Source organism: Pseudoalteromonas sp. PAST1 (assembly GCF_021532515.1).
GTDB classification, from domain to species: Bacteria; Pseudomonadota; Gammaproteobacteria; order Enterobacterales; family Alteromonadaceae; genus Pseudoalteromonas; species Pseudoalteromonas simplex.
Genome location: NZ_JAKGBH010000008.1, coordinates 1 through 57,671, shown reverse-complemented (window position 1 = coordinate 57,671; position 57,671 = coordinate 1). Strand labels below are relative to the sequence as shown.

General features: G+C 40.2%; 56 protein-coding genes and 2 tRNA genes (1 of these 58 running past the window's edge). 20 read left to right on the top strand and 38 right to left on the bottom strand.

What is annotated here, in order from left to right; genetic code table 11:
* Positions 1–39: the beginning of an MAPEG family protein gene (locus L1272_RS05675; RefSeq protein WP_235372945.1), read on the bottom strand. The gene continues 378 nt to the left of window position 1, outside the view; only the first 39 of its 417 coding nucleotides appear in the window; its start codon is at positions 37–39; its stop codon lies off the left edge, out of view.
* 304 nt (positions 40–343) lie between these two features.
* On the opposite strand from L1272_RS05675, the gene L1272_RS05670 reads away from it, so the two are divergent.
* Positions 344–1,543, top strand: a complete 1,200-nt coding sequence (locus L1272_RS05670) for an Nramp family divalent metal transporter (RefSeq protein ID WP_138601855.1) — start codon at positions 344–346, stop codon at positions 1,541–1,543.
* Positions 1,544–1,609: 66 nt separating this feature from the next.
* On the opposite strand, the gene L1272_RS05665 is transcribed toward L1272_RS05670, so the two are convergent.
* The 3 genes from L1272_RS05665 to L1272_RS05655 form a co-directional block, all read right to left on the bottom strand.
* On the bottom strand, positions 1,610–2,836 hold the full coding sequence (locus L1272_RS05665) for an amidohydrolase family protein (RefSeq protein WP_235372944.1): 1,227 nt from the start codon (positions 2,834–2,836) through the stop codon (positions 1,610–1,612).
* 11 nt (positions 2,837–2,847) lie between these two features.
* Positions 2,848–4,230, bottom strand: a complete 1,383-nt coding sequence (locus L1272_RS05660) for an amidohydrolase (RefSeq protein WP_235372943.1) — start codon at positions 4,228–4,230, stop codon at positions 2,848–2,850.
* A gap of 112 nt (positions 4,231–4,342) precedes the next feature.
* Complete coding sequence (locus L1272_RS05655) at positions 4,343–5,128, bottom strand: hypothetical protein (protein ID WP_235372942.1); 786 nt, start codon at positions 5,126–5,128, stop codon at positions 4,343–4,345.
* A 356-nt stretch (positions 5,129–5,484) separates the two neighbouring features.
* Here L1272_RS05655 and L1272_RS05650 point away from each other — a divergent pair, with 356 nt between their 5' ends.
* On the top strand, positions 5,485–5,847 hold the full coding sequence (locus tag L1272_RS05650; RefSeq protein WP_235372941.1) for a DUF3718 domain-containing protein: 363 nt from the start codon (positions 5,485–5,487) through the stop codon (positions 5,845–5,847).
* A 53-nt stretch (positions 5,848–5,900) separates the two neighbouring features.
* Here the strand turns inward: L1272_RS05650 and L1272_RS05645 are convergent, their stop codons facing one another.
* Positions 5,901–6,596: a DUF445 domain-containing protein gene (locus tag L1272_RS05645; protein WP_138601847.1), complete on the bottom strand. Its 696-nt coding sequence runs from the start codon at positions 6,594–6,596 to the stop codon at positions 5,901–5,903.
* A 112-nt stretch (positions 6,597–6,708) separates the two neighbouring features.
* Here L1272_RS05645 and L1272_RS05640 point away from each other — a divergent pair, with 112 nt between their 5' ends.
* A complete protein-coding gene (locus tag L1272_RS05640) occupies positions 6,709–7,569 on the top strand; it encodes a fructosamine kinase family protein (RefSeq protein ID WP_235372940.1) in 861 nt (286 codons plus the stop codon).
* A 228-nt stretch (positions 7,570–7,797) separates the two neighbouring features.
* Positions 7,798–8,001 carry a CPXCG motif-containing cysteine-rich protein gene (locus tag L1272_RS05635; protein ID WP_054561385.1) on the top strand — a complete coding sequence of 68 codons (204 nt, stop codon included), beginning with the start codon at positions 7,798–7,800 and terminating at the stop codon, positions 7,999–8,001.
* Positions 8,002–8,040: 39 nt separating this feature from the next.
* On the opposite strand, the gene L1272_RS05630 is transcribed toward L1272_RS05635, so the two are convergent.
* The gene (locus tag L1272_RS05630) at positions 8,041–8,667 is read right to left on the bottom strand and encodes a riboflavin synthase subunit alpha (protein WP_235372938.1); all 627 of its coding nucleotides are present in this window, start codon (positions 8,665–8,667) and stop codon (positions 8,041–8,043) included.
* Between the two features lie 94 nt (positions 8,668–8,761).
* Here L1272_RS05630 and L1272_RS05625 point away from each other — a divergent pair, with 94 nt between their 5' ends.
* From L1272_RS05625 to L1272_RS05610, 4 genes are all read left to right on the top strand, one after another.
* The gene (locus tag L1272_RS05625; RefSeq protein ID WP_235372992.1) at positions 8,762–10,120 is read left to right on the top strand and encodes an MATE family efflux transporter; all 1,359 of its coding nucleotides are present in this window, start codon (positions 8,762–8,764) and stop codon (positions 10,118–10,120) included.
* Entirely contained in the window at positions 10,095–11,114 is a 1,020-nt protein-coding gene (locus L1272_RS05620; RefSeq protein ID WP_235372936.1) for a DUF3080 family protein, read from the top strand. Before L1272_RS05625 ends, L1272_RS05620 begins: the two co-directional genes overlap by 26 nt.
* Before the next feature lie 114 nt (positions 11,115–11,228).
* Positions 11,229–11,305 (top strand) — tRNA-Val (locus L1272_RS05615).
* Between the two features lie 62 nt (positions 11,306–11,367).
* A tRNA-Val gene (locus L1272_RS05610) sits at positions 11,368–11,444 on the top strand.
* 271 nt (positions 11,445–11,715) lie between these two features.
* On the opposite strand, the gene L1272_RS05605 is transcribed toward L1272_RS05610, so the two are convergent.
* Both L1272_RS05605 and L1272_RS05600 read right to left on the bottom strand, forming a co-directional pair.
* Complete coding sequence (locus L1272_RS05605) at positions 11,716–12,030, bottom strand: DMT family transporter (protein ID WP_054554730.1); 315 nt, start codon at positions 12,028–12,030, stop codon at positions 11,716–11,718.
* Between the two features lie 193 nt (positions 12,031–12,223).
* Complete coding sequence (locus L1272_RS05600; RefSeq protein ID WP_235372935.1) at positions 12,224–14,170, bottom strand: glycoside hydrolase family 97 protein; 1,947 nt, start codon at positions 14,168–14,170, stop codon at positions 12,224–12,226.
* 194 nt (positions 14,171–14,364) lie between these two features.
* Here L1272_RS05600 and L1272_RS05595 point away from each other — a divergent pair, with 194 nt between their 5' ends.
* Positions 14,365–15,273 (top strand): substrate-binding periplasmic protein, encoded by a 909-nt coding sequence (locus L1272_RS05595; RefSeq protein WP_194442272.1) that lies wholly within the window; start codon positions 14,365–14,367, stop codon positions 15,271–15,273.
* Positions 15,274–15,313: 40 nt separating this feature from the next.
* Here L1272_RS05595 and prpF read toward each other — a convergent pair whose 3' ends face one another.
* The 5 genes from prpF to L1272_RS05570 all read right to left on the bottom strand — a co-directional run bounded on the left by prpF (position 15,314) and on the right by L1272_RS05570 (position 22,009).
* Positions 15,314–16,483 (bottom strand): 2-methylaconitate cis-trans isomerase PrpF, encoded by a 1,170-nt coding sequence (gene prpF / locus L1272_RS05590; protein ID WP_194442274.1) that lies wholly within the window; start codon positions 16,481–16,483, stop codon positions 15,314–15,316.
* Positions 16,484–16,486: 3 nt separating this feature from the next.
* Positions 16,487–19,078 carry a Fe/S-dependent 2-methylisocitrate dehydratase AcnD gene (gene acnD / locus L1272_RS05585; RefSeq protein WP_235372934.1) on the bottom strand — a complete coding sequence of 864 codons (2,592 nt, stop codon included), beginning with the start codon at positions 19,076–19,078 and terminating at the stop codon, positions 16,487–16,489.
* Between the two features lie 117 nt (positions 19,079–19,195).
* A complete protein-coding gene (gene prpC, locus L1272_RS05580; RefSeq protein WP_063704938.1) occupies positions 19,196–20,320 on the bottom strand; it encodes a bifunctional 2-methylcitrate synthase/citrate synthase in 1,125 nt (374 codons plus the stop codon).
* A 24-nt stretch (positions 20,321–20,344) separates the two neighbouring features.
* Positions 20,345–21,220, bottom strand: coding sequence for a methylisocitrate lyase (prpB, locus tag L1272_RS05575; protein ID WP_054561375.1), 876 nt, complete (start codon positions 21,218–21,220; stop codon positions 20,345–20,347).
* A gap of 84 nt (positions 21,221–21,304) precedes the next feature.
* The gene (locus L1272_RS05570) at positions 21,305–22,009 is read right to left on the bottom strand and encodes a GntR family transcriptional regulator (protein WP_054554723.1); all 705 of its coding nucleotides are present in this window, start codon (positions 22,007–22,009) and stop codon (positions 21,305–21,307) included.
* Between the two features lie 280 nt (positions 22,010–22,289).
* Here L1272_RS05570 and rsmF point away from each other — a divergent pair, with 280 nt between their 5' ends.
* Complete coding sequence (rsmF, locus tag L1272_RS05565) at positions 22,290–23,729, top strand: 16S rRNA (cytosine(1407)-C(5))-methyltransferase RsmF (RefSeq protein WP_209326944.1); 1,440 nt, start codon at positions 22,290–22,292, stop codon at positions 23,727–23,729.
* A 257-nt stretch (positions 23,730–23,986) separates the two neighbouring features.
* Here the strand turns inward: rsmF and L1272_RS05560 are convergent, their stop codons facing one another.
* From L1272_RS05560 to yceD, 14 genes are all read right to left on the bottom strand, one after another.
* Positions 23,987–25,843 carry an alkaline phosphatase D family protein gene (locus tag L1272_RS05560; protein ID WP_138600113.1) on the bottom strand — a complete coding sequence of 619 codons (1,857 nt, stop codon included), beginning with the start codon at positions 25,841–25,843 and terminating at the stop codon, positions 23,987–23,989.
* Positions 25,843–26,622, bottom strand: a complete 780-nt coding sequence (locus L1272_RS05555) for a TatD family hydrolase (protein ID WP_138600112.1) — start codon at positions 26,620–26,622, stop codon at positions 25,843–25,845. The genes L1272_RS05560 and L1272_RS05555 overlap by 1 nt, the downstream gene beginning before the upstream one ends.
* A gap of 13 nt (positions 26,623–26,635) precedes the next feature.
* Positions 26,636–26,962, bottom strand: a complete 327-nt coding sequence (locus L1272_RS05550) for a PilZ domain-containing protein (protein ID WP_054554720.1) — start codon at positions 26,960–26,962, stop codon at positions 26,636–26,638.
* Positions 26,963–26,970: 8 nt separating this feature from the next.
* On the bottom strand, positions 26,971–27,864 hold the full coding sequence (locus L1272_RS05545) for a DNA polymerase III subunit (protein ID WP_235372933.1): 894 nt from the start codon (positions 27,862–27,864) through the stop codon (positions 26,971–26,973).
* 1 nt (position 27,865) lies between these two features.
* On the bottom strand, positions 27,866–28,492 hold the full coding sequence (gene tmk / locus L1272_RS05540; RefSeq protein ID WP_235372932.1) for a dTMP kinase: 627 nt from the start codon (positions 28,490–28,492) through the stop codon (positions 27,866–27,868).
* An 18-nt stretch (positions 28,493–28,510) separates the two neighbouring features.
* The gene (gene mltG, locus L1272_RS05535; protein ID WP_054554717.1) at positions 28,511–29,488 is read right to left on the bottom strand and encodes an endolytic transglycosylase MltG; all 978 of its coding nucleotides are present in this window, start codon (positions 29,486–29,488) and stop codon (positions 28,511–28,513) included.
* A complete protein-coding gene (gene pabC, locus L1272_RS05530) occupies positions 29,485–30,297 on the bottom strand; it encodes an aminodeoxychorismate lyase (protein ID WP_235372930.1) in 813 nt (270 codons plus the stop codon). Before pabC ends, mltG begins: the two co-directional genes overlap by 4 nt.
* Positions 30,298–30,354: 57 nt before the next feature.
* Positions 30,355–31,593, bottom strand: a complete 1,239-nt coding sequence (gene fabF, locus L1272_RS05525) for a beta-ketoacyl-ACP synthase II (RefSeq protein ID WP_054554715.1) — start codon at positions 31,591–31,593, stop codon at positions 30,355–30,357.
* A gap of 117 nt (positions 31,594–31,710) precedes the next feature.
* Entirely contained in the window at positions 31,711–31,947 is a 237-nt protein-coding gene (acpP, locus tag L1272_RS05520; protein ID WP_016707440.1) for an acyl carrier protein, read from the bottom strand.
* Between the two features lie 238 nt (positions 31,948–32,185).
* Entirely contained in the window at positions 32,186–32,932 is a 747-nt protein-coding gene (gene fabG / locus L1272_RS05515; protein WP_054554714.1) for a 3-oxoacyl-ACP reductase FabG, read from the bottom strand.
* Between the two features lie 11 nt (positions 32,933–32,943).
* Positions 32,944–33,870 (bottom strand): ACP S-malonyltransferase, encoded by a 927-nt coding sequence (fabD, locus tag L1272_RS05510; RefSeq protein WP_138600107.1) that lies wholly within the window; start codon positions 33,868–33,870, stop codon positions 32,944–32,946.
* 70 nt (positions 33,871–33,940) lie between these two features.
* The gene (plsX, locus tag L1272_RS05505) at positions 33,941–34,969 is read right to left on the bottom strand and encodes a phosphate acyltransferase PlsX (protein ID WP_054554712.1); all 1,029 of its coding nucleotides are present in this window, start codon (positions 34,967–34,969) and stop codon (positions 33,941–33,943) included.
* An 11-nt stretch (positions 34,970–34,980) separates the two neighbouring features.
* Entirely contained in the window at positions 34,981–35,151 is a 171-nt protein-coding gene (gene rpmF / locus L1272_RS05500) for a 50S ribosomal protein L32 (protein ID WP_036967969.1), read from the bottom strand.
* A 10-nt stretch (positions 35,152–35,161) separates the two neighbouring features.
* A complete protein-coding gene (yceD, locus tag L1272_RS05495; RefSeq protein WP_054554711.1) occupies positions 35,162–35,686 on the bottom strand; it encodes a 23S rRNA accumulation protein YceD in 525 nt (174 codons plus the stop codon).
* A 141-nt stretch (positions 35,687–35,827) separates the two neighbouring features.
* Between yceD and L1272_RS05490 the strand changes: the two genes are divergently transcribed.
* Entirely contained in the window at positions 35,828–36,424 is a 597-nt protein-coding gene (locus L1272_RS05490) for a Maf family protein (RefSeq protein ID WP_235372929.1), read from the top strand.
* A gap of 86 nt (positions 36,425–36,510) precedes the next feature.
* Positions 36,511–37,635 (top strand): hypothetical protein, encoded by a 1,125-nt coding sequence (locus tag L1272_RS05485; protein ID WP_235372928.1) that lies wholly within the window; start codon positions 36,511–36,513, stop codon positions 37,633–37,635.
* Between the two features lie 23 nt (positions 37,636–37,658).
* Here the strand turns inward: L1272_RS05485 and L1272_RS05480 are convergent, their stop codons facing one another.
* Entirely contained in the window at positions 37,659–38,303 is a 645-nt protein-coding gene (locus tag L1272_RS05480; protein ID WP_235372927.1) for an HAD family hydrolase, read from the bottom strand.
* Entirely contained in the window at positions 38,290–39,258 is a 969-nt protein-coding gene (gene rluC, locus L1272_RS05475) for a 23S rRNA pseudouridine(955/2504/2580) synthase RluC (RefSeq protein WP_054554708.1), read from the bottom strand. The genes L1272_RS05480 and rluC overlap by 14 nt, the downstream gene beginning before the upstream one ends.
* A gap of 619 nt (positions 39,259–39,877) precedes the next feature.
* On the opposite strand from rluC, the gene rne reads away from it, so the two are divergent.
* Positions 39,878–43,045, top strand: a complete 3,168-nt coding sequence (gene rne, locus L1272_RS05470) for a ribonuclease E (RefSeq protein WP_235372926.1) — start codon at positions 39,878–39,880, stop codon at positions 43,043–43,045.
* A 58-nt stretch (positions 43,046–43,103) separates the two neighbouring features.
* On the opposite strand, the gene L1272_RS05465 is transcribed toward rne, so the two are convergent.
* The 7 genes from L1272_RS05465 to yejK all read right to left on the bottom strand — a co-directional run bounded on the left by L1272_RS05465 (position 43,104) and on the right by yejK (position 48,570).
* Positions 43,104–43,970, bottom strand: a complete 867-nt coding sequence (locus tag L1272_RS05465) for a PhzF family phenazine biosynthesis protein (protein WP_235372925.1) — start codon at positions 43,968–43,970, stop codon at positions 43,104–43,106.
* Positions 43,970–44,482 (bottom strand): GNAT family N-acetyltransferase, encoded by a 513-nt coding sequence (locus tag L1272_RS05460; RefSeq protein WP_199528954.1) that lies wholly within the window; start codon positions 44,480–44,482, stop codon positions 43,970–43,972. The genes L1272_RS05465 and L1272_RS05460 overlap by 1 nt, the downstream gene beginning before the upstream one ends.
* 249 nt (positions 44,483–44,731) lie before the next feature.
* Positions 44,732–45,460: a hypothetical protein gene (locus tag L1272_RS05455; RefSeq protein ID WP_199528953.1), complete on the bottom strand. Its 729-nt coding sequence runs from the start codon at positions 45,458–45,460 to the stop codon at positions 44,732–44,734.
* A 135-nt stretch (positions 45,461–45,595) separates the two neighbouring features.
* Positions 45,596–46,123 (bottom strand): tellurite resistance TerB family protein, encoded by a 528-nt coding sequence (locus L1272_RS05450; RefSeq protein ID WP_235372924.1) that lies wholly within the window; start codon positions 46,121–46,123, stop codon positions 45,596–45,598.
* Between the two features lie 31 nt (positions 46,124–46,154).
* Entirely contained in the window at positions 46,155–46,610 is a 456-nt protein-coding gene (locus tag L1272_RS05445) for a DUF3291 domain-containing protein (protein ID WP_235372922.1), read from the bottom strand.
* A gap of 72 nt (positions 46,611–46,682) precedes the next feature.
* Positions 46,683–47,171 (bottom strand): DUF4760 domain-containing protein, encoded by a 489-nt coding sequence (locus tag L1272_RS05440; protein WP_138600070.1) that lies wholly within the window; start codon positions 47,169–47,171, stop codon positions 46,683–46,685.
* Between the two features lie 382 nt (positions 47,172–47,553).
* On the bottom strand, positions 47,554–48,570 hold the full coding sequence (yejK, locus tag L1272_RS05435; protein ID WP_054554703.1) for a nucleoid-associated protein YejK: 1,017 nt from the start codon (positions 48,568–48,570) through the stop codon (positions 47,554–47,556).
* Between the two features lie 63 nt (positions 48,571–48,633).
* Between yejK and L1272_RS05430 the strand changes: the two genes are divergently transcribed.
* The 6 genes from L1272_RS05430 (at position 48,634) to L1272_RS05405 (ending at position 54,300) form a co-directional block, all read left to right on the top strand.
* Entirely contained in the window at positions 48,634–48,846 is a 213-nt protein-coding gene (locus tag L1272_RS05430) for a DUF1414 domain-containing protein (RefSeq protein WP_054554702.1), read from the top strand.
* Between the two features lie 5 nt (positions 48,847–48,851).
* On the top strand, positions 48,852–50,345 hold the full coding sequence (locus L1272_RS05425) for a DUF3413 domain-containing protein (RefSeq protein ID WP_235372921.1): 1,494 nt from the start codon (positions 48,852–48,854) through the stop codon (positions 50,343–50,345).
* Between the two features lie 75 nt (positions 50,346–50,420).
* Entirely contained in the window at positions 50,421–50,900 is a 480-nt protein-coding gene (locus L1272_RS05420; protein WP_235372919.1) for a DUF4124 domain-containing protein, read from the top strand.
* A 91-nt stretch (positions 50,901–50,991) separates the two neighbouring features.
* Complete coding sequence (aceK, locus tag L1272_RS05415; protein ID WP_054554699.1) at positions 50,992–52,716, top strand: bifunctional isocitrate dehydrogenase kinase/phosphatase; 1,725 nt, start codon at positions 50,992–50,994, stop codon at positions 52,714–52,716.
* 16 nt (positions 52,717–52,732) lie between these two features.
* Positions 52,733–53,671 (top strand): LysR family transcriptional regulator, encoded by a 939-nt coding sequence (locus L1272_RS05410; protein WP_054554698.1) that lies wholly within the window; start codon positions 52,733–52,735, stop codon positions 53,669–53,671.
* A 185-nt stretch (positions 53,672–53,856) separates the two neighbouring features.
* Positions 53,857–54,300, top strand: a complete 444-nt coding sequence (locus tag L1272_RS05405) for a ferritin-like domain-containing protein (protein ID WP_138618242.1) — start codon at positions 53,857–53,859, stop codon at positions 54,298–54,300.
* A 149-nt stretch (positions 54,301–54,449) separates the two neighbouring features.
* On the opposite strand, the gene L1272_RS05400 is transcribed toward L1272_RS05405, so the two are convergent.
* Both L1272_RS05400 and L1272_RS05395 read right to left on the bottom strand, forming a co-directional pair.
* The gene (locus L1272_RS05400; protein WP_138618240.1) at positions 54,450–54,929 is read right to left on the bottom strand and encodes a zinc-ribbon domain containing protein; all 480 of its coding nucleotides are present in this window, start codon (positions 54,927–54,929) and stop codon (positions 54,450–54,452) included.
* Positions 54,930–55,077: 148 nt separating this feature from the next.
* Complete coding sequence (locus L1272_RS05395; RefSeq protein ID WP_054554695.1) at positions 55,078–55,998, bottom strand: LysR family transcriptional regulator; 921 nt, start codon at positions 55,996–55,998, stop codon at positions 55,078–55,080.
* A 175-nt stretch (positions 55,999–56,173) separates the two neighbouring features.
* Between L1272_RS05395 and L1272_RS05390 the strand changes: the two genes are divergently transcribed.
* A complete protein-coding gene (locus tag L1272_RS05390) occupies positions 56,174–56,893 on the top strand; it encodes an SDR family oxidoreductase (RefSeq protein ID WP_054554694.1) in 720 nt (239 codons plus the stop codon).
* Positions 56,894–57,671: the final 778 nt, after the last annotated feature.

Here is a 57,671-nt window from a genome sequence, read left to right as displayed (position 1 = left end):
ATACACGGCCGCATATGCTGAAAGAGTAAGTTCAGGCATTTTCATTTCCTTTAGTTAAAAGCATATACACTTTGCAAGATACCTACCAAGCCAAAACTTAAAGCAAACCATTGATTTTAGGTGTGTTTACTTTAATTTCGTTATGCGTACTGTGCCATTACTACGTACTGTATATAAAAATTACAGTGTGGATTGGTCTAAGTTCAACTCGCTAACTTTAAGCGATTCACCTGTTTTACTTTACCCATACTAAGTCTGTCTATACTCTATATGCTCTGATTTCTAAAACATTAGCTGTTTTGCTAATAGTTAATGTATAAAAATAATAATAAAAGGTTTTATTATGCGTTTAGGGCCCGGACTGCTTGTCACCGCAGCTTTTATTGGACCAGGTACCATCACTACGGCAAGTGTTGCAGGTGCTAATTTTGGCTTTGCTCTTATTTGGACGTTATTGTTCTCAGTTGTAGCAACTATTTTGTTGCAATCAATGGCTGCTCGTCTTGGTGTTGCTACAGGACTTGATTTAGCATCTGCACTCAGAACCACCATTCAAACACCGATTTTTAAAGCCCTGGCTGCCATATTAGTGATCAGTGCAATTGGTATTGGCAGTGCAGCCTATGAAGCAGGCAATCTGACTGGTGCCAGTTTAGGACTGCAAGAAATACTCCCTTCAGTGAGTCCACTACTCTGGACTCCCCTTATTGCGATTCTAAGTGCAGTACTTTTGTATACTGGCAAACATAAAGTCATTGAGGGGGCGTTAATTGTTTTAGTGGTGTTGATGAGCTTAGTGTTTATTTCAACGCTGGTGATGGCGGCTCCGCCACTTGGTGAAGTGCTAAAAGGATTTATACCTAGCTTACCTGATAATTCAATTACCACGGTACTTGCCTTGATAGGCACAACCATTGTGCCCTACAACCTGTTTTTACACTCTGGGGTACTTGCAGAAAAACACGATAGTTCAAAAAATATCGACAAAGTAATCAAAGAAACAAACCTTGATACCGGTATTTCGATAACTTTAGGTGGCATAATCACGTTAGCTATCTTATCAACAGCCTCTGTGGCATTTTATGGTACCGATGCAGGTAAAATTTCAGCGGCCAATATGGCTGTGCAACTTGAGCCCCTTCTAGGTGGTATGGCTCATTATTTCTTTGCTATCGGTTTATGTGCAGCTGGACTTACTAGCGCAATAACTGCACCGCTTGCGGGTGCTTACGCTGTTTGCGGCATGCTTGGTTGGTCAACACAAATGAGTGATACACGTTTTAAACTGGTTGCTATCACTATCCTTGTTTTCGGTGCACTGGTCGCATCGCTTGGGCTTGATCCGGTTGCGGTTATCATCTTTGCGCAAGCTGCCAATGGATTATTACTTCCAATTGTTACCTGTTACCTTGTTTGGTTAGTGAATCAAAAATCGGTGATGAAAGGATACACTAATTCGCTTTTACTTAACCTTGTAATTGTGCCAGTAATACTGCTTATATTTGGCCTTAGCCTTTATAAACTAAGCAATCTAATTTTTTAGCTTTTAGTTTGAAAATATGTATTAAAAAAAGGCCGCAAATTTGCGGCCTTTTTATATGTTGAGCACTTATTTAGTATAAGCGCGTGGCATCGCTGAATCAGTTGTATAACGATCGCGTAGTTTGTCTTGACGCGCTTCGGTTGAAACCTCTTCACCGTTGATCCACATTTTGCTTACGTGTGAGTTAAGCTCAAATGGATCAGCAGACCACATAACTAGGTTTGCACGTTTACCTTTGGCAATTGCGCCTGAGTTTAAACCAAAAACATCAGCAATATTGCTGGTAACTGCGCTAAGTGCACCTTGTTGGCTCATACCGTATGACACAGCATTACCTGCATCAAAACGTAATTGGTATACATTGTGGCTTGAGTCACCAGCAACACCAATAATGACTTTTACACCCGCTTTTTCAAGCTTACCTGCGTTAGCAAGATTTGCATGCATAGAGTCAAAGCTACCCGGTAAGTTAGCCATAGAGCTGATGATCACAGGTACATCCGCTTTAGCTAATGTATCAGCAACCACAACAGCATCATCACCGCCATGAATCACTAAATTGATGCCATAGCTTTCTTTTAACTTAACAAGTTCATAGATGTCTGATGCGCGTTGAACACTGGCAATCAACGGCATATCACCCGAAAGCACAGCAGCTATAACTTTTTGCTCTGTTGATGGCTCTTTTTTGTCATCTTTTTTAGCTGACTTTTCGCCTTCAAGCTTGTCGATAAGAGTTTTCATCGACATAGCACGTGAGCCTTTACTCTTTTCACCTAAGTGAACAACAAGTGCAACTTGCTTTTTATTTACGCTTTCAAAGCTGCCTGATAGATCAACGACAGATGCAAGACCCGCAAAGATACTGTCACCACCGTTTGGTACAATCACATCTTGAGTAATACCGCCCTTGCGTGCATAAGGAATTAAGCTACTGCGTGGGTTGAATGCAAGGCTTGGATCAAAGTCAATGCCTGCTTTGTCGTCACCACCATCGCGCGACCCTGCAACAGCACTCACTTCGACTAAGCCTAATTGGTTCATAGTACCAATAAAGCCTGCAGTCACGATTTGGCCTTTTGCATCAATGGTAGTATCCGCGTTGACAGTCGCTGGGTTAATAGCAACAATTTTGCCATCTTCAATAACAACGCTTGCGCCTTCAAGTACGCCTTGCTCTGTTGAAGTGTGTAGTGTTGCATTGACAATCGCTACCGATGCAGCACTTGCTGTCGCAGAAAATAAGCCAGCAGCAACAAGTGACAGCTTTAATGATTTAGTTAATTTTGTCATCAATGTTACTCCTATTTTTGACCTAGCATGAAATCACTTTGTGCTTGGTATTTATCATCGTTACGATCATAAACTTTGGCACCATCGATAAATACTTGTTCAGCTTTCGCATAAACACTGAATGGGTTTTGGTTCCAAATAACCACATCAGCTTGCTTACCTGCTTCAAGTGAACCTGTTTTATCATCAATCCCCAGTGATTTAGCCGCGTTTGAAGTGATCCACTTAATTGCGTGTTGCTCAGAGATGTCATAACCCACATCATTCGCGCGATACATCACTTTACCGGCTTCTTGGTTTAAGCGTTGAATCGTTGTATCAGAATCAGAGTGAACAACGGCACATGAATTTTTAACAGCATCTACAATTGCTACGTTCTCTTGAACCATGTCGTAGGCTTCCATTTTAAAGCCCCACCAATCTGGCCAAAGTGCCGCACAGTTACCGTTCTGGGCAAGTAAGTCAGCAATTTTGTATGCTTCAACACCGTGATGGAAAGTACCTGAGTGATAACCAAATTCTTTACCGAGGTCGATCATCATGGCCATTTCTTCTGCTTTATAACAGTGGTTATGGATTAATATGTCACCTTCTAACACACCTGCTAGCGTATCTAGCTTGATGTCGCGGTGAGGTGCTGCAGGGTTTTTACCTGCGGCATAATCACTTTCGTATTTATCCCATTCACGTTTGTATTCTGTCGCTTCAATCCACGCTGTGCGGTAGCCCGCCATGTTACCCATACGCGTTGATGGTAAAACACCTTTGCGGCCATAAACACGTTTCGGGTTTTCACCACATGCCATTTTTAAACCATACGGTGCTTCAGGAAATTTCATACCCTGCATCGTGTGCGAAGGAATGTTTTTAAGCGTTACACCACGGCCACCAATTAAGTTTGCTGAACCTGGTAGAATTTGTAATGACGTAATACCGCCTTCACGAGCACGGTTAAAGCCAGGATCTTGCGGCCATACTGAATGCTCAACCCATACTTCTGCAGTCACAGGGCTGGTCATTTCATTACCATCTTGGTGAGATGCCACTGATGGAGTTGGGTATGCACCTAAATGTGAATGCACGTCAATAATACCCGGTGTTACCCATTTACCTTCTGCATCAATTGTTTTATCAGCTTGTACAGATAGGTCTTTACCTACTTGTTGGACTTTGCCATCTACAAAGAATACATCTGCGTCATCTAAACGCTCGCCTGTGCCGGTTAAAACAGTGGCATTAGTTATTAACGTACTTTGTGATGCAAGTGGCTGATAAGTGCTTGGGTATGGGTTTTTGTTAATTGAGACTTTTGGATCTTGTGGGCCATTGTCTTGGCAGCCCGCTAACGCGACACCAAGCGCCATAACCAACAAGGATGGTGCAAATTTTTGCATTCTTACGTTCCTCTTTTTTATTATTTAACTACTTTAACTAATTGTTAATTCTAATGCGAGTAAACGAGGCCAGTCACCAATATTCAAGACGAATAACCAGCCTCACAGAGCACTATTTCTTTATGTAGTTGTTATATAACTGCTCTAACGCACCTTCGGTAGTTAAGCTCGGATCTTTGTTGATAAAATGTTTCACAGTTCGAGTTACAAAGTCTGAGTTTTGCTTGTGCTGCTTGGCAAAACTTTTAATCAGTGAAACTGCATCGTTAGCTGCGGTTATTTTTTCGTGTCGATGGCGGTATTGACTCAATGCACGGTTAAAATCACCATTATAATCTTCGACCACCAGCTTATAGAATTCTGTTCTGTCGACTTGTAAATCATTAATGCAGTAATTAAGCGCGTCTTTAAAGTCATAAAAGACTTTGCCTTGCACATCAAATTCGGCACGCTTCTCACGAATAGTGACACTGGCATCTTCAGTTGCATAGCTATAACCTTGAAATGCTAATCGCTCTGCTGCCTCTGCACCTAACTTCATGCCTGCTTTAATACTGTGCACAAACTCATCACTCATATCGTGAAGTTCACTTTCATGCCACATGTGATAAATTCTCAGCGCTTTTGCATACTTTGTTGAAAGTTTCTTTTTAAGCTTTGTCACTCGCCCATCAATAGTTAGCACTCGTTCGTTATGCAGTAATGCAAAGCACTCATAACATGCTGGAATTGATATAAATTCGGCCTCTTCGCCTAAATCTATAATGCTTTGCAGCATATGCAGTGGCGGACAAAAATCTCGCTCAGTTGCTTCACAACCACAATAAAAACATTGATTAAAGTGTTTTGATTCAGATGCATAGGCTTGTTGATAATAGCCTGCTAATTTTGTGGTCACTGATGCTCCTTATACTCTGATTAGCCTTTTAAAGAAAAGCTAGAGTTAATACTTAAATGTAACAGCCACGTAAATATCAAGTCTTAAATACGAGCTAATACAGGATTTTTAAAAATTAATTAAAAAATTTTAAGGCTAATTGTGTCAACATTCACACTTTAAAATAGCACTTATCAAGCGGTTAGTTTTGTTTGATCATATCTACATACTTACTTACATCTTGTCGATTTTCATTAACAGCAATTGTTTTTGTTTAGCGTAATACTTTAAATGTGCCCAGCAAACAGGAAGTGTGCAGTATCCATAATAGCCAGGTCGCACAAATGTTACGTTATAGACAACAACTGGAGAGAAAGATGAATACGTTAACTACAGCACTAGGTACAGCAATAATTTTAGGTTCTTCACTAGCAGCAACTGATGCAAGTGCAGCCCAATTTGTCGCAGCAGATAACTCAGTTGGCACTCAAGCGTGTATGGCTATTGCATCAAATAAGCCACTCAATGTAATCGGAACTATGCGCGATTTACGCTTAAGTAAACGAGTAATGACAGAAAAACTATTTTGCAATGATATGCCAACTAATAAGTTTGTTAGCACTTATGGGTTGCATAACTCTGCGAAATACTTAAATTTTGACATAGCAACAAAAACCAGTATTCAAGATATCGCTAAAGTATCTGATGACACTGTGATTGTAATTGCAGGCTCAAAATAATGATGAATACACAGTAGCAGGTCTTTGAAGGCCTGCTACAAATTCCTTCTTCATTAGACTAGCGCAGCTATCAGGCCAAATAAGCCGCCAAACACCCCACCCCAAATTACTAACCAACCTAAATGTTCTTTGATCATGGTTTGAATAATATCTTTTACCATGGTTGGTGTAAGCTCATTCAATCGTTCATCAACTAAACGCTCAACTGTACTGTGTAATGAGCCACCAAGGTGAGATTTTGCAAATAGCTTTTCATCAAGAATGGTTTTAAATTCGTCGCTCTTCGAAATATCAATAACCGCCGCTTTCATTTTTTCAATGAAAGGTTCGCGCATTGGCTCGAGCGCATCACGGCCACCAAACATCGACAGCATGCCACCAAATTGAGAGTTTTCGATAACCTCAATTAAAGAGTCATAAGCCGGACTTAAATTAACTTCACTGATCACAGGCTCTAAATCAATATTCGGTTTAGCGAGCGCCATGACCTGATCGATTTTTTCTTCAGCGAAGAACTCGGTCATTACCAAGTTACGAATCGCCACCTTAAAAGACGCAAACTTTAATGTTATAACACCAGAGCCGTATAAAAATGGTACTTTTTCGAATAGCATGTGAATAGCAAGCCAGTTTGTTACTGCGCCCGATAACGCAAATAAACCAACAGAAAGCACAATTGCTTGTTCAAATAAAAATCCGACTAATACTAAGGCAAGTGCCACTAAGTTAGTAATGAGACTTTTATTCATCTGACCCCTCATAAATACTTCGATAAACTTTAATAATATTAACGCTATGGGTTTGTTAATTCATCGTCTTTTTGCCATAGTTTAATTATATGGTTAAAAGGTGAACAAAATTATGTGGAATTCGGTGAATGAACAGATTAGCCAAGCGATGCATTTTGATTTTAAGCATACTTTTAAGCGCCAATTACAATCACCCAATAACGATAAATACTTCCAAATTGGCGATGATTTACACCACTTCTTTGTGAAAGTCGCTCACTTAAGTGATCTGGAGCGCCTAGAGTGCGAAGCCTTTAATCTAGAGCTGTTAACTCAAGAAAGCTTATTTATGATCCCAGATTGCATCACCACAGGTTGCAATATTGAGTTTTCATTTATCGTGCTTGAATGGTTAGAACTTGATAAACAGCCCCATACCAATTGGCATGAAATGGGAGAACACCTTGCTCATTTACACCAAAAGCATACCCAAGCCATGTTCGGCTTAGATAACGACAACTTCCTTGGCCCAACTCTACAACCTAATCGTTGGCACAAAAAATGGGATGTATTTTTTGCTGAAGAACGCATTGGTTGGCAATTGCAGTTATTACAAGAAAAAGGCATTGAGCTTGTCAATCAAGACACCTTCATCGCTTTTGCTAAAGACGCACTGCATAGCCATGTTGTAGAGCCTTCGTTATTACACGGTGACTTTTGGCGTCGAAATATGGGCTTTTATAATAATGTACCCAGTGTATTTGACCCTGCTTGTTATTATGGTGATCGGGAATGCGATATCGCAATGAGTGAGCTTTATGCACCACTTCCCGATAGCTTTTATGACGCCTATAACGATATCTACCCATTGCAGGTAGGCTACGAGCAACGTAGGGCCATCTACCAACTATACCCTATGCTCAATAATGCCAATATCTTTGCAGGGCACTATCTTACTGAAGCAAAACAACAAATTGATCAGCTCCTGAAATAAGCTAAAAATCACTGTAAAAGGAATGTCACAAACCGCTAAACACAGCTATATTTAGCTTATAAAGCGTATTAATAAAGATGCTAACCGAATTGGTAGCACTACGCTTAAATAAATTCGGTTAGTGAGTTATATCAATCTAATTAAATCTAGATTCATTTTTGATGAGTTAGGGTTTAATGAAGATTGCAATTTAACGAACTCAGGCATGCCTGATTAAGGTAAAAGCTGATGAAAGACCAATACACACAACGGATTTCATGCCCTCACTGTGGCCACCACATTCACGTAGCACTTGATGCAAGTGACGGTGACCAAGATTACTATGAAGATTGCGCAGCATGTTGCAATCCCATCCATTTGAATATGCATATCGATTACGCACACAACAAACTCGAATTACATGTCGATAGTGACGACGAGCAAATTTTTTAATTTGCTCGTTTTTATACTTATTTAGCTCGTTTATTGTATTTATTTTGCTTGTTGCGATAGATAATTTTCGACCGTGTTGATAATGGTATAAGTTTGCTGATCGACTTCGATATTTAACTTATCCCCTTCGCGGTAGTTATCGAGATTGGTAATAGAGAGTGTTTCTGGGATCAGGTGTAGCCAAAAGCCCTGCTCATCAACTTCACCTACAGTGAGGCTTGCCCCGTTAACGCTGACAAACCCTTTGTACAGCACGTATTTTTGCCACTCTTTTGCTAATGCTAATTGCATTTTACAGTTGTCTTGATGGTGTTTAATTGAAAGTATCTCGGCTATACAATGAATGTGGCCCGATACGATATGCCCACCTAGTTCAGTCCCAAAAGTCACTGAACGTTCAAAATTCACCGTCTCATTGACAGCCAGCTTACCTAGGTTTGTTAACTTCAATGTTTCATCAATCACATCAAAATTTATAACACAGCAGCCTTTCGTGTCTGATGCAAACTTCACCACGGTTAAACAACAACCATTAATGGCTATGCTAGCGCCGATATTCAGGTTTTCAGCGTATTGCTGTTCTACTTGTAAAGCTAGCCTTAGTACACCGCCTTGGTTAGTAGCATCAACCACAACGGCTTGCGTTTGCACAATTCCAGTGAACATCGCTTTCTCTTTTCTTCATTAAATAGATAACTGCGATTTTTATTGATCTATGAATAGATTACAATGGCTGTCTGTTTATTTAGTTGTGTATTTTATGTCTTTTTGTAGTTGGGAAGCCAAAAGGTTAATTTCGTTAGCCATTCCTGTTTTTTTGGCACAGGTAACCCTTATTTTAATGACGGTTGTAGATACCGTGATGGCAGGCCAAGTAAGTGCAACAGACTTGGCGGCACTTTCTATTGCAACAGGTATTTGGAATCCGTTAATGCTTGCATTGCAAGGCATATTATTGGCGTTAACGGGTATCATAGCGCAGTTTGCTGGTTCAAACGATAAACAAGGTATTAGTCATTATTTTCAACAAGGTCTGTATCTGGCGTTAGTACTTGCCATAATCGGTTTAGGGCTGGCAAGCCTTGCTGATACAGTGCTTAGTCAATTAGACACCTCACAGTCTATTACCCACTTAGCTGAGCAATACATTCATTTTGTTAAATGGGGTATTTTTGGTTTTTTACTTTTCAGTGTGTACCGCAATATCACTGAAGGTATGGGAATGACCAAACCTGCTTTCTACATTAGCTTAATTGGCTTAGCGGTCAATATTCCTGCCAATTACGTATTTATACACGGTAAATTAGGTTTTCAAGCCTATGGTGGCGCGGGCTGTGGTATTGCCACGGCGCTGGTATTTACAGCAATGGCGTTAACTCAGGTTATTTATTGTCACTTTAATAGAAAGATTGATGCCAAAGCATTGCTAGCCAATTTTAGAGCGCCAAAGCCCGCTACTTTATGGACTATCACCAAAGTGGGTATTCCAATTTCATTAGCTACTTTTTTTGAAGTTACGCTATTTGCCTGTATTCCTTTGTTTATAGCGCACTTAGGTGCTGTTGCTGTTGCCGGTCACCAAATTGCAGCCAGTGTGACGACTTTATTGTTTATGATGCCGTTGAGCCTCTCAATTGCGATTAGCATTCGAATAGGCAATTTATTTGGCCAACAACATTATCAACAGTTAAAAAATGCCGTTAAAACAAGTTATATTCTCGCGGCAATTATTGCTTTTCTGCTGGCAAGTGTGACCTTTTTTGCCCGAGATATTATAAGCCAATTGTATTCTGACAACCCTGAAGTATTAGCCCTTGCCTCTTCAATCATGGTACTTGCTTGTATCTACCAGTTACCAGATGCCCTGCAAGTTTCTGCCAATGGTATTTTGCGGGGGTTAAAATACACGGCACCAATTGGTTATATCACCTTTGTATCCTATTGGTTGATCGGCTTTGCGCTTGGCTTCGTACTTGCTCGTACAGATTTAATTGTTCCAGCAATGGGCCCTCATGGGTTTTGGATAGGCATTATTGTGGGGTTAAGTGCCGCAGCAATTATGTTGATGTTCACTGTTCATAGGCGATTTAAACATGCACCTTTTTTGCAAAACCAATAGCCTTCTAAACTCTATCATCGCAACAGCGTGCGTGGCACTTATTGCCTGCACGCCCTCTTCCGGTGATGTAAACCACACCTACGCGCAAAGATTAGAAAACGTGCTTAAAACCGAAAGTTTTAAGCTATCTAAACCAAGTACAATAACTGTTAACCACTTTACTGAAAATACTGAAGATAAAGCAACCATTGGTATGCTTGAACTTGCCCAATTACGTCAGTGTAAACTTGCAACCCTTATTGCTGAGCACAATAACCAGCTTGGCAAAACAGCAACGCCTGCTAATGTTCTTAGTTATCAAATTAAGTTTATTCAAAGCGCAAATGAATGCTTAGAAAGCTTTGAAGAACAAGATGAGCTAGTTGAAAAAATAAAACTCACCGCAGTACAAAAGCAGGCAAACCTTGCTAACTACTTTAAAGCTATGCTGCTCAACGAAAGCGAGTTTAAGCAAAGCTGGCAGCTAAGCTCGACACACATTGATGAAAACACCGCAGGTTTTAGCGAAACCGTGAGCGCGATGGAGCAAATTGCTAAGTTAAACAATCAAATTAATACCGGCAAAATAAACGCTATAGAGCCAGAGCAAATCATCAACCAACTCGAAGTATTAAATCGTTTTAAATACAACAAGCTACTCACTTCTGCGGCTCGTGTGCAAACACATTACAATCAACAATTAACAGCGCTGCTCATGAAGTATTCAAAAGATGATCTCTGCCCTGCAAACAAGAATAAACAAAAAGCGCAAACGCTTAGTAATGTTTTTAAAAAGTTTTATTTAGAGCAACTACAGCCTTATCAATCATTCTTAGTGGGTCGATTAGAAACTCTACAACCTCTTTACCAGCAAATATGGCGTGACACCGAATTGGCCCAGTTTGTAGATAGCGACAGTAATGACGCAATTTTACAAAGTCTTAAGCACTCTGCGAAAAGGCATGTTGCTTGGTGGCAAGGTTTTTACAGAACGTGCGAAATTAGTCCGTTATGAATAAAAAACCAGCACTTAGCACAAAAATAGCTAAAGCTGCTTGATTCACACAACTAGTCGCTATATATTAGCCTCCGTTGTTTAGCCACGCTAACAACAGTTTTAAATCAAAATACAACCGTAGCTCAGTTGGTTAGAGCACTACCTTGACATGGTAGGGGTCGGTGGTTCGAATCCACTCGGTTGTACCATGATTTAGGTATAACCAAATCCCTCTTGGTTATATCATGGCTTTTCCAGTCAAACATATTGTACGACCGTAGCTCAGTTGGTTAGAGCGCTACCTTGACATGGTAGAGGTCGGTGGTTCGAATCCACTCGGTCGTACCAATTATATCTTTATTGCTTCTTTGTAATTCTACAACTTCTATTAATAAGTACATTAACCTAAAAAGATTTACTCAGTTGGTTAGAGCACTACCGCTCTCTATGACCCACGCCAAAATCGGTGGTTCGAATCCACTCGGTCGTACCAATTCTTAATGTTCCAAATTTAAAATATGTAGTTCTGTTGGTTAGCGCACGACTGCTCCAATCGTTTGCTCTCAGTCTCATACCCTGAATTAACATTATGAAACTGAGTAGGAGCAGTAAAAATTTATTAATTGGCGAGTTTCAAACCAATAATGCCAAGGGCGATTAGTAGTAAGCTGGCTATTTTTAATAGACTCACGCCTTCAGCTAATAGTGTCATGCCTATTATTGCTGAGCCAATAACGCCGATACCAACCCAAACCGCATAAGCCAAACTAAGTGGTAATGATTTGAGCGCCACACTTAAGCAATAAAAGCTGGCAGCCATGGTTAAGATTGTAAAGAATGAAATGAGGGGTTTTGTAAAACCGTCAGATTGTTTTAAGCCATAAGCCCAAGCGACTTCAAGTAAGCCAGCAGCAATAAGTAGGATCCAATTCATGGTCGACCTCTTTATGGGGTCGTCCCCGAATTTAATTACAACTTTAAGGTCGTCCTTAAAGCGGTGTAGAACATCACCACACACGGCGCAATTTAGCACGCCCAAATTACCAAGGCAACTATAGCCATAAAAAAGCGAGCAATCTGCTCGCTTTTTTATACTTGGCTTTTATTCGTCGCCTATAAACTCACAGTTAGCGACCAATAATCAGTGCGCCACCTTGAGCTAATAAGTTTAAGGTTAACTTGCCACTGTTACTTACTGTGACTTGCTTAGTACCAGCGCTGCCATCTTTTTTATCAAACAACAGGGTGATTTTTTTACCCGCTAACATAGGTAAATCGATATCGAATTTTTTGGTTTTATTTTCACCATTCACGGCTGCTACCCACCATGTTTGTTGATGACGCCTTGCGATCGTTACATCTTGACCCGGTTGACCTGCAATATAGCGTGTTTCATCCCATACCGTTGGCATCGCCTTTAAAGTATCAATAACAAATTGGGGTTGCTCTGCAAGGTTATTTGGCGTCAGGCCAAAATGTTGCACTGGTGATTGATAAAGCACACCTGTTGCCAGTTCAAATGCATCTGTGGTTTTACGAATAGTGCCGACGGTTTGATCTTGCGATAAACGTTTGTTTAAAAACACTGGGGCAAAATCCATAGCGCCAATAGCATTACGAGTGAATGGTAAAATAGTCGCGTTATAGGCATGTAAATCTAACGAATTTTGATGAAAAACAAGGTTCTCCGATGCCAGTACCGCTTCAGAAGTGACGAAGTTAGGATACATTCTTTCCCAGCCACGCGGGATGGTGCTGCCATGAAAGGTGATCACTAAACCATACTGATTTGCATCTGTAAGAATATCTTCATACAGTTTAATGGTTTCTTGTTTATCACCACCAAAAAAGTCTACTTTCAGCCCTTTTACACCAATGCTTTGCAGCCACGCCATTTCAATTCGACGTGCAGGTGCACTGTTCATTCTATTTTGTGGGGTCTGTGGTGCATCATTCCACCAGCCATTTGAGTTGTACCACAAAATAACATCAACGCCCTTTCCATTGGCGTACTTAACCAATTCAGCCATTCTCTCGCGGCCAATGTTTTTATCCCACCAATTGTCGATTAATACATATTCAAAATTTAATGATGCAGCTAAGTCAATAAATTTGATTTGGTCATCGTAGTTGATACTTGGGTCTTGCCAAACAATCCAGCTCCATGTTGATCGACCCATTTTATAATTTTGACTTGCTTGATAAAGTGGTTTAACCAAATCAAATGCCACGGTTGATTCAACAATTGGTTTTAAACTTGTTCCTAACGTGATGGTACGCCAAGGTGTGGTTGCTGGCATTGCCATAGCGGCATAAGTTGCACCAATGCCATTGTTTTCACCGGCCTGAGGAAATGAAATACGATATACACCGTCTTTCGTGCCTTCGCTTAATTTTGAGCCAACATAATGGCTATCAACACCGGTTTCTGAAATTAAAAGCCAACCTTTATCGCTATTTTTAAATAATGCAGGAAAGGTATAACCCACGCCATTCGCTGACGGTGTTCCAAGGGCTTCGTTAAAGGTGTAAGGCTCTTCGTAACTTGGTTTTGTTTGCATCCAGCCCGTTTCAGGTAAGGCTTGTGGTCTTATAAATGTAGTTGCATTATCTGGTAGGTTAAAAGCACTGTATTCAGCTAACACCTTGATACGGGTATCTGTTTCAGCTCCCGATATCTGATAACGAAATGCAACATCGCTATCAGACACATTAAACTCGACGCCAAGTATTCTGCCGTCTTGGTTTTCAAATTGCGCTTTGAGTGTATTCGCTGTGTAATTTATGTCACTCACCTTCGCATTATGCAATTTATAGCTTTTATTGACCGAAGCGGTTGTATGGCTTTTATATTTGAGGATTTGTGAAAAATCACCTAGGTTGGTATTTAAACCAAGCTCTGATTGCTGCAAAAAAACCTGATTGCCATAATTTACGCTATAAACAAGCTGGTTTTGTTGTTTTTCGAGTTTTACAGTTATTTGTCCATCAGGGCTTGTAACGCTAAGCGGTAATTGTGCGTGAGCAAGCATAGAGCTTGTGAGAAGTGATATATAGAGACTAAGTTTTATCATTGTTGTTATCCTTAAGTTGCAAAAGCATTAAGTGATATCATAATACAAATACAAACTTTTTGTCACTCGAGTCTACAACTATAAGCTGTGACCGAAAAATGTACTCCATAAGTTAGATATTGTTACAGTTCCTAGGTTGTATATTTACGACAAAAGGCTAAGCTTTAGATAAATAACAAAAACTTAAACAATTTATGAAACTATTAACAGTGCTCTTTTTATTCGCCTCATATCAAGCCCTTGCGGGTCTAACACCTGTTAGTTTTGAAAAAAATGGTGAAATCGTCACTGAAGAAGCGGTGCGTTTCAACGGCGGATACGGTTATAACCTAAGTGCCAAACATGTTTTAAAGCTCGTCACTTTAGATTGGCCTCCTTATATTGACGAAAACTTGTGTAACAAGGGCTGGCTCTATCAATTTACTGTCAGCTCACTTCTTGAAAAAGGTTATGGCATACACATTGGTTTCTACCCATGGGCGCGTGCCGTAAGAGAAGCTGAATTAGGTCGCGCTGATATTCTTTTTCCTGAGTACTTCATTGAAGATGATGTTGTATCAGATAATTTTCTTAGTAAAACTCGCAACAATTTACTTGCTTTAAGTCATGAAATACCTGGTGGAGATCTATCATTCGTGGCGTTAAAAGGAAATCAAATCCCTTTCAATGGTGATTTAAAATCAGTTGAGAATTTACCTATTGGTGTAGTCCGCTCTTATAAAAATACCAAAAAACTCGATGCTATGATTGATAATAAAGAAATCGATACAATCGTCGCAAATAATGAATACCAGTTAATCCATCTTTTACTAAGTAATCGAGTAAGTCTGATTGTGGCGGACCTTGAAGTTCTTAAAGCCAGTGTTTATAAGTCTGAATTATCAATTAGCGGCAAACGACAAATTTTAGAATCACTGGTCGCGCTAGAACCAAAGCTTGAATACAAACCGCTTTATTATTCTATTAGTAAATCAACGCCGCACTGGCAAAAAGTTTTACAAGATTTAAATGATGAAATTGAACTGATGCAACAAAGCGGCAAGTTTGATGAATATATTGAAGGAATGAAACAACAGTGCTACGGATCAGACAAAGCGGCGTAACCGCCGCTTTATTTTGATAATATCAGTACGCGATTGAGTACTACTCGGGCACTCTAACCCAACCTTCCATCAACACACGCGCACTTCGGCTCATACTTGCTTTAGTGACTTGCCAATTGCCATCAACAAGTGTTGCAGCAGCGCCGACTTTTAAAGTGCCAGAAGGATGACCAAAGTTTACCTCTTGTCGCTCACCACCGCCTGCCGCAAGATTTACTAAAGTTCCAGGTATGGCAGCTGCAGTACCTATTGCTACCGCAGCCGTGCCCATCATAGCATGGTGCAATTTACCCATCGACATAGCACGTACCACTAAATCAATATCGGTTTCATTTACAACTTTACCGCTTGATGCGTGATACGTTTTAGCAGGTGCTACCCAAGCCACTTTTGGCGTATGTTGGCGTGCCTTTGCTTCATCAATATGAGAAATTAGCCCCATTTTCAACGCCCCGTAGGCTCGAATTGTTTCTAATTTTTCAAGTGCCGATGCATCACCGTTAATGGCTTCTTGCAGCTCTGTGCCATCATAGCCAACTTCACTGGCGTTAATGAAAACTGTAGGAATACCCGCATTGATCATCGTTGCAGACAACATACCAATACCCGGCACTTCTAGCTCATCGACTAAGTTACCTGTTGGGAATAAGGCCCCTTCGCCATCTGCAGGGTCCATAAATTCAAGTTTTACTTCAGCGGCTGGAAAGGTCACGCCATCAAGCTCAAAATCACCGGTTTCTTGCACTTCGCCGTTAGTAATTGGCACATGTACTATAATGGTTTTACTAATATTGACTTGCCAAACTTTAACTTCGACAACGCCGTTGTCTGGAATTTTGCTGGCATCAACAAGGCCGTTCGACACAGCAAAGGCTCCGACTGCAGAAGTTAAATTTCCGCAGTTACCACTCCAATCAACAAACGCTTTATCGATAGCTACTTGACCAAATAGATAATCAACATCGTGATCAGGTTTCGCGCTTTTTGATAATATTACCGTCTTACTGGTACTTGAGGTTGCACCGCCCATACCATCAGTTTGTTTTTGGTAAGGATCGGGGCTACCAATCACACGTAACAACAGGTTATCGCGCGCCTCACCTGCCACTTGGGCAGGCTCAGGTAAGTCAGTTAAGTTAAAGAAAACCCCTTTACTGGTGCCGCCACGCATATAGGTCGCTGGCACCTTAATTTGTGGTTTAAACGCCATCGCTTAGTGCTCCTCAGATTCTAAAAAATCTTGCGCGAAACGTTGCAGTACACCACCCGCTGAATAAATTGACACTTCTTCAGCGGTATCTAAACGACACGTCATTGGTACTTCAACGATTTCACCATTGGCACGGGTAATTACTAGTGTCAGTGTTGCACCTGGTGTTGGCTCACCTTTGACACTAAAACTCTCACTACCATCAATACCTAGCGTAGTTCGCGTAGTACCTGCTTTAAACTCAAGCGGTAATACACCCATACCAATTAAGTTAGTGCGGTGAATACGCTCAAAGCCTTCTGCTGCAATCACTTGAACACCAGCTAGGCGAACACCTTTTGCAGCCCAGTCACGTGACGAACCTTGACCATAATCAGCACCAGCTACAATGATAAGCGGTTGTTTGCGCTCCATGTAGGTTTCGATAGCTTCCCACATACGCGTCACTTTGCCTTCTGGTTCAATGCGAGCATATGAACCTTGCTTCACTTCACCATTTTCTTTAACCATTTCATTCAATAACTTAGGGTTAGCGAATGTAGCACGCTGTGCTGTTAAATGGTCACCTCGGTGAGTAGCATAGGAGTTAAAATCTTCTTCTGGGAGACCCATTTTAGCCAAGTATTCACCAGCAGCACTTGACGCTAAAATCGCATTCGAAGGTGATAAGTGGTCAGTAGTTATGTTGTCGCCCAACACAGCTAATGCACGCATATCACTCAGAGAGCGTTCACCCGCTAATGCGCCTTCCCAATAAGGAGGACGACGAATATAGGTACTTTGTGGACGCCATTGGTAAAGTGGATCGTTGTCTTCACCGTAATCTACACTTAAGTCAAACATTGGCTCGTAAACCTTTTTAAATTGTTCAGGTTTAACACTTTGTTTGATCACTGCATCAATTTCTTCATCTGATGGCCATAAATCCATAAGGCGAATTTCGTTACCTTGTTGATCATGGCCTAATACATCTTTTTCGATATCAAAACGAATAGTACCGGCGATAGCATAAGCAACAACCAGCGGCGGTGAAGCTAAGAATGCTTGTTTAGCATAAGGGTGAATACGGCCATCGAAGTTACGGTTACCCGAAAGTACAGCGGTTGCGTATAAGTCGCGGTCAATCACTTCTTGCTGAATTTTTGGATCAAGCGCACCACTCATGCCATTACAGGTTGTACATGCAAAGGCAACGATACCAAAACCTAGTTGTTCAAGCTCAGGTAATAAATTTGCTTCTTCTAAGTAAGACTTAACCGCTTTAGAACCCGGTGCCAGTGATGTTTTAACCCATGGCTTACGAGTTAACCCTTTAGCGTTAGCATTACGCGCAAGTAAACCTGCGGCAATAACATTGCGTGGATTACTAGTATTCGTACAACTTGTGATTGCAGCAATGATACAGGCACCATCTGGCATTAAGCCTTCTTCATTCTCTAAGGCGCCAGTGATACCCGCTTTATCAAGTTCGCTTGTTGCAACACGGCGATGTGGATTTGAAGGGCCCGCAATATTGCGACCAACTGATGATAAATCAAAGGTTAACACACGCTCATATTCTGCCGTTTTAAGGCTATCACTCCAAAGGCCAGTTTCTTTTGCGTAAGTTTCGACGAGTTGAACTTGCTCTTCTTCACGGCCTGTTAAACGTAGATAATCAAGCGTGTTGTCATCAATGTAAAACATCGCAGCTGTTGCGCCAAACTCCGGCGTCATATTAGAAATAGTTGCTCTATCGCCTAATGTAAGTGCATCGGCACCTTCGCCATAAAACTCAAGGTAGGTCGATACAACTCTTTCATTACGTAAAAATTCGGTGATCGCTAATACGATATCGGTTGCAGTAATACCCGGTTGTGGCTTGCCTTTGAGCTCAACACCCACAATATCAGGTAAACGCATGTAAGATGCACGGCCAAGCATCACGCTTTCAGCTTCAAGACCACCTACACCGACTGCAATAACACCTAATGCATCGACCATAGGTGTGTGGCTATCTGTACCAACTAATGTATCTGGGAATGCCACGCCGTCACGTTTTTGGATCACAGGTGACATTTTCTCTAAATTAATCTGATGCATAATGCCGTTACCCGGCGGGATCACATCAATATTTTTAAATGCTGTTTTCGTCCAATTAATAAAGTGGAATCGGTCATCGTTACGACGGTCTTCAATAGCACGGTTTTTTTCAAATGCGTCAGGTTCAAAACCTGCGTGTTCAACCGCTAATGAATGGTCAACAATTAACTGTGTTGGTACCACAGGGTTCACTTTTGCAGGATCGCCGCCTTTTGCAGCAATGGCATCACGCAGGCCTGCTAAATCAACTAACGCTGTTTGACCTAAGATGTCGTGACACACAACGCGCGCAGGAAACCATGGAAAATCTAAATCACGCTTACGGTCAATCAATTGCGACAGTGCATCATTTAGCATTTCAGGGTCACAGCGACGAACTAAGTTTTCGGCAAGTACTCGCGATGTGTAAGGAAGTGTGGCATAGCTGCCTGGTTTAATTGCATCAACAGCAGCGCGCGTATCAAAGTAATCGACGCCGGTGCCTGCTAATGGTTTTCTAAAGTTTGTATTCATGATGATTCTACTTGTACTTGGTGACGGTGAACAAAGGTGGGCTGATTGTTTTTGTATTTATTTCGCCCCTTCATAAAGGGGCAGCTAAGCTACCCCTATCACTGATTTAATTAACGATTAACGCTCAGAAATTGGCGTATAGCTGCGCGCTTCTGGTCCCGTATAATCTGCACTTGGGCGAATAATACGGTTATTAGCACGTTGCTCTTTCACGTGTGCTGTCCAACCTGTTACACGGCTCATCACGAAAATTGGCGTGAATAACTTAGTTGGAATACCCATGAAGTGATACGCAGATGCATGGAAGAAATCAGCATTACAGAATAATTTCTTTTCACGCCACATAACTTCTTCACAGCGAACAGACACTGGATAAAGCACATCGTCACCCACTTCTGCTGCCAGTTTTTCTGACCACTTTTTGATGATCACGTTACGTGGATCTGATTCACGGTAAATGGCATGACCAAAGCCCATGATCTTGTCTTTACGCTCAAGCATGCCCATCAGCGCATCTTCAGCTTGGTCTGCACTTGTGAAGCCTTCAATCATATCCATAGCCGCTTCGTTTGCACCACCATGTAATGGACCACGTAAACTACCAATCGCCCCCGTTACACAAGAGTGAATATCAGACAATGTTGATGCACACACACGCGCAGTGAATGTTGATGCATTAAACTCATGCTCTGCATAAAGAATTAAAGACACATTCATTACTTGCTCAAACAGTGCTGATGGTGCTTCGTCATGTAATAAACGTAAGAAGTGTGCACCAACCGAATCATCATCAGTTTCAGTGTCGATGCGAACGCCGTCATGGCTAAAGCGATACCAGTAACAAATAATGCTTGGGAATACAGCAACCATACGGTCAATTGCATCATTCGCTTCTGAGAAGTCTTGCTCCATTTCTAGGTTACCTAGCATAGAACAACCCGTACGCATTACATCCATTGGGTGCGCGTCTTTAGGAATGTTTTCAAGCACTGTTTTAAGTGCATCTGGTAAACCACGTAGTGATTTTAGCTTTGCTTTATATTCAGTCAGCTCAGACTCTGTTGGTAATTCACCGCGCGACAGTAAAAAAGACACTTCTTCAAACTGTGCTTTATCTGCTAATTCACTAATATCATAACCACAATAAGTTAAACCTGAACCTGATTTACCTACTGTACACAGTGCTGTTTCACCTGCTACTTGACCACGTAAACCTGCGCCGCCTAATGCTTTATCTACCATGAGTGTTCTCCTTATATGTTGTCGTTATGATTTTTTAGCTGAGAAAAGGTTATCGAGTGTGTTTTCATATGAGTGATAATCTAAAAACTCATATAATTCCGCACGTGTTTGCATATTGTCTACTTGGCTTTGTTGCGAGCCTTCGCTAAGAATAGACGAATACACATTAAGTGCTGCTTTGTTCATCGCTCTAAATGCACTGAGTGGATAAAGTACAATTTCAACACCCACTTCACTTAATTGCTCTTTTGTATAAAGTGGCGTTTGACCAAATTCGGTGATGTTCGCAAGAATTGGCACATTTAACGCTTTAGCAAACGCTTGGTAATCTGCTAAATCATGCACCGCTTCTGCAAAGATAGCGTCTGCGCCAGCTTCAACACACGCTGCTGCGCGGTCAATAGCTGCATTTAAGCCTTCTTTTTGGAATGCATCAGTACGCGCCATAATGTAAAAATCACTGTCTGTTTTAGCATCAACCGCAGCTTTAATACGGTCAACCATTTCATCTTTAGACACGATCTCTTTATTAGGACGGTGACCACAACGTTTTTGTGCTACTTGGTCTTCAATATGGAAGCCCGCTGCACCTGCTTTGGTCATTTCTTTAACGGTACGAGCAATATTAAAAGCACCGCCCCAACCTGTGTCAGCATCAACAAGAAGCGGTAAGTCGGTAGCGCTGGTGATTCGACGAATATCTTCAAGTACGTTATCAAGACTAGTCATACCTAAATCTGGCATGCCGTATGATGCGTTAGCAACACCCGCACCTGAGAGGTAAAGTGCTTGGTGACCGGTTTTCTCTGCCATCATTGCGCAGTACGCGTTGACGGTGCCAACCACTTGTAATGGCTTGTTGTTGGCGATTGCCTGTTTGAACTTTAATCCTGCTGACATTGGATAACTCCTATCTTTGAACGGTTTCAGCTCTTTGGCTGACTCTATTTTTTAAATCTAAATTGTGACTGTTTAACTACGGCGCTACTGATTTTTTGCTGCGAGCAAGTCAAACTTCGTCTGAATATTTGCCTGAGACGCACTAATATGGCGCTTCATAAGCATTTCGGCTAATTCACCGTCATGATTTTCAATGGCATTAATAATAGCTAAGTGTTCATCAAACGCTTTTGATACACGCGGCCCAACCATGCCCATTTGTACACGGTACATACGAATTAACTGGTACAACTCATTACATAACAGATGAATTAAGTGTGCGTTTTTCGACCCTTTAATAATGCGATAATGAAAATCAAGGTCGCCCGCTTCTTGGTAGTATGATTCACCTTCTTTTACACGCTGTGTTTGTAAGTGCTGATTCAATAACTGTTTTAAACCCTGCACTTCTTCAGGTTCCATGTTGTCGGCAGCTAACCGACAAGCCAGCCCTTCTAAGGCACTACGAACCTGATAGACTTCGATTAAACGCTCAGCTGTTAGTGCAACAACACGACAACCGACATTTGCTTTACGCTCTACCAAATAACAGCTCTCTAAACGATTTAGCGCCTCACGTAAGGTGGCACGGCTTACACCATAGCGTTTAGCAAGTTCTGGCTCAGAAATTTTGCTACCCTGCTCGATGGTGCCTTGGACAATTTCACGACGCATGTCGACAAACACTTGGTCTGAGGCTGTTGTTATCGTGATATCGTTGTAGTTATCGTTGGCTTTTTGCTCTGTCATAATAGGTCTATCAAAGTACTAAATTAAGATTGTCGACAATTTATGAGTTCACTATGCGCCCTAACATTGAAACTGTCAACCTTGAGATCTGAAAAATAGGCTAAAAAACCAGCAAAATGTCGACATAAATTGATATTTATCAAAAATAATGGCTATAAAGAACATTTATATTAGCAATATGTCGACACTTCAATATCGCTCTTAAAAAGCTAAAAATATCCCCTGATAGCGCTATAAATGGTATGATCCAGCTATTATTACGTGATGTGAGAGCCATTTAGTGGACGCTAATACATATATTCCTGACTCATTTATTGATGATGTAAAAAGCTACCTTCCTGAACATTTATCATTAGACGACTTTATTGCAGCCTGTCGCCGCCCACTAAGACGATCTGTTCGCGTAAATACATTAAAAATGTCAGTCGATGAATTTCAGCGTCAATGTGCCAAAAAAGGATGGGAGTTAACAGCAATTCCATGGTGCGAAGAAGGGTTCTGGCTAACACGACCAAGCGACGAAGAAGCCGCCCTTGCAATCGGTAATACCGATTTACATTTAAGTGGTGCTATGTATGTGCAAGAAGCCAGCTCAATGTTACCGCCGGTAGCACTGAGAGCCGAAGTTAAGCAAAGCGACGCGGTACTTGATATGGCATCGGCACCAGGTTCAAAAACATCACAAATCGCCGCCATGATGGATAATAGTGGCGTGTTAGTGGCCAATGAGTTGTCATCGTCACGCTTAAAAGTATTGGCTGCAACCCTCAAACGTATGGGTGTGGGTAATTGTGCATTATCACATTTTGACGGTGTGATATTCGGGGATTACATGTATGAGTGCTTCGACAACATTTTGCTAGATGCCCCGTGTTCAGGTGAAGGCACGGTTCGTAAAGATTCAGACGCCCTAAAAAATTGGTCAATCGAATCTAATATTGATATTGCTGCTGTGCAAAAAGCCCTTATCAAAAGTGCCTTTTATGCCTTAAAACCAGGCGGCACATTAGTCTATTCGACCTGTACTTTAACACCCCTTGAAAACCAACAAGTGTGTGAGTATCTATTAGCAGAGTTCCCTGATTGCATCGAAGTACAACCGCTCGACAGCCTGTTTGATGGCGCAGACAAAGCGACAACCAGTGAAGGTTATTTACATGTTTGGCCGCAAACTTACGACAGTGAAGGTTTCTTCATCGCTAAATTTAAGAAAGTAGCATCAAGCGATAACCCAAATCAAAAAGTTAAAAAAGGCGCATTTCCGTTTGCTGAATTTGATAAAAAGCAAAGCCAAGCGTTTATGCAAACAATTAAAAAACAGTTCGGTCTAAAATCACTTCAAGGCACCTTAATGCAACGTGATAAAGAGCTTTGGTTGTTTCCTGATGGCTTTGATGAACTGCATGATAAAATTAAATACTCACGTTTAGGTATTCAACTTGGTGTGATCCACAAAGGCGGTGTTCGCTTAACTCACGAGTTTGCCACTGTCTTTGGCCAAGATTGCGATAAAAATACCTTTGAGATGTCTGCTTGCCAAGCAAACGATTACTTTAACGGTAAAGATATTAGGCTCGAAAAACCAACGCAAGATAATGGTGAAGTAGTTTTAATGTTATGTGGTTGTCCGGTAGGCCTAGGTAAGTGGCAAAAGAATAAAATTAAGAACTCATTACCTCGTGATTTGGTCCAAAATGCCCAGTTGATAACTTGGGTATAAGTTGCGCATAAAGACTGTATAAATAAGGCGCTAATTTAGGTAAAAAGCTGTAACAGACTGATTTTAAACCAGTATAAAATTTGTACATTTACCGTGCAATTTCCTGTTGATTAACTACACTTAAAAGTACTTTCTACTTCTCCCTACTGAATTTAGAAGGTGTTTTTTTATAGTTAGCGCAGGCTCACACGAGCCACCCCCTAAGCCCAGAACAATGCGGATTCGTTCTGGGCGTTTTTTTATTCTAATGTATTCGATTAATTATCGTTTAAATCGAATTCAGTTATTTGGTTATCAGCGTGAATAAGTTCATATTTAGCAAGTAAACCGTCATTGAGCTCAATTAAGCTGATAGCCGCATTACTGACCAAATACTTTTGTCCTTCGCCTTTGGTTTGATGTTTATCAACTTCCATTTGCCAACGTTTAGTGAAAAAGTTAAGTGGGCTTTTCGGGGCATATAAAATTGAGTCGAGTTTATCGAGTACATTAATAAGTTTGCGTGGGAACTCATTTTTAATACCACTGGCAGTCAACTGCCAAATTCGGTTTTTATGTTTACCAAAGCGCTTTTGCACTGAAAAACAAAATGAATAATGGACATCACCAGAGAGGATCAAGGTTTCTTTTGGCGTATCTTCACGGCGAAAAGTATCTAGCAGTTTTTTAGCAGAACCTTCATGGGCCATCCAGTTTTCAACATCAACCAACAATGGCTGCCCGCAAAAATTAAAAATAGCTTGGATTGCTTCAATCGATTTAACACCAAACACCGGTGCTGGAGATACAATAATCACTTTATCGTGAGACAATAAGCTTTCTTCTAATTCAATGAGCCTTTCCCAATCAAGTAAGCCTGATGGCTCATTGAAATTTTGCTCATTACGCCAGCGATGGGTTCGGGTATCGAGAACCACAACTTTGGGGATGGTATTAAGCTCGTAATGCCAATGGTTAAAATTGAGTATTAGCTTATCAAAGTCTTTAAAATGCCAGCTCTGTTGTTGCAGGCTTTGTTTAAAACTGGGTAATAAAGACAAAGTGTTATCACCTGCATCATTACCAATTCCTTGCATTAACCAATAACTAATCAGGCCATTATTTACAATACGACGGCTAGCTGGGTGCTGATAAATAGCCTGCTCCCACCCTGCTGTTAAGTTCCAATCATCGGTGACATCATGATCATCAAACATCATTAATGTCGACACATTGGCGAATAACCTTTCAACACTGTGAAGACCCTTTGCAAAGCCAACCAGTGCGTCCTTTTCAAGTTTAAATAGGTTAGCGTATTTAGGGGCTAATGCTGGGCATTCAATTGATTCAAACTCAATTAGCTGCCAAGTAACCGCACTGAAGTTTAATAAATAAAGCGCTATAAATTCTTGAAAATGAATTAAATGGTTTTCAGCTTTTAAGCTTGAGAAGTGTGGTTCATCTTTTTTAAGCCAATAACCAACACCAAATTTACTCCGTTTCTGCCAAGGTACTTTGGGTAAGTGTAAATGGCGCTGATAAAGTTGCTGCTCGAACCCTGCCGGTAAATCTAAATCAAGCGCTGGCTCTGAAAACACTCCAAACAAGCTAATCACTTTTTCAATCGCGAGCAGCATAGGCCCTGCGACATCATCCGCATATATTTGGTCGCCAGATAACAATAATAGGTCAGCACCAGCATTAAGTGACTGGCGCTGAACATTTTGCCAATTATCTGCAGCTACAAGGCTATCTTTTGCAGGGTGATGAGGGTTACGACACGAGCCATGAAGAATTCTATCGAGTCGATTGGGGATCACAAATGCCGGAGATTCGGCACGTTCATAGCAAAAAGACGATAAATCAAGGCTTTTATTTTCATCATGTAACGAATAATAGATCAGTGAATCAACTGCAAACTGGCCATTGACAGGCATGACATTGATGAAATTTAAGTAAAGCTGTTGCCCTAATTGGACGGACTCTAAGTTCGAGTATGTTTCAACTCCGCTAAACTCAATTCGGTAGTGGTAAGGCCTAGTTGTAACAAATTGAAAGCACACTCGCCCTGCATCTGCTCGGCGTACCATTGGCCCCATTACTAACTGAGGTAAATTCGATACGCCGTGCACCATTACGCCCTTTTAGCCTGATTAAACAACGAATAAAAGTTGTTAGTTGTTGCTTCAGCTAACTCGTTAAAAGTAAGCCCTTTTAACTCGGCGATGTAGTAAGCCACATCTTCAACATAGGCTGGTTGATTTGTTTTACCACGATATGGAACAGGCGCTAAATACGGTGAATCTGTTTCGATTAGTAAGCGATCTAGCGGAATTTGCTTTACAACGTCTTTTAACTCTACGGCATTTTTAAACGTAACAATGCCCGAAATCGAAATATAAAAGCCCATATCAATGGCTTTTTTGGCCATATCCCAGTTTTCTGTAAAGCAATGTAATACACCACCACAATTCTCAGCATTGTGGGCGCGCATTAAGTTAATGGTGTCTTCTCTAGCGTCTCGTGTATGAATAATAAGCGGTTTATTGAGCTCTTTAGCAACCTCGATATGACCAACAAAGCTTTCTTGCTGAACAATATGGGTGTCTTTTGAGTAATAGTAATCAAGACCCGTTTCGCCAATTGCCACCACTTTGTCGTGGCTTGCAAGTGAAATTAGCTTTTGCTTATCGAGTGCGTCTTTTTGATCAAGTGGATGCACACCACATGATGCAGAAACGTCTGGATAGTTCTTAATTTTATCCAGCATACTTGGGAATTGATCTAAAGTTACGCTTACACATAAAAAGTGTTCTACTTTCTTTGCACGAGCATTATCGAGTACTTGGTCTAAGTCTAAGTCGAGTTTATCGAAATCAAGCCTGTCTAAATGACAATGAGAATCTACAATCATGGTACTACTTTTATTACATGGTATAGGTCGGATTGCCTGAGTTTAACATAGTACCGAGTAGTTTTTCGATTTTGGCATTTAAATTGGTTTTATCATCGATAAAATTCACACCAATACCTGGCGGGTTTGAGCTTTGCGCACCTTGTGGTGTGATCCAAGCAACTTTACCCGTTACTACATCATCTTCGAGTGCATCTGGTAATGTGACTTTTAAAGCCAATGAATGACCCATTTCAAAGCGCATATTAGTGCGAACAAACAAACCACCATTTTTTAGATAAGGCATGTAACAGCGGTATAATTCTTCTAAGTCTTCGATATCTACTAATAATTCTTGCACGATATATCCTAATTTTGACTTTCACGTAAAGTAAACGCTAATTGTGAAATGGCAAGTTCCAAGTTTAAACCAAGCACATGTGAACTGTTATAAAGAAACTCTGAAATAGCAGATTGTGCTTTTTGATAATTGAAAAAGTCCATTCCTAATACTAATTGCGTTTTAAGATGCTCTGTTAAAAACAAGGCAAATACATTAACCAAGCTATGATCTTTATTAAGGATGTCGACTAACGCACTGAAATTATGGCTGTCTTTTAGATTAGTTGCAAATTTAAAGAGTGAATCAATAGCTTCAAGTTGGTTATCATTTTGCCACTGCTGAACAAGCAGTGGCTGTCGAGCGAACAACTCTAACCATGAATAATTAGCAATGTTCAGTGATGCTAACCATTGTGTTGTATATTCTGGGTTAACCTTTATTTCGTGTACCGCACAGCGACTTAAAATTGTTGCAGGTAATAATGCTGTTTGTTCGCACGTTAACAATAAATAACGGCGCAAACTTGGCTCTTCAAGGGTTTTTAATAAAGCATTAGCCGCTGCAGTGGTCATTTTGTGACACTGTTCAAGCACCACTACTTTGTTACCATTTTGCGCTGCTGAATGGTTGATAAAATCACTGATCTCCCGAATTTCATCAACGCCTATTGTTTGGCCTTCTACCTTTACAACGCGTTTATCAGGATGAGTACCCGCTTGATTTAGTTGGCAGCTTTTACAATTGCCACAGGCTTTTAAGTTTACAGGTGACGCACAAAGTAGCCCATCAGCGAGCGAATCGACTAAACGTTGCTTGCCAACACCTTTATCACCATTAAATAGCTGTGCATGATGAAAGCGTTGCTGTGCAAAACTTTGCGCAAGTTGCTGATAAAGCCCTTCAAGCCACGGCAAAGGCATATTAATTTAAACCTGCAAAAAAGTTATCAAGCACGGTTGTGATTGCCGCATGTACTTCTGGCATTGTTTGGTTTGCATCCACAGTTTTGATACTGCTATCAGTGTTAGCTATTTCAAGGTAGCGTGCGCGAGTGCGCTCAAAAAAGTCTAATGCTTCTTGTTCGATACGATCAAGTTCACCACGTCCTTTAGCGCGAGCAAGACCCACAGCTGGGTCAATGTCTAAATAAATGGTTAAATCAGGCTTTAAACCATTTAGCACCATATCAGCTAAAAAAGAGAGTTTAGTTTGTTCAATACCACGACCACCACCTTGATATGCTTGTGAGGAAAGATCATGGCGATCACCTAAAACCCAAGTGCCCTTTTCAAGTGCCGGATTAATAATATTAGCAACCAATTGCGAACGTGCTGCATACATAATTAACAGCTCTGTTTCACCGGTCACTGTTTCTTGGTGAGCCTGTTTGACGATATTACGCAGCTCTTCAGCCATAGCTGTACCGCCAGGCTCACGTACATTAATAAAATCGACTTGCTTGTTTTCTAAATAAGCTTGGCATACGGCAATAGCCGTTGATTTTCCGGCCCCTTCTAGGCCTTCAATCACTATAAATTTCGCTGTCATATGACTCAATTCTGGTTGTTAGTTTAATTGGTACTGCTTTACCGCTCGATTATGTTCTTGCAATGTTTTCGAAAATTGATGGCTGCCATCCCCTTTCGCAACAAAATACACATATTCAGACTCAGGTGGATTAACCGCGGCCAAAATCGCTGCTTTCGAAGGCATGGCTATGGGTGTTGGCGGCAAGCCTTTTATCTTATACGTGTTATACGGTGTATAGGTTGTTAAATCTTTTCGTTTTATATCGCCATCAAAATCAGCACCAATACCATAAATAACCGTTGGATCGGTTTGTAAGCGCATATTGGTTTTTAAACGATTGGTAAATACCGCAGAAATTAATGGTCGCTCAGAAGCAAGACCCGTTTCTTTTTCGATGATAGAAGCCAGTATTAACGCTTCATACGGTGAACTTAATACCAAATCTGGTGCTCTAGTTTGCCATGCGGTGTCTAATTCCTGCTGCATTTTGTTGTATGCGCGTTTTAATAAGCCGCTGGCACTATCTTCGCTATGGTAGTGATAGGTATCAGGGAACAACCAGCCTTCTAAATTCTCTTGCGTGTTACTTATCTGCGTCGCTAAATTTTCTGTATCTAAGTCTTGGCTTAAATGCGCTTGCTTTTGAATATTAGCAACAACGTCACGAAGTGGCTGACCTTCAATAATTGTGAAGCTAAAGCTTACTTGTGCACCTTGATTAATACGGCGAATATTATCAATCACAGCGCTTGTATCCAGTTCATAAAGACCCGCTTTTAAATCCGTAAGCGTAGGATCTAATTTAGCGAGTACCTGAAATTTAAAACAACTATCAACCCACTGCTTTGTTTGCCATGCTTGGCAAAGTTGATTAAAGCCGGTGCCACGCTCCACTTTAAATAAAGTACTATTTTCAACTTTTAACGGCATTTTTAATGCTGATTGAAGTTGTTGATAGCCAATACCACAACATAGCAATGCTAATAACAGCACGCTAACAATGACTTTTATCACACACTCTCCTTGGCAAACTGCGCCGTTAATAGCGCTTTACTGCATTCAATATCAAACTGTGTATCAGCAATTCGTGCAACGGGAACCACGCCCATTAAACTGTTACACATAAATACGGCATCCATAGCTAAAAGCTCATCTAGTTGGATTGCTTTAAATTCAATGGCTAACTTATCACATAAAGCGCTGAGATAAACCCCAGTGATGCCGCAGCGGTCTAACTTAGGTGATATAACTTGACCGTCTTTAATAGCAAATAAATTTGCAGCAGAGCACTCAATCACATTGTTATCATAATCAAGTACAACAACGTCATCACATTCAAGGCTGCTCATTTGCTTTTTGATAAGCACTTGCTCTAAACGGTTCAATGTTTTTAAGCCTGCAAGTAAAGGTTGATGTGCAAGTTTCACGTCGCTGATTTCAAGGTTTGCCCCCTGCTGCTGCCAATTTTTATAGTGTGAAACTGCAGGCATGGTACTGATTAGAACTTGGATACTTGGTGTGTCTGGTAAGCCATAACCACGCCCACCTGCACCACGGGTGACAACTATTTTTAAAATACCGGTTTGTGTATCACTGATTGCGTGGTTAACTTCACGCTCAATTGCGGTTAAATCTAATTCGGGGAAAAATAGTCTTTGCGCGCATTCATCTAAACGCGCTTTGTGTAAATCCCAGTGCTCAACGACAGAATTCATCACAGAGGCTGTGGTAAAAAAGCCATCACCATAATTTAAGCCACGATCTTGCGTGCTTATTGTGGTGTCTGGTGTGACTATTTTTATTGTTTGTTTTAATTTATTCATACAAAAAAGCCCAGTTAAACAACTGGGCTCTTCTTTTTAGTCCGTTGTTAAAAAGAATTATACCTTTTTAAACAGCAACGAGCCATTAGTACCACCAAAACCAAATGAATTACATAGTGCGTAATCCAATTTAGCGTCACGTGCAGTGTGCGGTACGTAGTCTAAATCACAGCCTTCATCTGGGTTATCAAGGTTGATTGTAGGGCTTACTTTCTGGTCAACAAGTGACAAGATAGTAATAATTGACTCTACCGAGCCTGCTGCACCTAACAAGTGACCCATCATTGATTTAGATGAACTTACCATCACATCTTTCGCTGCATCGCCAAAAATAGTTTTAACAGCGGATGTTTCGGCTTTATCGCCTGCATTCGTCGATGTACCGTGAGCATTAATGTAACCAACTTGGTCTGCATTAACTTGTGCATCGTTTAGGGCATTTTCCATCGCTAGAGCTGCGCCTGCACCGTCTTCAGGTGGAGATGTCATGTGATATGCATCGCCACTCATACCAAAACCAACGAGTTCAGCGTAGATCTTCGCGCCACGTGCTTTAGCATGCTCATATTCTTCAAGTACGATAACACCAGCACCATCAGCAAGAACAAAACCATCACGGTCTTTATCCCAAGGACGAGATGCTGCTTGTGGATCGTCGTTACGAGTTGATAATGCACGTGCTGCATTAAAACCACCCATACCAATTGGTGTTGATGCTTTTTCAGCACCACCGGCTACCATTGCATCTGCATCGCCGTATGCAATCATACGCGCAGCATGACCAATGTTATGTAGACCTGTAGTACAGGCTGTAACGATTGAAATATTAGGGCCACGTAAACCGTGCATAATCGATAAATGACCAGAGATCATATTGATAATGGTCGAAGGCACGTAAAACGGAGAAAGCTTACGCGGGCCGCTATTTAATAGTTTGATGTGGTTTTCTTCAATTAAAGTTAAACCACCGATGCCAGAACCCACTGCTACACCAACACGAGTGGCGTTTTCTTCAGTGATCTCTAGACCAGAATCTTGTAGTGCTTGTACACCCGCTGCAATGCCATATTGGATAAACAAATCCATTTTCTTTGCATCTTTCGGTGACATGTAAGCTGATGCATCAAAGTCATTCAGCAAACCTGCGAATTTGGTGCCGAAACTTGAGGTATCGAAATGCGTGATAGTTTGAATACCACTTTTACCGTTTAACAAACCTTGCCAAGTAGATTCAACATCATTACCTAGCGGTGTCAACATTCCTAAGCCAGTTACGACGACTCGACGTTTAGCCACGGGTTGCCTCCAATAAGGAAATTATTTTAGGTGGGGTGTATACCAAATTTATTAGTATCATTCTATAGATAGACTAAGGGCAGCTTAATGCTGCCCTTAAAATCAAAATGCGTAAAATTACTCAGCGTGAGCTGTAACGTAATCGATTGCAGCTTGAACTGTAGTGATCTTTTCAGCTTCTTCGTCTGGGATCTCAGTGTCGAACTCTTCTTCAAGAGCCATTACTAGTTCTACAGTGTCAAGTGAATCAGCACCTAAGTCGTCAACGAAAGAAGCTTCATGTTTTACTTCTTCTTCTTTAACACCTAGTTGCTCAATGATAATTTTCTTTACGCGTTCTTGGATGTCGCTCATTCTTCTTTCCTTTATTAAAAACGCCAATGCGTTATTTTCAGATTGCGGCGTAGTTTACGCCGCATAATTCTGTGATTCAAGGATTTGCTGATAATTACTTATCTGGTCAAACCTCTCGAATAGTATTTGTTCATTTATCGCTTATTTTCATAGCGAATTCAAGTATGTTTAAAGCAAGATCACAAAAATTTCAACAATTTTCGATAATCTTTCGCTAGCAAATTTTTGCTAACTTTCATTAAACCATGTACATCGCGCCATTTACGTGCAATGTTTCGCCTGATACATACGCAGCAGCGTCAGATGCTAAATAGCATACCGCAGCAGCGATTTCTTCAGGTTGACCTAAACGCCCTGCAGGTACATTTGCAAGCGTAGCTGCTTTTTGGTCTTCAGTCAGCTCGTCTGTCATATCTGTTTGGATAAAACCCGGTGCAACAACGTTCACTGTGATGCCACGTGATGCCACTTCGCGTGCTAATGACTTAGTAAAACCAATTACACCCGCTTTCGCTGCAGCATAGTTAGCTTGACCCGCATTACCCATAGTGCCCACTACAGAACCGATATTAATGATACGACCATTTTTCTTTTTCATCATAGGGCGTAAAACAGCCTTTGATAAACGGAAAATTGAGCTTAGGTTCGTGTCGATGATGTCATCCCACTCACCGTCTTTCATACGCATTAATAAGTTATCGCGAGTAATACCTGCATTGTTAACTAATACGTCGATATCGCCTAAATCAGCCTTGATCGCAGCAAGTGTCGCCTCAATCGATTCAGGATCTGTAACGTTAAGGGCATAACCTTTACCGTTGTCACCTAAATATTCACTGATTTTAGCAGCACCTGATTCGCTTGTTGCAGTACCCGCTACTTTTGCACCTTGTGCAACTAGCGTATTTGCAATCGCTTTACCAATACCACGGCTTGCACCAGTGATTAGGACAACCTTGCCCTCAAGAGAAAATAAATTTGTCATTCTATTCCTACTTATTTCGCTTCATCAATAGCAGCTTGCGTATTAACCGCACCACATACCATTGCTTTATCAATTCGTTTAGCAAGGCCCGTTAATACTTTACCTGGGCCAAACTCATAGCTTTGTGTGATACCTTGCGCAACTAATGCTTGTACAGTTTCAGTCCAGCGAACTGGGCTGTAAAGTTGACGTACTAATGCATCTTTAATTGCTTCACTTGATTGCTCAGCTTTTACATCAACGTTGTTGATTACATCACACTTAGGTGTATTAAATGTTAAAGTGGCTAAATCAGCAGCTAATTTCTCAGCAGCTGGTTTCATTAGTTCACAGTGAGAAGGTACGCTTACTGCAAGTGGTAAAGCACGTTTAGCACCTGCTTCTTTACATGCTTCTGATGCACGCTCAACTGCCGCTTTATGGCCGGCAATAACAACCTGACCTGGTGAGTTGTAGTTCACTGGTGAAACCACTTCACCATTTGCTGATGCTTCACACGCTGCTTTGATTTCGTCGTCACCTAAGCCGATGATTGCAGCCATAGAACCAACACCCGCAGGTACTGCTTCTTGCATATATAAACCACGATTTTCTACTAGTTTAACTGCTTCGCTTAAGCTTACAACGCCAGCACAAACTAATGCTGAATACTCGCCTAAACTGTGACCAGCCATAACAACATCGGCATCAGGGTTTGCGTCTAACCATTGACGGTAAATAGCAACACTAGCTGTAAGAAGTGCTGGTTGTGTACGATGGGTTTGATTTAATTCTTCTTCTGGACCATTTAGTACAAGTGCAGCTAGATCATAGCCAAGAGCTTCAGATGCTTCAGCGAATGTTGCTTTAGCAATTTGAGAATCAGCTAATAGTTCAGATAACATGCCCACAGTTTGTGAGCCTTGACCTGGAAATACGAGTGCAATTTTATGTGCCATACTTTGCTCTTATAATTAAACAAAAAAATATTCTGTAGCAGGCAGCATAACAAGTTTTAGATATGCTGCACTACTTTGTTGTTGGATGTGTTTGCTCAAAAATCGCAGCGATTTTTTCAGGGAGTTGGCGTTCGACTTCCCGCGCGGCTTCATCAATAGCAGCATGAAACGCCTTTGGTGAGGCATTGCCATGGCTTTTAACAACAATACCGCGCAATCCTACCAGACTTGCGCCGTTATACTGGTCGGGGTTCACCCGCTTGTAGAGTTTTTTTATCACTGGACGCAATAAAAACGCTAAACTTTTGTATAAGAAATGTTTGTGTAAGGCTTTGGTGAGTTTATGCATGATCAGTTTGGCAATACCTTCACAGGTTTTTAATGCCACATTACCTACAAATCCTTCGCACACAATAACATCGGCTTTTCCGCTGAAAATATCACTACCTTCACTGTAACCTGTGTAGTTGAGATATTCACACTGCTGCATTAACTGTGCAGCTTGTTTTATTCCTTCATGCCCTTTGATGTCTTCAGAGCCAATATTCAATAAACTAACTCTTGGGTTATCACACCCAAGTGCCTGCCCTGCTACCACAGAACCCATAATGCCAAATTGATAAAGGGTTTGTGCGTCACAATGCACATTAGCGCCTAAATCAAGTAAATAAACAGGGTTTTTACGTTCGGTTGGAACAGCAGAGATTAATGCAGGACGTTTTACGCCTGGAAGCATCTTTAATACATAATGCGCCATAAAAAATAACGCGCCTGTATTACCAGAGCTTACACACGCTTGCGCTTCACCCGATTTAACTAAATCGAGGGCAACTCGCATTGATGAATCTTTTTTAGAACGAACCGCTGAAGCAGGTTCACACGCATTTGTGACGACTTCGCTACAATGGCGAATAATTAAACGAGGGTGTGAAACAGAATCGAGTGCTTCGAGTTCTTTTAGAATAACTTGCTGATTACCACATAAGATGAGTCTTAAGTTGGTATTAGCATTTACCGCTTGCACGGCAGCGGGGATAGATGAACGGGGGCCGTAATCGCCCCCCATCATATCTAACGCTATGGTTAGATTGGTCAGCATATAGCAATCTCTTAGTTAGAAATTACTTTAACGCCTTTGTAGTAACCGTCAGCAGTTACGTGGTGACGACGGTGAGTCTCACCAGAAACTTGATCTACAGTTAAAGTTGGACCACTGATCGCATCGTGTGAACGGCGCATGCCGCGTCTTGCACGAGACTTTTTGCTTTTTTGTACAGCCATTAGTCTTCTCCTAAGAATCTTTCTTAAGTTGTTTCAAAATATCAAATGGATTTGGTTTGTCATCTTTTGCTGCTAATTTACCAAAGCTAGTAGGCTCTGATGAATAACTGCATGAAGCTTCGTTGTGTGTAGGCACTATTGGAATAGCTAAAATCAGTTCGTCTTCGATTAACTCAAATACGTTGATTTCACCGTTTTCGTCAAGCTCTACTTCATCGTAACCTTCAGGTAGATGATCTGACTCTGCATCCAAACCAATTGGCGAATACACAAAGTCTTGTTCCAAATCCAACCCTAATTCTCCATTACAGCGTTGGCAAGTTACAGTTACATGTGTTGATAAGTTACCACTTATTACCACTAAACCTTGCTCGTCAATTTTGCAATGAATCTTTACCGCTATTTCACCTGCTTCCTCCTGCACAACTTGCTCTAAACGAGAAAGTTTTTCAAGCGGGACAATACCGTCATACGTTAAACGATGTTGAGCTGCTTTGCTGGGATGAAGAGTGATGGGAATTTTCACCTTTTGCATAGGGGCTGCATCATATAGATAGTTAGTAAGTTAGTCAAAGTAAAAAACCAATTTTGGTAGGTTTTTAACGATCTTCTGCTTTGTTTTCGGATTCATTGTGGCTTATCCTTGGCAAAATACAATTTTCATCCAGAATTTATTATGAAACCAACACTTATATTAGCGTCAAGCTCACCATTTAGACAGCAATTATTAACTAAGTTTAACTTACCTTTTCAAAGTTTTTCTCCAGATATTGATGAGTCCCCTATTGCAGCTGAAACACCAGAGCAATTAGTTGCTCGTTTAAGCGAGCAAAAAGCCCGAGTCGCCAAACAACATTTTAGTGAAGGTTTGGTGATCGGCTCTGATCAAGTTGCGGTATTTAACGGTGCAATTTTAGGTAAACCTCATACTAAAGAGAATGCCATTAAGCAGCTATCATCGTTTAGTGGCCATACAGTGACCTTTTTAACGGGTTTAAGTGTATTTGATATACAAATCAATAAAGCAATTACCACCGTGGTGCCATTTGATGTGACATTTAAAACACTCACACATGAGCAGATCAATGCTTATTGCGATGCAGAGCAGCCATACAACTGTGCAGGCAGCTTTAAAAGTGAAGGGTTAGGTATCTGTTTATTTGAAAAGCTCAGTGGCGATGACCCTAATACATTGATAGGCCTGCCACTGATCACATTAACTAAAGTGCTGGCTGAGTTTGGTGTTGACGTATTGACATGTCGACGAAATTAAAATCACACAACCAAATTTACATTTATTTATTCACCTGTTAACATAACGGGTACTTTAATGGAAATTAGATTACAAGGAAAATTTACATGATTAAACAAAGATTGTTAGTAACCTTTATGTTGTCTGGGTTAGCTTTTTTCACAAATAAAATAAACGCATCACAAGAACCTATGGAAGTCTACTCTTGTGATACATGCGATTACGAAAAAGCTTCAATTATTGCTAAAGAACATTTTAAAATTCCTAGTTGTAGATGGGAAGCTGTGCCAGGAGGTCAAGTAGAGTTTGGCCAATCTCTTTTCATATGTGATACTTCATCTAAAGACCTGATAGTAGCAAACCCAATAGAGAAGATAGCTTTTAAGTTTAACGTTAGAGCTACAAATATCTCTTCCACTACACCAGAGTATGGTTTTACTTCAACAGTAAATGACTTGTCATTAACCACCTCAGAAAAAGATTTGTTAAATACATTCTACACAATAGATCAAGACTTTAGATCTGCAGTCTCAAGTAGTTCATATATTTCATCCTCAGTATTACAGAGTTCATTTCAACAAATGTATAACACTTCAAATAATGAAGATAATTGTAATACACATCCAACTAGCTATTTTGAGAGTCCAAGATCTCAGTCTGAAGTCCATGATGAACTAACAAATAATTTAGCAAATGAACTTGATGGTGCAAACTGGTTCGATTTTTTCGAAGACACTGACTTTTCTGGTGGTGGATTAACCCTAAGTAAAGATGGCTTAGGATTTCAAATAAATCTTCAACATAATGAAATAGGAACCTTCATTAGCAAGGTTTATGGGAGTAGTAATAACCTCCTGAACTTTGAAGTCAAATATAGCGGCGAAATTAATATAGGTGGTACTCGTAAATTAAACTTAACATACAAGTTGAACCGTGGCGCATCGACTATAGATGGTATTAGAATGAACTTATTATTCAGTCCTGTAGTAGATTTAACCGATGTTGCTATTTCAAATTGTTTAAGTGATTTTATTGAGGAAAATAGTGAAATTATTGATTCTGGCAGCGGTGGTGGCAGTGGAACTCCTGATGAAGGAGAACCAGGGAGTGGGCAAACTGGAGGTGGCTCAAGTATAGGAGGGAGTTGTACTCGTAAGGTTAAAACTAGAGTGTGTTCAACTGACCACAATGGCACAACGTGTACGAACTCTCTAATAAGCGTACGCTGTTAAATTTTGGATTTAAGAATATTCATCTAAAGTAAAAAATGCTTTAGATGAATATATGAATCAACAACACATAACGGCGTATGTTGTTGCAACTGCGCCGGGCTATGGGCACCAAAACTCACTCCAATACAAGCAATGCCTGCGGCATTAGCCATTGCCATATCGAGTTGGCTATCGCCAATCATCACAGCATCGCTTTTTGCGATGCCCTGCTCACATAAAATTTGCTCAAGCATATCTGGAGATGGCTTCGACTCAGCATCGTCAGAGCATTTTATATTCACAAAGTACTTACCAAGGCCTGACTCATTAAGAAGCCTATCAATGCCTTCACGTCCTTTACCGGTAGCAACAGCCAATTGCATACCTGCATCGCTTAACTGCTTTAAAACGGATTCTACATCTTTAAATAAAGGTGTAGGTGTAACATCTAACTCACGGTACTGTGCTTTGTAACCTGCAACGAGTTCGTCGCTTAAATGTAAATGCGCCGGAAAAAGCACTTCAGTGGCTTTTGCCAGCGATAAACCAATAACGTCTTTCGCTTGTTGCTCTGTTGGAACAGGAATACCTAAGTCTCGCGCAGTATTTCGCAAGCAGGTGACAATTTTTGGCACAGAGTCCATCACTGTGCCATCCCAATCAAAAATAACCAGCTTAAACTTGTTCATTATCTGCACGTAGCTTTTTGATACAATTTTGAAGTGCATTATCGAGTGGCGCTTCAACATGCATGGTTGTTTCATTTTTAGGGTGCATAAAACGTAAATCGTGGGCATGTAAAAACAAACGATTTAAACCAGTCAGTTTATTCACGTATTGATCGAACTCTGCAACGCCATATTTATCATCACAAGCAATTGGATGACCTTTACATTGCGTATGCACACGAATTTGGTGAGTACGCCCCGTTACCGGCGACGCTTGTACTAATGAGCACTCAGCATATCGCTCAAGCACACGAAAACGCGTGTGCGATGGTTTACCTTCAGTATTATCAACACGCACCACACGCTCACCAGACTTTAAGGTGTTTTTACGAAGTCCTTCGGTAACGTTTTTCGTTTTAGAATCCCATTGACCATCAACTAATGCCCAATAGTTTTTCTCCATGGTTTTTTCACGTAACTGTTTATGTAAATCAGTTAACACTGAACGACGTTTAGAAATAAGCAAGCAACCTGATGTGTCACGGTCTAGTCTGTGTACAAGCTCTAAACTACGCTCTTCAGGACGAAGTACGCGAAGTGCTTCGATTAAGCCATAACTTAGGCCACTGCCACCATGCACAGCCATACCCGAAGGCTTGTTGATCACCATTAAATACTTGTCTTCAAACAAAATGGCGTCTTCAAGTTGTTTTACTTTATCGAGTTTTTTTGGCACAAACTCTTCTTTTTCGGCCACTTTAATAGGTGGAATACGAATTACATCATTTAGTTGTAGTTTGTAGACAGGTTTTATGCGTTTTTTATTTACTCGCACTTCGCCTTTACGAAGGATTTTATAAACTGCACTTTTAGGCACACCTTTTAGGTGAGTAATAAGAAAGTTATCAATACGTTGACCTAGATGGTCTTCACCTATGGTAACAAACGAAACTTGTAAGCCGGTTTTTTCTGACATTGCCTAATCACTGATTTAAGTAAATAATTTAGTTGCTAACGCGACTGTAATAGTGGGATAATCACCGTCGCGAACATAAAGTTTGCAAGTAACAACGGTGCTTTTATCACATTAATACATTCGTGAAGCATATTCTGGGTTGCCGATCATACAGATCCGCGCTAAGTTTTCCAAAGCTTTTATAATTACCCAGCCAACACGAGCGTTCAATTATCGGCGATGCGCGTAATATATTGCCTGAATAATTTGAGCACGAATGTTGATTAATGAACATAAAAAGCAATTGAACAAGATAAATTGACTGATAGTGACGACGTAGCAACGTCATTCAGAAGCAGCTGTTGTAGCAAGACATTGAATAAAAATTTGAACATGGTCGACTTCGGGACAAAACTCGTAAATTAAAACCGCAGAATTGGCGGCAGTTTTGACACCTACAAGAATTTAATAACGTGACAACATGTTATTGTCAGCCACACTTAGTGATGCTCAATGTAAGCAAACAACTTCAGGTTTTGACTTTACCCAGTCGTGAGACTGCACAAAAACAACCGTCAGAAACCACTGAACAGACGAGTTTATATCGTCATGTCAGCGACAGAATTAGTAGAGTAACAATATGAAACGTATGCTAATCAATGCGACGCAGCAAGAAGAAATGCGCGTTGCACTGGTTGATGGCCAGCGCCTGTATGATTTAGACATAGAGAGCCCAGGTCACGAACAAAAAAAAGCAAATATTTACAAGGGTAAAATTACCCGTATCGAACCGTCATTAGAAGCTGCCTTTGTTGATTATGGCGCTGAAAGACACGGTTTCCTTCCTCTTAAAGAAATAGCTCGCACCTACTTCCCACAAGGCTATACATTCCAAGGTCGTCCAAATATCCGTGACGTGATCAAAGAAGGTCAAGAAGTCATTGTGCAAGTTGATAAAGAAGAGCGTGGCCAAAAAGGCGCTGCGTTAACGACTTTTATCAGCGTTGCAGGTAGCTATTTAGTACTTATGCCTAACAACCCTCGTGCCGGTGGTATTTCTCGCCGTATCGAAGGTGATGAGCGTACTGAACTTAAAGAAGCACTAAGCCGTTTAGAACTACCTAAAGGTATGGGCTTAATTGTTCGTACTGCAGGTGTTGGTAAATCATTTGAAGAACTAGAGTACGACTTAAAAGCACTATTAGTGCATTGGCAAGCGATTCAGCAAGCTGCTGATAGCGGCCCTGCTCCGTTCTTAATTCACCAAGAAAGTAACGTAATTTTCCGCGCAATCCGTGACTATTTACGTCGTGATATTGGTGAAATTTTAATTGATAAAGCACGTGTATTTGAAGAAGCGAAAGCGCATATTGAGCGTTTCCGTCCAGATTTCATGAGCCGCGTTAAGCTTTATCAGGGCGATGTACCACTATTCACTCACTACCAAATTGAAAGCCAAATTGAATCTGCTTTCCAACGTGAAGTTCGCTTACCATCAGGTGGTTCAATTGTAATTGACCCAACTGAAGCACTTACGTCTATCGATATCAACTCATCTAAAGCCACTAAAGGCGGTGATATCGAAGAAACAGCACTTAATACTAACTTAGAAGCAGCAGACGAGATTGCCCGTCAATTACGTTTACGTGACTTAGGTGGTCTTATTGTTATCGACTTCATCGATATGACTCCACCACGCCACCAACGCGAAGTAGAGAATCGTTTAAAAGACGCAGCTCGCCCTGACCGTGCCCGTGTTCAGATTGGTAAGATCTCACGCTTTGGTCTGCTTGAAATGTCGCGTCAGCGCTTACGCCCTTCATTAGGTGAAGCAAGCCAAGGTCCATGTCCTCGTTGTAATGGTCAAGGTACGATTCGTTCTAACGAATCAATTGCACTGTCTATCCTTCGTTTAATCGAAGAAGAAGCAATCAAAGACAACACATCACAAGTAAATGCACAGGTGCCTGTGGCTGTTGCCGCTTACCTATTAAACGAAAAACGTCGTAGCGTGCAACGCATCGAAAAGCGCCATAACGTTGATGTTGTGATCATTCCTAATCAACACATGGAAACGCCACATTACGAAGTAGTTCGCTTACGTAAAGACGAAACAATCGAAACAGTAAGCTACGAGCAAGTTGTTGCTCCTGAGCCAGAAGCATTTGAAATGGCTAAAGCGCCTTCAGCACCAGTTCGTGAAGAGCCGGTTCTTAAAGGTGTTGTTATGCCTACTACACCTGCACCTCAAACTGCACCAAAAGCTGAGCAAACAACGCCTGCGGCTAAAAAGTCAGAAGGTGGATTATTTGCTGCAATTGGTAAGTTCTTCAAGTCGTTATTCAGCAATGCCGAAGAAGAAGCTGAAAAAGAGCAAGAAGAGAAAAAAGCTGCACAAAGACGTAGCAATAATCGTCGCAACAACGACAACCGCCGTCGTAGCAACAACCAACGCCGTCGCAACTCTCGTAATAAACGCCCTGACGATGCACAAGCTAAAGAAGAAAACACAAATACTTCAAATAAGCCTGAGCAAAAAGAAGGTAACGAGAATCGCAACAAACGTCGTCGTAATTCTAACAACAGAAAACGTAATGAAAAACGTAATGATGATGTAGAACAAACGAATAAAGACACTGCACCAGAGGCGAAATCTGAGCAACCAAAGGAAACTAAACCTAAGGTTCGTCGTCAACGTCGCAACTTACGCAAAAAAGTTCGCGTAACAGATGAAAGCGCAGATGAAGCAAAAGCAGTACAAACTACTGAAACAACTGAGCAAGCACCTAAAGCTGAAAAACCAGCTAAGCCTGCAAAAGAAAAAGTAGCAGTTGAAACTGAACAAGCAGAACAGCCTGTTGCTGAAAAGCAAGTACCTGCAGAACCAGTAAAAGCTGACGCTGAACCTAAACAAGCAGAGCAAACTGAATCGGTAGTTGAAACATCAACTGATGAAGAACAAGCTCAACCTCGTACACGATCTCGTCGTTCACCTCGCCACTTACGTGCTGCTGGTCAACGTCGCCGTCGCCCTGAGCATGATGAAAAGTCGAGTGATGACAAAGCTGATGCGCCAGCATTTATTCCTGTAGCAGATCAAGCTGCTGCTGAATATGAAGCTGAGCTAAAGGCAAAACAGGCTCAGGCTGAAACTGAAGAACCTGTAAAAGCTGAAGAGCCTGTTAAAACTGAAGAGCCAGTTAAAACTGAAGAACCAGTTAAAACTGAAGAACCAGTTAAAACTGAAGAACCAGTTAAAACTGAAGAACCAATTAAAACTGAAGAACCAGTGAAAGCTGAAGAACCAGTGAAAACTGAAGAACCAGTTAAAGCTGAAGAGCCAGTTAAAACTGAAGAACCAGTGAAAGCTGAAGAGCCAGTTAAAACTGAAGAACCAGTGAAAGCTGAAGAGCCAGTTAAAACTGAAGAACCAGTTAAAGCTGAAGAACCAGTGAAAGCTGAAGAGCCAGTTAAAGCTGAAGAACCAGTGCAAGCTGAAGAACCAGTTAAAACTGAAGAACCAGTGAAAGCTGAAGAGCCAGTGCAAGCTGAAGAGTCAGTTAAAACTGAAGAACCAGTGAAAGCTGTAGAACCTGCTAAAAATGAAAAAACTGTTTTAGTGAAAGGTTCAGCAAGTGCTGCAATGGCAAAACCTACCCCAGTTGCAGATAGTGAGCCAGAGTCAACACCAGCAGCTATGGCCCATGATAAACGTGTAGCTATTCCAGATAGCGGCCTTCGTGCAGGTTCAATTAAACCTGCTGGCAGAGCCCGTGCTGATATGGCAAAAACCTTAGCGGCTGATTAATTTAGTCGCTTAATAAAAAAGCCGCGTTTATAACGCGGCTTTTTTGTATGTATTCTTCTTATAAAGCAATATCTTGTGTACCTAGGTGATTTGCATAGCCACCTACAAGAACCTTATAAACACCCTGCTCATCCGAATAAACACTGGCAGAAATATGTGAACTGCATCCCATTGCTCGGCCTTGTTCAAACTTGAAATGGTTTTCTTGCTGTACAAATACGTGTTTTGATAAGTAGCATGCAAGCGCGCCACTGGCGCTACCGGTTGCTGACTCTTCAGGTATACCAACCAAAGGCGCAAAGTTACGACAACTTGCGGTCAGCTCACTTTGCTCTTCACATAATTCAAAGGCATGCACACCAATCACATTATGCTGTTGGCAGAACTCGCTAAGCGCTGCCTCATCAATAACAATTTTATCTAAGTAGCCATTCGGCACAGCGACTATAATATCCGGCAATCCTGTAGTTATTACATCGATCGGCAAGCCAGTTTCTGCAAGAGTCGTTTCATCAAGCCCTAATAAGCCTGCAAGGTCGTCATAAGCAAAGTTGCCTAGGTATTTTGGCAAGGCTTGCTCCATGGTAATTTGCCCATCTTCGGCAATTGTTACACCTAACAAGCCCGCTTTTGTTCGTTGAGTGTAATAGCCAGGTTTTAATAACCCTTGTTCGAAGAGCGTAGCAAACACAGCTAGGGTTGCGTGGCCACAAAAATCAACTTCTTCAGTTGTCGTAAAAAATGACACAGCAAAGTCAACTTCATGATCTTGCGCCACAAATGCGGTTTCTGAAAAGCCAATTTCTTTTGCAATCGTCAGTTTTTCTGCGTTTGTGAGTTTATCTGCATTCAAAACGACACCTGCTGGGTTCCCGCCTGTATTATTTGCACTAAAGGAGTTAACTAAAAATGCGGTTATTGTCATTATTGTGTGCCTTGGTTTAAATTAAATTCAAAAAACAACATGCCATTTTCCTTAGATGCTTGCTCTTCAAAAGCCAACTTTTTTAAAAGCTTAATTGATGGTGTATTTGACTCGTCAACACCTGCGATGAGCTTATGCCAGTGTGACTGAGTGCTAGCCAGATTGATAAAACCCTGCAATAACTCAAATGCAAGACCCCGCCCCCAATATTGCTCAGCTAACAAATAACCTATATGAGCATCTTGGTTTTCGGTATAGATAAATAAAAGCCCAACAACATCTTGATGTTGAGATTGCACCATTAGTAAACGGCACTCGTTAAGCATGTTAGCCAACCACTTTTCGGCAGCAGCTATAGAATCTATCCCCTGAAAATAACTCGGTAAATTCTCAACTACAGCAGGTGTTAATATCGCTGGTAAGGCAATCGTTAATTGATGATGCTCAACCATTGACGAGCTTGCGTTTATTTCAATCACATTTAACCTTTTCGTAGTGAAAGATAAACTCATTTTTCATCACCTAGTAAAAGCAATAGTAAAATAACTTATTACATAGACCATTTATTTGAAACAACTAAGATTGCAACACTAACGCTTATTACAGCAAATAAAAGACCTATAAGCAGTTGCCGATATGCAATGAAAATTGAAAATCCAATAGCAGCACCGATAAAAAAATAGCCCAGTATTAGCTTTGTTACGTTTAATAACAGTCGTGTCCCTCATCTGTTACCTCATCCTTGATGTTTCTTCTAATTTTTACTGTTTCGGTAAGTCAGGGTCGAGCTTCCCGCCTTCGTTGATATAAAGGCTGTCCTTTATCAATTCCGACAAGTACTCAGCATAGCGTTTTAACTCAGGATCAGTCACCGATTTCAATGCCGTTTCCAAATCGTCTAAGTAACCTACATTTTTATTTTGTTCTGCAAACTGCTTTGAGTAGTTCGTCGCCAAATAAAGATATTCAAGTCGTTTATATCCATTTAAATCTCCATTAAGGGCATGTTGAATATCTTTAAATGCTCTAGCTCGATAATTATTTGCCTTATCAAGGTTCCCTAAAGACTGCTGCCAACGAGCAAGGATCCTTAGCAACTTATTTTTAAAAAATTCATCTTTTTCGCGAAGTGCGTAAGTTTGCTCGAGCAAAGCTAACTTTTGCTCAAGAGTTGGCTTCGAAATGTGTTGAGACGCAAGAAATTCCGTTATTCTCTCAATTTCTGCAGGTTTAAGTTCGTCAAAATCACCAATTAAAGCTATAAAACCCGATGTCTCGCAAAACCAAATGCCATTTCTATCCGTATGCGGCCAAAACACCTGATCATATTTTGATGGCCAACTGTAAATATAACCACCATAGCTTGCAGGCTCTGCAACTTTGCATTTTGCATCCTTAACTATTGGGTCATCTACTTCTAACTCTCCCCAAGTTGTTGAGTTAGCAAAAGACGATAAAACCAAAAAAGCCACCGATAACTGTTTTTTCATAAAAACTCCCTTATAAACACCTTTAAAGATTTGATAAGTAGTTACACCTTCACGATATTCACTAAAACGTTTCAAAATCAGTTAAGGGGTTATAATTGTCATTTTAATTTTCAGCTGTTTGGTTTTGTGGATGAGTTACCACTTGCCTGAGGCCTCCGGAGGGCATGCATTTTTTATCTCTGCCACAAGCTTTCTTTGCTGAGCAGTCGGTTCACCTTCAACAATCGCTACCTCATCGACGAGATAACAAATTGAAGCTGCTTGCTCTTTTGTTACTTTATCTAAGCATCGCTCAATTACTTTGTGAGGTTTATCGTAAACGTCGCTAGTATGCCCTAATAAATGCGTACTTGAGCGTAATAAATCAGTTGCTTCTTTCATAGTTAAATGAAATTCGCTGTTAAAAAGTGATAAGATTTTTTCTTTTTGTTCTTTACTCATTTCACCGTCTATTTTGGCTACTGCGACCATATATAACGCAGCTACATCCATGGGTGAATCTAACTTAAATGCAGGATTTAAATCATGGTGTTTCCTGAATTTACGACGTCGGTACCAGCTAAAAGGATTCAACCAACCAATATCTATCCCCCCTTCTTGAAGTCGATTCAGTAACACCAAAATGGTCACTACAATACCTAAAACAGCTAATACAACATGCATAATTTTTCCTTATTTTTATTGCAGTCTATTGTTATTTATATTTTTTAAATTCTTCAGCCGTAAAATTACTTTTAAATGTAAAAGCATAGGGTGTGTCGCCGTTTTCACGAAGATTTTGCAACCTTTCTAATGCCTCTTGAGGGGTTGGAATATGGTTATCTTCAATCCACCATAAAACATAGCTATCTTCTGATAAGCGCTGAAACCATTCACCTTTTCTGCGCATGAAATCTCTGTGATGTGTGCGAAACATAAAATTTTTAAGATCTTCAACGCTTTCCCACACAGACATATTGATTATCATATTCGGATCATCAAACAATTTAATATTGGTGGCATCGCCTGATTCGTCTTTTAATCGCCATACAAAACCTGCACTGTTTTCAGCAACGCCATTTATTAAGTCAAGATTATCAACAAAATCTTTTATTTCTGGCGCATCCAATGGGTATTTAGCAAGAGCAATATTTAGTTGGGCAAGTTTCATTTATTTCCTAATCACATCAATTTCTTAATTGCTATAAATTCTACAATACATATTTATAGCATAAGCTCAAAATCAATCCTCTAGCTCAGGAATTTTAACAAACAATGGTCTATCATTTTTATTCGTATGAGTTTCGAATTTATCTCTTAAAGGTTGCCAAAACCTATTATAATTGTAGCCAAACAAAGAGCGTAGTAGCTTTATGTCAACTTCATTATTTTCTATTAATCCAGCTATCATTTTATAAAAAGCTGCGACTCTATTTAGCGCTATTAAATCATTATCAGTAATATTTACTAACTCTGGTGATTTTTTGTTAGATTGATATTCAATAATTAAGTCTTCCCAATCATAATTATTTTTAGGTAAGTCTAAAAACTTCTCCCACATGAACATTCTAACCTTAACAAATGAATGATCTTGATCAAAATCTTTAGCCAGCTGTAATGTGTTATTTATTTTCCTATTCCTTTGGTTAATTCGAAAATTGACAATCACAGCAATACTACCAATTATCGATGTGAAGCCAGCCGAAATTAAAATTGCGATATAACTTTCCATTTACACCCATCTCATCAGCAATTAATCTAAACCTGAAAATAATATATATATAATTAACAATAAACCCAAAACCACATTAAAAAATAAAAAACAAGTTAATATTAGCTATAAATAATTAATTTAATTTTACTCTACAACCTCTAATCATTAGAGAAAAAATATAAAAACTCTTTTCACTTAACCATTCTAAATCTTTGCTGAAAAGGCTGGCAGTATCTAACACAACTTTACAGCTATTTGCCGCTACAAAACTATAGTGATGCAATGTTTCTTCCTGTAGTGACAGTGTTTTAAAGGACCCAAAACTAAAAAGCCCAGCAAGTGCTGGGCTATAAAAATAATATCTATCGGCTTATCGCTTAAAGCTTAAGCTTGAACCTGATTAGCTTTCGTCTTGCTCCATAAAGCGCTGAAGCTGGTCTTTAAGATTAGGTGGAATACCTTTAATTACCAGTGTATCGGTTGCTTCGTTATACATGACGCGCTCACCTAAGTGCTTACGTTCAAAGCTCACGCTAACACCGCCGCCCATGCCAGAGAACTTCACCATGCTGGTAACCGTTTTCTTATCGACAGGGAACGACTCTTCTAAGTCATAACTTTGCTCTTGGCAGAAGCTTTCAAATGGACTGTCGTCATTTTTCGATAAGGTTGCAGAAAGCTCTTTAACGTTGGCATCTTCACCTGTGGTTACGCAATCATTACAGTAATCAAACACTTGCTTACGTAGCTCGTCTTTTTCTGACTTGTCGTATTGTTGCTCAGATAAATAGTCTTCTACAGCACTAAGCATTACTTGGCTTTGTTGTTTAGGATCAATGCCCTCTTCGCAGCCTAAAAAGTCTAAAAAGAAGTCAGCCACTTTACGACCCGCACGACCTTTAATAAACGACACATAGCGATTATCTTCTGGTTGCGTATCCCACGCAGTTAAATCGACACGTGCAGCTAGTTGCATACGCGAAATATCTAAGTGACGAGATGACGCTAAATCAAGCTCAGAAGTAATTGAGTAATGCTCTTTAATATTGATCATCGCAATTAACAAGAAGTCACTTGCAACATATTGATAATGGCAAAAAACTAAATAACCCGTTTCGTTAAAGGCATACTTATTTAACTCTTCTTTTAGCACATTCGTTGCTTGCTCTGTCATGTGCCAAAAGCCAAGTTCGTCGTTACGGTAACTTTGCATTGCCGAAGCAACAATGCTGTTTTTCTCGCCGCTGAATGCACAGTAGCCTTTACCAGGCTTACCATTATATGCATGGTGTAGCTGCTCTATAAAAACGGCTACTTTATCGTTAACAACCATCTCATCATTGCGTAAATGAATATCTGTATCGTCATCTTTTTTGTCTACATAATGAACGACTAATTTTTTAACATCTATTGTCATCTTTGTTTTTCACGCCTCTGGTGTTAAAATACGGGAATATAACTCTTTTTATCGAACCAACTGATGCCTATCATATCAAAATATTCTAATGACCAAGTAGAACAAATCGTTGATCAGCTGATTGATGTACTAACAGAGCACAAAGCGCCTGTTGATTTAAGCCTTATGTGTTTAGGAAATTCTATCACGCATATTTTAAAAGAGCATGTACCATCAGAGAAAAGACAAGCTGTTGCCGACAACTTTGCAAAAGCATTAGCACAGTCGGTTAAATAAGATTTATGAATTTATCGCAACAAAGTCAGTTTTCTTCAAAAGTAAGTCAGCTTTTAAGTTGGGGCCATTGGTTCACCTTTGCAAACATAGGGTTAGTGCTATTTATTAGCTTAAGCTACTTAGTTGCAGACAGTGCACCGACAACCTTCATGGGCTATGTATATATGCTCGTGACCTGGTTAAGCCACACCAGTTTTATTACTTTTATTGCCTTTGTTTTAACGATATTTCCATTAAGTTTAGTGTTTCCATACCCTCGGCATATCCGAGGGATGGCAGCCATTATTGCAACCCTCGGCGCGTCATTCTTAACGCTTGATGCCTATGTTTATTTTAACTTGGGTTATCACTTAAACACGTCTGCGCTACCTGAAATCGTTTCTTTGTTGTGGCACCGCTTAACAAACTCACCGGCATTAACAACGATTCTTGCAGGCGGCATTGTACTGCTAATTTTAGCGTTCCAATTATTAGTCAGTAACTACACATGGCACCACTTAGCGCGTTTAAAACAATATAAGTTCCCGCGCTATGCAACCAGCACTATTTTAGTGTGTTTTGCACTTAGCCACAGTATTCATATTTGGGCAGATGCCAATTTAAAATTTGATATCACTAAACAAGATAATGTATTGCCGTTGTCTTACCCTACTACAGCAAAAAGCTTATTAGCTAAAAACGATTTGCTAGATCTAGAAAGCTACAAAGAAGCGCACGATGTAAGACTTGACCCACATAATATCGATTACTTAGCACCTACTCCACTTGCCGAGTGTAAAGCTGAGTCGAGTGCGACTATCGATATTTTAATATTTGAGAATAATGCTGACCTAGAGCAATTTGTTGCCACTGAGCCTGCATTACGTAAGACAGACTTGTTCTTACAACCTGTAGAAACCGAAGATACGTTATTTAGTTTAGTTTACGGCCTGCCAGCATTTTACAAAGCCCCTATTCTAGACAAACAGCAACTGCCTGTGTGGCTTGCTGATAATCGCTCAATTCAAATTAATGGTTTTGAGCAATTCGAATTTATTAATAACGACGACCAAAACCCAGCGGTTCGCCTTGTACGTGCAGACGCCACAACACAAGCACGTGAATCTGCTAATGCCGTGTTTGCCTTTAGTCTTGCACAGCAGAGCAATGGTATTGTTACAGCCTCTCGTTTATACAGCTCAGATAAAAAAGTTGTACAAACAGAAGGCCTTATTCAACCAAGTGATATTATCGCCACCAGCGTGGGGCATTACCTTGGTTGTAAAACACTCGCAAAACAAAGCATGTTGGGCAGTAACTTATACAAGCGCCATGACGACACGGGTGTTAATTACTCGCAAAATGTATTTATCGCATTCAAGAAAGACAGAATTACCCTGATTGATTCAGATGGTAACTTTAAAAACATTTCAGCAGCACAAGGCTTTGCCATTGAACAAGGGCTCGATATTCCGTTCTTAGTTCAAAGCATTAAAAAGCTGAAACGATATACGCCCTAGCGCTTATTGATAAATCAATATTTCGAGCTAGCTTTAGATATTAGACACCTTATTTGATTAGGAGACACGGACGTCATGAAAGCCATAATCATTTATCTAATATCACTTACACTAGTTTGTTTTACCAACACAGCACTTGCTGCCACCACAGAATACTATAAATGTGTCACAGACAGAGGCACCGTATTTAGTGAGTTCCCCTGTGGTAGCCGTGCAACCAAGCATAAAATTCAAGTAACCGATCCAGACTTACAAGCACCGCAAAACTTTGTTAAAGAGCTCAACGAGCTTGAGCGCCAGCAAATTATCAGAAACCTCGAAGCTGAAATTCGCAGCTATAAACACCGTTTAGATATTTTAAGCCGTGATCGAGACCGAGCTCAGTACCAGCAAGAGCAGCGCTTAAACCGAATTTTGTCTGACAAAGAAGCAAAGCAAATTAATAAAGACATTAAAAAGCAGCTAAAAGCAATTAACAAACAATACGGGCGCGACGTAAAAAGTGTTAATAAAAAACTCGCAAATCTAGAGAAAAAACTAGCTCGCTATAATTAAATACACTTTACTATTGGGTTTGAAGAATAAATAACATATTCTTAACACCAATAGAGTTATTGCTCTATGTTGGTATTAGTAAGGAGTTTATATGCAGCCACAACACATTGCAGAGTTAATTTTATCTGGGTTTCGCAATCACTATAAACTTTTTCAAGCAATTACAGCCAAAGCACCACTTGCGTTTGCACATCGTGATTGGCAAAAAATAAATGAGATTAGCAAACTCAGAATTAGCCATTACGATGATCGGGTTAACGAAACCATTGCTAAGCTCAAGTCGCTTAACGAACAGCAAATTATTACCTTAGATCAAACCTGCTGGCTCGAAACCAAACAGCTTTATCAGCAATTTTTGCGCTTTCACCCTCAGGCAGAACTTGCCGAAACCTTTTACAACTCTGTTTTTTGTCGTTTATTTCATCGTCGTTATTTTAATAATGACTTTATCTTTGTAAAAGCGACGCTTGCTGATGCCCCCGCACTACCAATGGAAGTTGAATACCGCAGTTACCACCCTGTTGTTGATGGTTTAAGACCCACAATACGCAAAATTATTAATCAGTTTGATTTTAAAGCGCCCTTTGTTGATTTAGAACGCGATATTCGCTTGCTGGTAAAAGCCTTTTATAAACAAGCGCCCGATACACATCACCAAGCATGGCAAATGCGCTTTGATATACTGCAAGCCCCGTTTTACCGAAACAAAGCGGCTTATATTGTTGGCCGTGTGGTATCAGAAAGTGGCGTACAGCCATTTATTATTGCGGTGTTACACCATGAAGACAAAGGGTTATACCTCGATGCCCTACTCACCAAATCATCGCAAATGCGGGTTATCTTTGGTTTTGCCCGTGCTTATTTTATGGTTGAAACCCATGCGCCATCAGCGTTAGTACGCTTTTTAAATCAACTTATGCCAAACAAAACCCTGGCAGAGCTATACAACGCCATAGGTTTTCATAAACAAGGTAAGACCGAGTTTTACCGAGAGTTTTTAAGTCATTTAGATCATTCAAACGATCAGCTTGTAATTGCCCCTGGTACACCCGGGATGGTAATGATGGTATTTACCCTGCCTTCGTTTGGTTATGTGTTTAAAGTCATTAAAGACACCTTTGGTGAAAGCAAACCCTTTGGCCGCGATACCGTACTAAAACGCTATCAATTAGTAAAAAGCCATGACCGTGTTGGCCGCATGGCCGATACCATAGAGTATTCGAACGTCGTATTTCCACTAGCCCGATTTGATAGTAAATTACTTGCAGAGCTACATAAAACCATTGGTTCTTCGATGATTATTGAAGGCGAATGGTTAATCATCAAGCATTTGTATATTGAAAGACGCATGACACCGTTAAATCTGTATCTTGAAAATGCCAGTGAACAACAAGCGTTTGAGGCGATAGAAGAATATGGCCAAGCATTAAAAGAAATGATCGCCGTAAATATTTTCCCGGGCGACATGCTGTTGAAAAACTTTGGGGTGAGTAAACATAATCGCATTATTTTTTACGACTATGATGAAGTTCAGTACCTAACAGACATGAACTTTCGCGCCTTACCAAAAGCAAAGTCGTACGATGATTACTTAACCAATGAGCAAAGCTACTCTGTAGCACCGCAAGATGTGTTTCCAGAGCAATTATGTACCTTTGTGACAGCAAACCCGGTGTATAAGCAATATTTATTGAGTACACACCCAGAGCTTGAAGATCCAGCCTATTGGCGACAAGCACAATACAATTATAAGCAAGGTGTAGTTAGCCACATTTATCCATACCCTGCTGCACAACGTTTTATCCATTATTGGTAAACACCAAGGACACACAATGAATATAAGTAAAATAGATTTAAACTTACTTGTTTACCTAGATACTTTACTAAGGGAGTGTAATGTAACTAAAGCTGCTAACCAGCTAAGCATTACGCAACCTGCCATGAGTAATGGCCTAAAAAGACTCCGTAATTTATTCAACGACCCTATTTTAGTACGTACCAGCGAAGGTATGGTACCCACAGAGCGCGCAAAAGAATTACAGCCGGTGATCCGCGGCATTTTAATGACTCTTGAAGAAACACTTGCCCCAAACCGCGAATTTGAAGCATCACAAAGTAAACGTGTTTTTCGTATCATGGCCAGTGACTATGCAGCAAGTACCCTTGCTCCCCGCTTATTAAGTAAATTACACGAAGAAGCCCCCGATACCACACTCGATATTTTGACCCCAAGTGATGTAACCTTCCACGATGTTGAAAACGGTAAAGTGGATATGGCTATCAACCGTTTTGAAAACTTACCGCAGTCGTTTCACTATAAACAAATCTGGAAAGACAGCTTTTGTTGCTTAGTAAAAGCAGATAACCCAATTATCAAAGACTTCAGCCTCGACAGCTATTTAAAAGCCCGCCATATCTGGGTAAGTAAAACAGGCTTTGGTGTAGGTGTGGGTATGGACCCTAAAGATGTGCAAAAACTAGGTTGGGTTGATGAAGCGCTCGCTCACTTTGGTAAACACCGTAATATTGCCACCTTTACCCGTAACTACCACGTAGCCATTCACTTAGCGAAAGAACAAAACTTGGTGGCAACGTTGCCTTCAAAAGCCGCAAATATTTATTTAGACGATCCGGGCCTGAAAATTCTTGAGCCGCCATTCCCTATTCCGCCGTTTGAGCTAGATATGATTTGGAGCCCGCTATTACACCGTGATGCAAGCCATATTTGGTTACGCCAAAAGGTTGCAGAAGTAGCCGACGAGCTTAAGTAAGATTTTACCAACCAGTTGTAATTATTGCTGATAAGCAAAGTGTTAGCTTAGCTTATCAGCAGCATCCCTCCTATTAAAAACCAATAACCAACTGAAATACAATAACTTTATATTTAAGTAATGAACTGGAATATGCTTTGCAAGTATCTAATTGCATTGTTTTTAATATTCAAATAGAGGTCATTATGAATACTCATCAAGGACAAGACGTTCATCATATTGCAGATATCATCCAAGTTATGAATAGCGGTATCGATTTTTATGAAAAAGCTCAGGAAAAAGTAACCGACCCAAGCATTATTGCCTTATTTCAACGCATGATAGATGCTCGCAAAGTAAGTGTTGAGCGCTTACAACCTTATGCTATTAACGAAAATGGCGAGCGCGAAAATGGTTCTGACTTTGCTGTAGAAGTGCGTAAAGCTTATACATCAGTTATCACCAAACTCGGTGCCGACAAAAACGCAACCTACGTTAGCGAGCTTGAAGAAGTTGAAGATAAAACACTAGCCGAAATCAAACATGCGCTTAAAAAACCTCAACCACATGATTGTGAAGCCGCGTTATCTAAAACCCTGCTGACAATTCAAAGTTGTCATGCTGAAATGAGTAAAATGAAAAAGCATTAAATTGTGAGAGTGCAAAGCCCAGTTAAGCTGGGCTTTTATATTGCTAGAATAGTTAAATATCATCCCTAGACTCTGTAACTAAATCCCTATAATTGCCATATTAAGCGTAAGTCTAATCTACCAGGTAGCAATGTTTCCGTAATTGATTGTTAAAGTTTATCTCGAAAACTAGGGTTATTTTTATGTTTGATTATTCCGAGCCTTGTTAACTCTACAAACAATTTTTTTAATGTTTCATTTTGTCTTGAAGTCCTGTTTTTATTTGTAACTAAATCACAATAAGACTTTTGTAACCTCTTTATTTTTTGTTCATTTTTACGGCAATCAATACACTTTGTGCAGTGCGCATCAATATAAAATCTGAGTACCTCAAACCAATACTTTTGCTCCAAGGCAAAGAAAATAAAAGGTCTATTACATACCTCACACAACTCTTCTATATCAATGTATTTCTCCCTCGGATAAACCCCATAATTCTGTTTCTCTGTATTAGCAGGTATAGCTGTCCCAACGAGAAACTTAACGTGTTTATATCGCCAATAAGAATTTTTTATTTCTGTTACAGAGTATTGGTATCCAGATCGAATCGGCTTACACCCATAACGGGGATGATTTACATAAAGTGACATAAACAACTCTTTCCTTATTCTTGACAGCTACCAGTCTTGTTGCCCAAAGTTTCTTGTCAATTAGCCCTTTTGCTAAATTCAGTAAACTATGTCACTTAAAAATAGCTGAGCTAGCAATTTGAGCCAGAGCCACCATTTAATAGCTGAGCTAGCAATTTGAGCCAGAGCCACCATTTAGATAATGCATAAAGTTTTTATAAACAAACTCTTTAAATACTTTTATTCTCATTGGTTGATGTTTATCTCGTAAAAAGACCAAATAGAATGGCGTTGCCTTAGGGTGCCAATGCTTAAAAACAGGGATCAAGGTGCCGTCATTTAACTCCGAATTACAGTAAACTTCTGGAACTCGGATTATGCCATTACCACGCAATGCAGAGTACACCATTACTTTGCCATTTTTGCACTCAAGATCACCTTGGACGATGACCTCTTGCTTCTCATTTGTATGCTCACTTAATAGAGTCCATGTATTCAATGAACCTGCTATACACTTGTGATTAATTAAATCTTTTGGGTTTAATGGTTCTCCATGCTTTTTAATGTACTCTGGGCTCGCATAAATGCCTATTGTAAGCTCAGTTAACTTTCTTGCGATTAATGATGAATCTGTTAAGTCTCCCATTCTGAATACAAAATCAAATTCGCCTGCTACTAAGTCGACTCTTCGACTACTAAAATCTAACACAACATTAATTTGTGGGTACTTCTGCATAAAATCAGTAACCATTGGGCCAATAACATTTTCACCAATGTACCCCCCGACACAATTTATTCTAATTTCACCTGATGTATGTGACGCAGTATCTGATGTTATATCTATAGCATGTTCAATGCGCTCAAAAGCTTTTTTACATTTATCGTAAAAAAGCTCACCAGATGGTGTTAAATGTTGCGTACGCGTCGTCCTAACTAACAAACTGACACCTAGACCAGCCTCTAATTGAGATAGTTGTTTAGAAATTTGTGAGCGAGAGCACATTAATTTATTGGCTGCTTTTGTAAAGCTTCCCTCTTCGACCAAAATAAGAAAGCTATTGATATCAGCATAATTGATGTCTTTTTTCATGTTTTATACCCATTAAAATCAACTTAACCACATAGATTCGCTCAAATCTGTAAACAGTATTGTGAATTAATGACTATATATCATCAAATCTTTAATAAATAAAATAAGCTTCAGAAAAACATCATTAGAAATAGATAGTTAAAACTTAAATTAATTTCACCTAGAGGAGTAATAAATGAAAAAGTTAGTAGTGATTACTGGAGCAAGTTCAGGCATTGGTGAAGCTATTGCTAAGCACTTTAGCGAAGCCGGTTACCCACTCTTACTTGTTGCAAGACGAGTTGAAAAATTAAAGGCTTTGAATCTTCAAAATTGCATCTGTGAACAGGTAGATGTTACTGATAAAGAAGCGTTTTCTAATTCTATAGAAAAAGCTGAGGCACAATACGGCCCTGTTGAGTGCTTAATTAATAATGCAGGTGTCATGTTATTGGGCCAAATAGATACACAAGAGTCTACTGAATGGCAAAAAATGTTCGATGTTAATGTTTTAGCATTACTAAATGGTATGCAAGCTGTTTTACCTGCTATGAAAAAACGTAATAGTGGCACCATAATTAACGTTAGTTCAATAGCTGGTAAAAAGACATTTGCTAATCATGCAGCTTATTGCGGCTCAAAGTTCGCCGTATCAGCAATTACAGAAAATGTTCGAGAAGAAGTGGCCGACTTTGGGGTACGCGTAACAAGTATTTGCCCTGGTGCCGTTGAGACAGAATTGCTTGGCCACACAACATCTGACGATATTAAAGCAGGTTACAACGAATGGAAAAAAGCTATGGGTGGAGTACTAATTGCTGATGATATCGCTCGTGCTGCGCTATTTATTCAAGAGCAACCACAACATGTGTGTGTTCGTGAATTACAGATTGCTCCTACCCGTCAACAACCTTAATCTAGCAATAACCTAAAAGTTTAATGTACGCCAATTCACTCATTGAGTAATAAAACTAAACATCCCATCGACAAGGGCTCAAGTTGATGGGGTGTTCATCATTGCGTAATTTTCATTTTAAACGAATCAATCAACTAAACTAAAAGTAAAATCGGTAAGTGTTCGAAAACCTATAACTAGCCCTAATCAGAAAAATAATCTCGCTCAAGGTGAGAAAAATTAATGTTAGATCATTTAATTCCATCAAAATTATAAAACACTTTATGCTCTATGACTGGCTAAAGTTAACGTTCTGTATACATAAGCTAGCCTATAAACATTCATTTATTAATGTGTTTGTTATAGAGACTTTTCAGGTAAGTCACTTATTTTGTATATCACTCTTGGTCCCATACAAAATGTTATTAAACCATCATCTCTTTTCGGAAACTTATAATAAATGGCTATAGAAGCTTTAACTAGCATATTAGTAGCAAGCTGGAAAGTTGAAACTCTATAAGGTCTCAATTCTGGACTGTGTTCTAGATCTAATGGTTCATTAACAAATGTGGGAACAGTTAATACAGGTTGAACAAAATTGCTTTCAAACGAAATTTCAGCTCGAAAAGCTTGAGCGTCGCCGTAATCCAAAGGGTAGTAAACTTCTATATGCCCGAATTCAGATAATAAGTGCACCACTCATGGTTAAACGGTGAGAAGAGATCAACTGCCTGTTGGTGGTACTCTATCGTCGCCAAACAAACAGAAGCATTTACCATGAGTTACAAGCAGTTGATCG

Excerpts from the sequence above, each read along its gene's own strand:
- L1272_RS05395 (WP_054554695.1), bottom strand. The coding sequence starts at position 55,998 with ATGAAAAAAGACATCAATTATGCTGATATCAATAGCTTTCTTATTTTG.
- L1272_RS05445 (WP_235372922.1), bottom strand. The coding sequence starts at position 46,610 with ATGAAACTTGCCCAACTAAATATTGCTCTTGCTAAATACCCATTGGAT.
- L1272_RS05425 (WP_235372921.1), top strand. The coding sequence starts at position 48,852 with ATGAATTTATCGCAACAAAGTCAGTTTTCTTCAAAAGTAAGTCAGCTT.
- fabD (WP_138600107.1), bottom strand. The coding sequence starts at position 33,870 with ATGGCACATAAAATTGCACTCGTATTTCCAGGTCAAGGCTCACAAACT.
- prpF (WP_194442274.1), bottom strand. The coding sequence starts at position 16,483 with ATGGCGTTTAAACCACAAATTAAGGTGCCAGCGACCTATATGCGTGGC.
- prpC (WP_063704938.1), bottom strand. The coding sequence starts at position 20,320 with ATGGTAGATAAAGCATTAGGCGGCGCAGGTTTACGTGGTCAAGTAGCA.
- L1272_RS05570 (WP_054554723.1), bottom strand. The coding sequence starts at position 22,009 with ATGACAGAGCAAAAAGCCAACGATAACTACAACGATATCACGATAACA.
- L1272_RS05490 (WP_235372929.1), top strand. The coding sequence starts at position 35,828 with ATGAAACCAACACTTATATTAGCGTCAAGCTCACCATTTAGACAGCAA.
- plsX (WP_054554712.1), bottom strand. The coding sequence starts at position 34,969 with ATGCTGACCAATCTAACCATAGCGTTAGATATGATGGGGGGCGATTAC.
- acnD (WP_235372934.1), bottom strand. The coding sequence starts at position 19,078 with ATGAATACAAACTTTAGAAAACCATTAGCAGGCACCGGCGTCGATTAC.
- L1272_RS05465 (WP_235372925.1), bottom strand. The coding sequence starts at position 43,970 with ATGACAATAACCGCATTTTTAGTTAACTCCTTTAGTGCAAATAATACA.
- L1272_RS05405 (WP_138618242.1), top strand. The coding sequence starts at position 53,857 with ATGAATACTCATCAAGGACAAGACGTTCATCATATTGCAGATATCATC.
- aceK (WP_054554699.1), top strand. The coding sequence starts at position 50,992 with ATGCAGCCACAACACATTGCAGAGTTAATTTTATCTGGGTTTCGCAAT.
- L1272_RS05600 (WP_235372935.1), bottom strand. The coding sequence starts at position 14,170 with ATGATAAAACTTAGTCTCTATATATCACTTCTCACAAGCTCTATGCTT.
- L1272_RS05665 (WP_235372944.1), bottom strand. The coding sequence starts at position 2,836 with ATGACAAAATTAACTAAATCATTAAAGCTGTCACTTGTTGCTGCTGGC.
- yejK (WP_054554703.1), bottom strand. The coding sequence starts at position 48,570 with ATGACAATAGATGTTAAAAAATTAGTCGTTCATTATGTAGACAAAAAA.
- L1272_RS05595 (WP_194442272.1), top strand. The coding sequence starts at position 14,365 with ATGAAACTATTAACAGTGCTCTTTTTATTCGCCTCATATCAAGCCCTT.
- L1272_RS05440 (WP_138600070.1), bottom strand. The coding sequence starts at position 47,171 with ATGGAAAGTTATATCGCAATTTTAATTTCGGCTGGCTTCACATCGATA.
- L1272_RS05410 (WP_054554698.1), top strand. The coding sequence starts at position 52,733 with ATGAATATAAGTAAAATAGATTTAAACTTACTTGTTTACCTAGATACT.
- pabC (WP_235372930.1), bottom strand. The coding sequence starts at position 30,297 with ATGAATAAATTAAAACAAACAATAAAAATAGTCACACCAGACACCACA.
- L1272_RS05605 (WP_054554730.1), bottom strand. The coding sequence starts at position 12,030 with ATGAATTGGATCCTACTTATTGCTGCTGGCTTACTTGAAGTCGCTTGG.
- L1272_RS05455 (WP_199528953.1), bottom strand. The coding sequence starts at position 45,460 with ATGAAAAAACAGTTATCGGTGGCTTTTTTGGTTTTATCGTCTTTTGCT.
- L1272_RS05630 (WP_235372938.1), bottom strand. The coding sequence starts at position 8,667 with ATGTTCACTGGAATTGTGCAAACGCAAGCCGTTGTGGTTGATGCTACT.
- tmk (WP_235372932.1), bottom strand. The coding sequence starts at position 28,492 with ATGACAGCGAAATTTATAGTGATTGAAGGCCTAGAAGGGGCCGGAAAA.
- yceD (WP_054554711.1), bottom strand. The coding sequence starts at position 35,686 with ATGCAAAAGGTGAAAATTCCCATCACTCTTCATCCCAGCAAAGCAGCT.
- L1272_RS05670 (WP_138601855.1), top strand. The coding sequence starts at position 344 with ATGCGTTTAGGGCCCGGACTGCTTGTCACCGCAGCTTTTATTGGACCA.
- L1272_RS05635 (WP_054561385.1), top strand. The coding sequence starts at position 7,798 with ATGAAAGACCAATACACACAACGGATTTCATGCCCTCACTGTGGCCAC.
- L1272_RS05555 (WP_138600112.1), bottom strand. The coding sequence starts at position 26,622 with ATGATTGTAGATTCTCATTGTCATTTAGACAGGCTTGATTTCGATAAA.
- L1272_RS05620 (WP_235372936.1), top strand. The coding sequence starts at position 10,095 with ATGCACCTTTTTTGCAAAACCAATAGCCTTCTAAACTCTATCATCGCA.
- L1272_RS05650 (WP_235372941.1), top strand. The coding sequence starts at position 5,485 with ATGAATACGTTAACTACAGCACTAGGTACAGCAATAATTTTAGGTTCT.
- fabG (WP_054554714.1), bottom strand. The coding sequence starts at position 32,932 with ATGACAAATTTATTTTCTCTTGAGGGCAAGGTTGTCCTAATCACTGGT.
- L1272_RS05390 (WP_054554694.1), top strand. The coding sequence starts at position 56,174 with ATGAAAAAGTTAGTAGTGATTACTGGAGCAAGTTCAGGCATTGGTGAA.
- L1272_RS05660 (WP_235372943.1), bottom strand. The coding sequence starts at position 4,230 with ATGCAAAAATTTGCACCATCCTTGTTGGTTATGGCGCTTGGTGTCGCG.
- L1272_RS05560 (WP_138600113.1), bottom strand. The coding sequence starts at position 25,843 with ATGGTGCACGGCGTATCGAATTTACCTCAGTTAGTAATGGGGCCAATG.
- rne (WP_235372926.1), top strand. The coding sequence starts at position 39,878 with ATGAAACGTATGCTAATCAATGCGACGCAGCAAGAAGAAATGCGCGTT.
- L1272_RS05545 (WP_235372933.1), bottom strand. The coding sequence starts at position 27,864 with ATGCCTTTGCCGTGGCTTGAAGGGCTTTATCAGCAACTTGCGCAAAGT.
- L1272_RS05480 (WP_235372927.1), bottom strand. The coding sequence starts at position 38,303 with ATGAACAAGTTTAAGCTGGTTATTTTTGATTGGGATGGCACAGTGATG.
- L1272_RS05485 (WP_235372928.1), top strand. The coding sequence starts at position 36,511 with ATGATTAAACAAAGATTGTTAGTAACCTTTATGTTGTCTGGGTTAGCT.
- L1272_RS05625 (WP_235372992.1), top strand. The coding sequence starts at position 8,762 with ATGTCTTTTTGTAGTTGGGAAGCCAAAAGGTTAATTTCGTTAGCCATT.
- L1272_RS05645 (WP_138601847.1), bottom strand. The coding sequence starts at position 6,596 with ATGAATAAAAGTCTCATTACTAACTTAGTGGCACTTGCCTTAGTATTA.
- L1272_RS05640 (WP_235372940.1), top strand. The coding sequence starts at position 6,709 with ATGTGGAATTCGGTGAATGAACAGATTAGCCAAGCGATGCATTTTGAT.
- acpP (WP_016707440.1), bottom strand. The coding sequence starts at position 31,947 with ATGAGCGACATCCAAGAACGCGTAAAGAAAATTATCATTGAGCAACTA.
- rpmF (WP_036967969.1), bottom strand. The coding sequence starts at position 35,151 with ATGGCTGTACAAAAAAGCAAAAAGTCTCGTGCAAGACGCGGCATGCGC.
- L1272_RS05430 (WP_054554702.1), top strand. The coding sequence starts at position 48,634 with ATGCCTATCATATCAAAATATTCTAATGACCAAGTAGAACAAATCGTT.
- prpB (WP_054561375.1), bottom strand. The coding sequence starts at position 21,220 with ATGTCAGCAGGATTAAAGTTCAAACAGGCAATCGCCAACAACAAGCCA.
- rluC (WP_054554708.1), bottom strand. The coding sequence starts at position 39,258 with ATGTCAGAAAAAACCGGCTTACAAGTTTCGTTTGTTACCATAGGTGAA.
- L1272_RS05450 (WP_235372924.1), bottom strand. The coding sequence starts at position 46,123 with ATGCATGTTGTATTAGCTGTTTTAGGTATTGTAGTGACCATTTTGGTG.
- L1272_RS05420 (WP_235372919.1), top strand. The coding sequence starts at position 50,421 with ATGAAAGCCATAATCATTTATCTAATATCACTTACACTAGTTTGTTTT.
- L1272_RS05400 (WP_138618240.1), bottom strand. The coding sequence starts at position 54,929 with ATGTCACTTTATGTAAATCATCCCCGTTATGGGTGTAAGCCGATTCGA.
- L1272_RS05460 (WP_199528954.1), bottom strand. The coding sequence starts at position 44,482 with ATGAGTTTATCTTTCACTACGAAAAGGTTAAATGTGATTGAAATAAAC.